This is a genomic window from Brevibacterium sp. NPDC056726, from assembly GCF_042790515.1.
Lineage (GTDB): Bacteria > Actinomycetota > Actinomycetes > Actinomycetales > Brevibacteriaceae > Brevibacterium > Brevibacterium sanguinis.
This window is the reverse complement of record NZ_JBHTYZ010000002.1, coordinates 1-55,963: the sequence shown is the minus strand read 5'-3', so window position 1 is coordinate 55,963 and position 55,963 is coordinate 1. Positions and strand designations below refer to the sequence as shown.

Genomic DNA, 55,963 nt, shown 5'->3' with positions numbered 1-55,963 from the left:
CCGCGGTCGGCGGTCTCGGCACGGACCGTCGGGCGGGGGCGGAGGCGAGCTCGAGTTCGATCCACCGGCAGATGACGGCGACGACCTCGGACTGTTCGGCGGCAGTGAGCGCACGACCGGCGGCGATGCCGTGGCTGGACTGCAGGCACGTGCGACAGCACGTCGCCGTGGCGTGCTGGGCGAGGAAGACGGGGTGGCCCTTCCACGGGGTCTGCTTGCCGTCGCGTGGCGGATTGCGCGGGGCCAGTCGGGTGGCGATGAAGTCCTCTGCGTGCCGCTTCATCGTGTCCATGTCGCGTGCGGCGATGTAGTCGAGGTCGGAGTCGCGGAGGTGGAAGCGCGAGCGGAAAGGGGTGCGGGTGATGCGCCCGATCCGCTCGTCCAACTGCTGGTGATCCGTCATGTGGGGAGCGTATCCGGCGCCACTGACACGGGTCGGCGGACACCGGCGGTGACCGCAGACGGTGGTCACCGCCGCATCACACTGTGAACGGTGACGGCCCGGGAGTGGGACGCGGATGTATTCTCAAAGACGTGGCACACGACGACACGCGCAGCAGGCTCGCCCAGCGGATGTTCCCCGACGGGGAGGATCCCGACCCGCGGTTCACGCTCGCGAACGAGCGGACGTTCCTCTCCTGGATCCGCACGTCGCTGGCGTTCATCGGCGGCGGCATCGCGGTCGAGGCGTTCACCGGGGCGATCTTCTCCCCCGGGCTGCGCGCGACGCTGTCGATCGTGCTCATGGCCATCGGATTCGTCCTCGCCGCCGGAGCCGCCTTCCGCTGGTTCCGCATCGAGTCGGCGATGCGGCGCAAGGAGTCGCTGCCCCTGCCGCTCATCATCCCCATCGTCAGCCTCGCCTCGGCGCTCGGTGCCGGTCTCCTCGTCCTCGTCTTCTCCGGGGTGCTGTGACCCCGTCGAAGTCGACGCGGTACATGCCGCACGAGGATCCGGGCCTGCAGCCGGAGCGGACGACCCAGTCGTGGCTGCGGACGAGCCTGACGATGACCGTCGTCAGTCTCCTCTTCATCCGCTGGATCACGATCTTCCCCGTCGTCTCCGTCTCCGTCTTCGTCCTCTGCCTCGGCCTCGCCATCGCGGCGATCGCCATGCAGGCCGACCGATACCGCATCGGCGCCGGGTCGATCCGCGCCGAACGCGGTCAGCCCACACCGTGGGCGGTCATCTCCATCACCGTCTCCGTCTGTCTCATCGCCGCCCTCGGCATCGCCTCGGTGATCCAGCTGACCTTCGGCTGAGGGACCCGGGCCCCTCCGTTCGGGAGCGTCGATCCGGTCCTCTCCGCTCCACCGGACTCCGCCAGCTCCCACTGCCGCCGCGACATCGACGTTCCTCGTCGTGAGACCGCCGTCCCGAGTCATCAGGGGCCTCCCTAGACTGGGGGCATGAAGGATGCCCAGGAAGTCTCCACTGCCCCACTCGTCGGCCTCGGCCTCATCGGCGGGTTTCTCACCGCCCGCGAGACCGGGATCCGCCCCCTCGGCGGGGTCGTCCTCGCCGCCGCCGGCGCATACGCGGCACGCACGTGGTACGTCAAGCGCGGTTGGCCCACGGCGACCGCCCTCAGCCTCGCCTACCTCGGCGGGTTCGGTCTCTCGCACCCGCTGGCGAAGAAGATCGGGGCCTGGCCCGCCGTCTTCACCGTGACCGCCGCGAGTGCCGCGGCCGCCCACTTCGCCGTCGACGCAGTCCCGGCGAAGGACTGACCCGACCACTCACAGAAACGAGGATCACCGGTAGCCCATGCTGGCCGTATTCGAAGGATTCGCCGTCATCGCGGGGGTCATCCTCGTCGGGTTCCTCCTCGGGCGCTCCGGAGTCCTCGGGCCCAGCGGACAGCAGGTCATCGCGAAGCTCGTCTTCTACGCGGGCACCCCGACGCTGCTCTACGTCACGGTCTCCCAGACCGACCTCGGGCTGATCTTCAATACGGCGCTGCTCGCCACCGGCGGGTCGGCGATCATCGTCGGGTTCCTCCTCTTCGCCCTCACCCGCTGGGTGCGCAAACGCAGCACCGGCGAGGCGATGTTCTCCGCGTGGGCGGTCAGCTACGTCAACATCGGCAACCTCGGGATCCCGATCGCCGCCTACGTCCTCCACGACGTCGGCTACGTCGCCCCCGTCCTGCTCTTCCAGCTCATCGTCCTCGCCCCGATCGGCATGACCGTCCTCGACGGCGCGGGCAAGAAGAAGCACGACACTCACTGGTACACCACGATCCTCCAGGTCGCGAAGAACCCGATCCTGCTCGGGGCGGCGGCAGGAGTGGCCGCCTCGGCGACGGGATTCGAGCTCCCGCGGTTCATCTTCGAGCCGATCGACATGATCGGGGCGACGGCGGTGCCCGGCGCCCTGCTCGCGTTCGGCATCTCTCTTAAGGACGGGTGGGCGCTGCCGATCAAGGGCACCCGTTCGCAGCTGAGCTACATCACCGTCGGCAAACTCGTCGCCCAGCCGGTCATCGCCTGGGCGATCGGCGGCCCGCTGCTGGGCTATACGGGCATCGACCTGTTCGCCATCGTCGTCACCTCCGCCCTGCCGACGGCGCAGAACGTCTACATCTACGCGATGCAGTATCGCCAATCCGAGGCGCTCATGCGCGATGCCGTCTTCATCACCACGGTCCTTGCCGTGCCGGCCCTCGTCATCGTCGCCGCTCTCCTCGGGTGAGGGGCGGCGTCCTCAAGTGAGGACTGCCCGTGACAATGCCAGGGGCCGACCGCCTCGGCGATATCGGGGTCCGTGGCGTGTCCTCCCGGGCTCGGCGCACCCTGTCACTGACAATGGGAGCGTGGCTGGAGACGAGAAGAACGAGACCGAAGACCTCCTGAGCAGGCGCATGAGCTCAGGGTCGACGAGCGCTGCCGACAAGTCCTCGGCGCCTCTCGAGGCCGCGAACGACCCGTCGACCGACACCGAGGCGTTCGATCCGATCAAGGATCCCATCCTCAAGGAGGAGCCCCGCCCGTCGACCGGCCCGGTGCGCGTGGCACCCGCCCACTCGAATGCGCCGCAGGAGACCGCCCGCACTCGCGAGGTCCCTGCCAACGGTGCGGCCGCGACGACGCCGGGGAGCGCTTCCCGCCCCTCGGTGATGAGCGAGGAGGACTGGGCGGCGGTGACGAAGGCCGCGACGTCGACCGACACGCACGAGCCGGAGTACCCCGAACGCCGCCGGAACCCCCTCGACATCATCGGCACGATCTGGATCGCCCTGTCCGTGCCGTTCATGCTCCTCGCGCTCTCCGTGCGCGCGATCGCCTCGGGGATGTTCCTCAAGTTCGAGTACTTCCGCCCCGGCTTCCCTGCCGATCAGTTCGGCTTCGGCTCCGCCGACCGCGAGCACTACGGCACGTACGTCATCGACTACCTCCACAACCTCGACTCGCGCCGCTACCTCGCCGATGTCGTCATGCCCAACGGCGAACCCGTCTTCATCTCCTCCGAGCTCGACCACATGGCCGACGTCAAGGGCCTCATCTCCCTCCTCTACCTCATCGCGATCATCGGCTTCATCGGCACGGTCCTCTTCTCCCTCTACCTCTCGCGCAGGAACGGGATGGGCATGCGCATCGGGTTCCGCCTCGGCGCGATCTTCAGCTTCATCGCGATGGCCGGCCTCGCCGTCGTCGCGCTGCTGGGCTGGGAGAGCTTCTTCCGCGGATTCCACCGCGTCTTCTTCGCCGACGGGACGTGGGAGTTCTACGCCGACGACTCCCTCATCCGCCTCTTCCCGCCCCAGTTCTGGGTCGACGCGGGCATCGGTGCGGGCGGGATCTTCCTCCTCCTCACCATCATCCTCTTCCTCTTCAGCTTCGCCGGTCACAAGAAACGCAAAGCCGCGAAGAAGGCCCAGCGCGAGTCCGCCGACCGCATCTGAATCCCGCCGCAGGTAGCGGCACTCTGCGCTCACGCGCTCCACGGTTCCGGCCGGGTGGTCTTTCCCCTTCCACCCGGCCGCATGCTTTCTCCGCCCTCCCATATCGCCGAGGTGGCTGAACTTCGCCGTTCCGCGCCCGCAGACGATCATCCCCCGTTGAACGTCTGCACCGTTCCGCATCGTGCCGTGGGCGTCAGGTGTGAGTCCCCGGCGAACCTCTCCCCGCGCTTGCACGGGCGGCCGGGTCTGAGTAACGTCGATGACAAGGCACCATGCCTGAAACCCGGCACCGATCGAAGGAGCCTCGACCATGGCGAATGACACCGATCAGCTGACGTTCCAGAACCCCGTCACCCGCTATCCCAGCATCACCCCGCCCCGGCAGGATCAGCCCGAACCGGGTCTCGATCGCGACCTCGAACCCCAGACCGATCGCGGTGAGGACTCGTATCGCGGAACGGGCAGGCTCGAGGGCCGCAGAGCTCTCATCACGGGAGGCGACTCGGGCCTCGGGGCGGCGATCGCGATCGCCTTCGCCCGCGAGGGCGCTGACGTCGCGCTCAACTACCTCCCCGTCGAGCAGCCCGACGCCGACGAGGTCAAGCGCGTCATCGAGGCGACCGGACGCGCGGTCCACCTCTTCCCCGGCGACCTCACCGACCCGCAGTTCTGCGCGGACCTCGTCACAGACGCCGCCGACGCCCTCGGCGGGCTCGATGCCGTGGTCAACAACGCCGGCCGGCAGATCTCCGTCGAGGCGATCTCCGATCTCACCGACGAGCAGTGGGCGAAGACGTTCCAGACGAACATCGCTGCGATCTTCCACATCAGCAAGGCCGCCGCCGAGGTGCTGGCCCCGGGATCGACGATCGTCAACTCCACCTCGGTGCAGGCGTACAGTCCCTCGGCCCACCTCCTCGACTACGCCTCGACGAAGGCCGCGATCAACAACTTCTCGAAGGGCCTCGCCCAGCAGCTCGCACCCCGCGGCATCCGCGTCAACGCCGTCGCTCCGGGACCGTTCTGGACCCCATTGCAGGTCTCCGACGGACAGCCGAAGGACGCCCTGCCCGAGTTCGGCAAGGACACCGCTCTCGGTCGCGCCGGCCAGCCCACCGAGGTGGCGCCCGCCTACGTGTTCCTCACGTCCCCGGAGTCGAGCTACGTCGTCGGTGAGACCCTCAACGTCAACGGCGGTCAGCCGACGCCCTGACCGTCGAGGCACCTCCAAGCCCCCAGCGGTGAGCACCGCGCTGACCGCACCTCTGATGAAAGGACATGCTCATGAGCTCCGAGACCACCCCGCCCGATGAGACCTCAAGCCCCGACACAAGCCCCGACAAGAGCTCCGAGCCTGCAGCCGCGGTGACGAAAGCACCGCAGGTGTCGACCGACGAGGACGGCGACACCGTGCGCGGCAGCGCAGCGGGCACCGACGGAACGACGGACGAGCACCGCGCCGACGCGCCCGGCAGCGCGGCCGACGACGACGGCCTCGTCGACGTCGGTGAGGTCCTCACCGGCGAATCCTCCGACGACGGACCTCCCGAGATGCCCGCCTGAGAACGACACCGGCTCCCGTGCACCGCACGGGGGCCGACTGTTCGTGCCGCGGCCGCTCAGTCGTCGACGGCGTCGCGACCGCGGCGGACGATGAGCGGATCCGGTTCGTAGACGATCGAGGTGTCCTTGCCCGCGTAGTCGAACTGGTTGAGGAAGTAGCGCATCGCGTTGAGGCGGGCGCGCTTCTTGTCATTGCTCTTGATCGTGATCCACGGGGCGTGATCAGTGTCCGTGCGGCGGAACGTCTCCTCCTTCGCGAACGTGTAGTCGTCCCAGCGTCCCAGCGACTCGAGGTCCATCGGCGAGAGCTTCCACCGTCGGACCGGATCGATCTGGCGGATCGCGAAGCGGGTGCGCTGTTCGCGCTGGGTGACGGAGAACCAGAACTTCGTGACGTGGACACCGGAGTCGATGAGCATCTTCTCGAACACGGGAGCCTGCTCCATGAACCGCTCGTACTCATCGTCGGTGCAGAAGTCCATGACGCGTTCGACATTGGCCCGGTTGTACCAGGACCGGTCGAACATGACGATCTCGCCGTTCGTCGGCAGGTGGCTGATGTAGCGCTGGAAGTACCACTGCCCGGCCTCCCGGTCAGAGGGCTTGTTGAGCGCGACGACCCGGGCCGCGCGCGGGTTGAGGTGTTCGGTGAAGCGCTTGATCGTCCCGCCCTTGCCGGCGGCGTCGCGGCCCTCGAAGACGATGACGTGCTTCGCGCCCGTGTCCTGCCCCCAGTACTGGAACTTCAGCAGTTCGACCTGGAGCCGGTACTTCTCGAGTTCGTACTCCTCCCGATTCATCAGCTCCGGGTACGGGTAGCCCTCGCGCCACGTCTCGACCGCCCGTCCCATCGGGTCGATGAGCTGCGGATCGGTCGTGTGGCTGTCGGCGACCGTGTAGCCTTCGACCCTGAGCTTGTCGATGTACTCACGCAGGTTCTCGTTCGGGAGGATGGACACGAAGACTCCTTCACTGCTCAGCTGCCGGTGTGGGGGATGTCGTCGCGACCCGGTCACGACCCCGGCGCCTCGGACGGTACTGGTGCGAGGTGAACATCAGGTTATGCGATCGATGTCGTGTTTCGGAACCAGGGCCGCGCCGATCAGCGGTGCGGCGGCGACGATGACGAAGGCCCACGGATACCCGAAGGCGGTGATGAGCGCCCCCAGCCCGGGTCCGACGAGCGCCGAGACCGCGAACTGCCCCGTGTTCTGCGCCCCGAGCGCCTTCCCCGACCAGCGCGGCCCCGCGGCCTCGGCCACCGAGGCGAAGGCGAGTCCGTTGTCGGCCACCGACACCGTCGAGGCGAGGACGAAGACGAGCGCGGCGACGACGGGCAGCGGGGTGAGCGAGATGAGGGCGACGGCGAGGGTGAGGACGCAGGCGGCGACGGCGACGAGGCGGATGAGGGCGACCCGGGAGCCGAGGGCGTCGGAGGCGGCGCCGATGATGAGGCGACCGAGCGCGCCGACGATCTGCGCGGCCGCGACGATCCCGCCGGCGACCGCGGCGGGCACTCCCTGGTTGGCGATGAGCCAGATGAGCCCGTAGGTCGAGAACGCGAACTGCGGGACGACGAGGAGGGCGGAGACCGTGTGGATGCGCCAGAGGAATCCGTCGGAGCGATAGGGGTTCGTCGCCGAGGCGGCGCCGGGCTGTCCGTGCTCCGGTGCGCTGGGAGGGCGGACCGCCTCGGCGCGGGGAGGGTTCCGGACGAGAGCGACGGTGACGATCGTCATCACCGCGGTGACGGCGGTAGCAAACCAGAGGTAGGCCGTGATGCCGCCGGCTGCGGCGAGCGGCGGGACGGCGAGGGCGGCGACGCTCGTGCCCAAGGGCTGCGACATCTGGCGGATGCCCATGGCGAGGCCGCGCCGATGCCGGGGAAACCAGCCGATGACGACGCGTCCGCTCGCCGAGTTCACCGAGGCCGCGGCGGCCCCGGCGAGGGCAAGGGTGACGATGAGCCAGGCCGGCGACGAGGAGAGCGGGACGGCTGCCGCGGAGGCGAGCGCGGTGAGCCCGAGGCCGAGCGTCATCGCGAGCCGCTCGCCGAACCTGTCGGCGAACGCACCCCAGGCGATGAGCGTGAGGATGAGTCCGAAGCTCGGGGCGACGCCGACGGTCCCGGCGCGCGTGAGCGAGTAGCCGAGCTCGGTGTGGAGGTACGGGATGAGGAATGCCGGACCGGTGATCGCCACGGTCGCCGCCATCTGCGCGAGCACTCCGACGACGAGGATGACCCAGGCCTGTCGGCTGGGCGCGGGCATCGTCATGGGGTGAGGCTAGTCCCTGGTCAGCACGGACGCGGTCGTGTCTCAGATCGCGGCCCCAGGCGGGGACGATATAGTGATGCTGGCGATGAGCACGCTGTCCGCGCAGCGCCACTGCGGACACGGCACCGTCACCCCCTGTAGCCCAATCGGCAGAGGCAGTCGACTTAAAATCGATTCAGTCTGGGTTCGAGTCCCAGTGGGGGGACCGTGTCGCCGGAGCTCGCGAAGTCGGGCATGATCGTCCTATGACTTCAGCGCTCATCATCCCCGGCACTCCCCCGCAGGCCGTCACCGGCCTCGACGACCCGATGACGGTCGCCGCCCCCGGACCTGCCGTGCTCTTCGATGACCGCACACCGGCGGGCCGGCTCGACCCGCGTGCCGGACGCCCGTCCGGGGCCGCGGCAGCTTCCGAGGCGACAGCTCCGGAAGCGGCACCGCCCACCGTGACTGTTCCGCAGCGCCCGCTGGCCTACCGTGAGGGCGGCCGGGACTGGCATGTCATCGGCTACGAGGCCGCCGACCACTGGGAGAACCTTTCCCCCGCGCTCCGGGCCCGGCTCCTCGCCGATCGCACCGCGCCCCTCGACGTCGACGAGTTCAAGGCGACGACGAACGGCGCGAGCGCGTCGATGATCACGAACAACTGGGTCCGCTCCGGCCATCCCCGGCAGTACCGGATCGCCGGTGAGCTGCGGGATCTCGCCGAGGTGCTCGCCCGCATCGCCGACGCCTGACCCGGCGCACCGCTCTGCTCGGCAGGCCCGAAGGCCCCTTGACCGCGCGCCCCCTCAGCTCAGCAGCGCCGTCTCAGCGGCCACCTCGGCGGCCTCCCGGTTGTGTTCGATCCGCGCGACGTTGAGCTCGGCCCAGCGTCGCAGCGTCGCGACCGGTTCGAGCAGGGAGCGACCGAGGTCGGTGAGTCGGTACTCGACCCGCGGGGGCACCTCGGCGAAGGCCTCGCGCGCGATGAGCCCGTCAGCGGTCAGGGACCGCAGCGTCGAGGTGAGCACCTTCGGGGTGATGCCGCCGACGGCCAGGCGGATCTCGTTGAAACGGCGCGGCCCCTCCTCGAGGGTCTCGATGATGAGCACCGTCCATTTGTCGCCGAGGCGGTCGAGGACGATGCGCGTGGGACAGTCGGGGTCGAACGCGTCGCCTTCCCAGTCGATCATTGTGCGAGAACTCCAATAGTTTCTTTGAGGTACCTTGTATCCTCAGTATATCGTCACTGCATCAGGAACCGCACACCACGGAAGGACTCATCATGAGAATCGCACTCTTCGGAGCTTCGGGAATGGTCGGCTCGCGCGTGGCGGCCGAAGCCGCCGGCCGCGGACTCGAGGTCACGGCGATCACCCGCACGGGCACCGAGGTCCCCGGCGTCGCCCGCAGCCTCACCGGCGACATGGCCGATGCCGCCCTCGATGCGCAGGTCGCCGCCGACCACGACGTCATCATCTCCGCCACCGGCCCCAGCCGCACCGGCGGCGACCACGGCGAATGGCTGCAGGCGCTGCAGACCCTCGCCGAGGCCAGCGGCGACACCCCGCTCTACGTCGTCGGCGGCGCCGGATCCCTGCTCGTCGACGGCGAGACGATGCTCAAGGACGCCCCCGGGTTCCCCAGCGCCTACAAGGCCGAGGCGGAGACGGGCACCCGCGCCCTCGAGATGCTCCGGGCAGGCGACTACTCGCCGTGGACGATGCTCTCCCCCGCCCCGGAGATCGCCCCGGGCGAACGCACCGGCTACTACGCCGTCGGCACCGACGCACCCGCCGGTGAACGGATCTCCGCCGAGGACTTCGCCGTCGCCCTCGTCGACGACGTCGAGGATCCCCAGCACGTCGACGCGCGCTTCACCGTGGCGAACTCCGAGGTCAACTGACCTCTGACCCTCAGCTGAGCGAATAGTCCCGGGAGGAGATCGCGAAGCCGTGGTCACCGTTGGTGCACACGACTTCGCGGTCCGCATCGGTCGTGCAGGCGATGCCGTAGGCGATGAGGAGGTCACCGTAGGGCAGGACGGCGGTGTCCGCACCCCACTCCCCGGCATCGGAGAACTGTGTGAACGTCGGATCGCCGTAGGCCTCGAAGCGGGGCCCGCCCGTGGAGGTGAGGACGATCGCCGTCGGCTGCTGCTGCTGGCCCTGATACGTCACAGGCGGCAGGTCCTCGGGGAAGCTGTGGTTGTCGCACCCGAGCAGGTCCTCCTGGAAGCTGCAGTGGTGCTTCCGGGACTCCGTCGTGAAGTAGAGTCCCGCGGCGCCGGTCGCCGTCCCCTCGTACTCCCACGGCAGGACGTGGTAGCCCGCGGGCACGTCGAGGCTCGCCGGCCGCACGACGAAGCGCTGCTCGTCCTTGTCGCACGAGAGCGTGATGTCGTAGTCGGCGACCTCGCTGTCCATCGGGAAGAGACATTCCCACCCGTCGACGATCGTCCCGTGCCCGGCGACGTGCTCGGAGTCATCCCCCTCCCCGCGGGCCAGTGCCTCCAGTGCCGTCCTCGCCTCGTCGCAGTCGGTGTCCTGCGTGCCCTGGTAGATCGCCTGGTCGGTCATCGGTGCGGGAGCGACTCCGCAGTGCCCCACCGGGAGGGAATCCTCGTCGACGAGCGTCTCGTCATCGGTGGGGGCGGGCTTCCCGGCCTCCGTCGCCGAGGTGGGGCCCGGCTGCGGCGCCGACGTGTCCTCACCGCCCCGGGTGCATCCGCTGAGGACGAGCACGGCGACGAGGCTGACGATGGCTGTAGTGCGCTTCATCTCCTCACCGTAGCCTGCGGTCGGGGCGACCGGGCCGGTCGGTCGATAACGGCCTCATCACAACCTCGGCGCCGACACCTGTCGACGACGAAGCCCCGGGAGTGCGATCGCACTCCCGGGGCTTCGGTCTCGCCTGCGGACTCTCATCCGTCAGACGCGGTCAGGATCAGGCCTTGACGGGCTCTTCCTTCTTGGGAACCGGCTTCGACTCCGCAGCCTCGACGAAGCTCTTGCGGGGCACGTCGAGGTCGACGAGCTCCGTGGTGTCGCGACCGAGGACGAAGTTGAGGATCCAGTTGCCGAAGACCTTGACCTTGCGGTCGATGCTCGGGATCGCGTAGCCGTGGTAGGCGCGGTGCATGAGCCATGCGAGGAGACCGCGGGCTTCGAAGTCGCCCATCTGTGAGACGCCCTTGTAGAGGCCGAGACCGGCGACCGATCCGATGGTCTTGTGGAAGTACTGCTTGAACTCGGTCTCTCCGCGCAGGGCGGCGAGCACGTTGGCGGCGAGCACGGGCGCCTGACGCACCGCATGCTGGGCGTTGGGCACGCAGTAGCCGCCGACACCGCCCCCGGAGAGGTCGGGCACCGCGGCATTGTCACCGGCGGCCCATGCCCCTTCGACGACGCCGTCTTCGCCCTCGACACGGAGGTCGGCGCGCACGGTCACGCGGCCGCGCTCGTCGATCGGCAGGTCGGAGTCGATGAGGACGGGGTTGGCCTTGACGCCGGCCGACCACACGATGGTGTCCGCGTCGAACTCCTCGCCGTTCGAGAGCTTGACGCGCTTGTCGGTGCAGTCCTGGAGGAACGTCTCGAGGTAGACGTCGATGCCGCGCTCGCGCAGGTGCTCGACGACCCAGCGGGCCTGTGCCTCGCCGACCTCGGGCATGACGCGGCCGAGGGCCTCGACGAGGACGAAGCGGACGTCGGCCTCGGTGAGGGTCTCGTACTGGGCGATCGCCGAGCGCACGACGTCCTCGAGCTCGGCGAGGAGCTCGATGCCGGCGAAGCCGCCGCCGACGAAGACGAAGGTGAGAGCCTTGCGACGCTCGTCGTCGTCCTCCATGAGGGCGGCGTCGGCGAGGCGGGAGAGGAGGTGGTCGCGCAGCGCGACGGCTTCTTCGATCCGCTTGAGGCCGATCGCGTTCTCCTTGAGGCCGGGGATCGGCAGGGTGCGGGCGACGGAGCCGGCGGCCATGATGATGTGGTCGTAGTCGAGTTCGAACGGCTCATCGTTCTCGGGTTCGACGACGACGAACTTGTCGGCGTGGTTGATCGACGTGACCTTGCCGGTGATGACCTCGGCGCCGGGCAGATTGCGGCGCAACGGCACGACGGCGTGGCGGGGCTCGATCGAGCCGGCGGCCACCTCGGGGAGGAACGGCTGGTACGTCATGTACGGGTTGGGGTCGATGACGGTCACGGTGGCTTCACCGCGGCCGAGATTCTTCAGCAGATTCTGGGCCGTGACGAGACCGAGGTATCCGCCGCCGACGACGAGGATGCGTGGACGCAGTTTCGAGTTTCTGATGAGAGCCATGACCCCATCCTAGGCCCTTGTGAAAACTTTCACTAATCATCATCGACGTCCCAGATGAGACGCGTATCACGGCTCGCCGAGTCGCCTGCGCATCCGCTTCCGGCGGGCGAAGACGATCGCTGCCACGGCGAGGAGGATGAGTCCGATGCCGCCGCCGACGCCGAGTGCGGCGTAGCCGAGCGTCGGCGTCGACTGGGTGGCGACGACGTCCTTCGGCGCGACGGCCTTCGGCTGTTCGCCCTCGGCGGGGGCGGCGGTCTCGGTCTCCGCTGCGCTGCCTTCGGCGCGCCGGTGCATCGTCACCCAGGAGGCGAGATCGTCGGCGGCGCTCGGCACGGTCTTCGGCACATCGGAGTCCATCGCCGCCTGCGGGTCGAGCCGACCCCAGCCGACGGTCGGGTCGGGCTTGTCGGCCGTGCTCTGGCCCGTGTGTCCGGTCACGGGCTTCGCGGTCGAGAGCAGCTTCGCGGCCACCTCGTCGGCGCTGAGGTCGGGGTTGTCCGCGCGGATCAGGGCGGCGACCCCGGAGACGACGGGCGCGGCGAACGAGCAGCCCTGGCCTTCGGCGTACCCGCCGGAGTAGAACGGGATGGGGATGTCGGCGGCGGGGCCCATGAGGTCGACGGCGGTGCCCGGTGCCGTCGAGGCGTCGAGCACCCGGCCGTTCTTCCCGAGTCCGCCGACGCCGATGACGCCGGGCACCGTCGACGGCGACCACGCCTGGGTTGCGCCCTGGGAGGCGTTGCCGACGCAGGCGACGACGAGGACGTCCTTCTCGTAGGCGTACTTGAATGCCTCGTCCCAGCTCGACGGCCACGCGGGGTCGTCCCAGCCCAGGGACATGTTGATGATCTTCGCGCCGTTGTCGACGGACCAGCGGATCGCCTCCGCCGCCTGCTCGCGCGTCGACCCAGAGTCCTTGGGACGGTCGGGGCCGAGCCACATCGAGGCGGAGAGGATCTCCGCGTCCGGGGCCACCCCGATCGGCCCGGCGCCCTCGCCCTGACCGGCGATGACGCCGGCCACGGCGGTGCCGTGGTGGATCGTGTCCTTGCCGCCGATCGGCGTCGTGCCGTCCTTGCCGAGGCCGCTGAAGTCCTTCGCGGCCGTCACGACGTCCTTGAGGTCCTCGTGGTCCTTGTTGACACCCGAGTCGATGACGGCGACCTTGACACCCTTGCCCGTCGTCGTCTTCCACAGCTCTTCGATGCCGTAGTCGCCGATGAACCACTGCCCGGGCCCCGGCTTCGGGGCGGCCAGCGCCGGCTGCGCGGTGCCGACGACGAGTCCGAGGACGAGGCCGATGAGCGCAAGCTTCGTCAGCGCACGGGGTCGGCGCCCGGTGCGCGTCGTCGGCGGTGCGCTGCTCCCGGTCATGACGCGAGGTCGAGGGCGATGCCGTCGAGGATGTCCGTCTCGGAGACGGTGATGGTGAGCTTGCCGCCCGCGGCGCGCACGGCGTCGGCGACCCGGGCGACGACGCGGGCGAAGATCAGCCCGCCGGCGGCGATGACGTCGACGCGTCCGGGGTGCATGTACGGCAGCGCGGCACGGGCCTCACGGTCCATCCGGAGGAGCGCGTCGACCTGGCGTTCGACGTCGGCGACGGTGAGCTTCGCCCCGTGGATGCGCTCGCGCTGGTAGCTGTCGAGGTCGAGGATGCCGGCGGTCAGGGTCGTCACGGTCCCGGCGACGCCGATGAAGGTGCGGGCCGCGGCCAGGTCGACCACCTCGGCGGCGCGATCGAGGTGCTCATCGATGTCGGTCACGGCGGCGCGGACCTGGCCGTCGTCGGGCTGATCGGTGCTCATGTGGCGCTCGGTCAGGCGCACCGATCCGATGTCCATGCTCACCGCGGACTCGACGGCCTCGGTGCCGAGGACGAGCTCCGTCGATCCCCCGCCGAGGTCCATGACGAGGAAGGGGCCCTCGGAGGCGCTGCGGCCCGCCGTCGCGCCGAGGAAGGAGAGGTGGGCCTCCTCATCGCCGGTGATGACGTCGGGGACGACGCCGAGGATCGCGAAGATCCCGGCGAAGAACTCGTCCCGGTTCTTCACGTCCCGGCTCGCCGAGGTGGCGACGAAGCGGATCTTCTCCGGTGCGAACTCTGCGGCGGCATCGGCGTACTCCTGTGTCACGGCGAAGGTGCGCTCGAGCGCTTCGGGGGCGAACTCCCCCGTGGCGTCGACTCCCTGGCCGAGGCGGACGATGCGGGTCTCGCGGAGGAGCTCGGTCATCGTGCCGGCCTCATCGATGTCGGCGACGAGCAGGCGCAGCGAATTGGTTCCGCAGTCGAAGGCGGCTACGCGCATGGTTCTCTCCTAGTCCGTCGTCTGCGAGGCGGCGTCGGCCGATGACGCCGCGGCCGGGGATCCCTGCCCCGTCTCCGAGCCCGCACCCGGGATCGACTCCGCGGTCGCCTCGGCGGGGGTGACGGCAGGGGTGGGAACATCGGTCATCAGTCCGATCGCGCGGTCGCCGATCGGGTTGGCTCCGGGCCCGGCGGCCAGGGCGTGGCCGACGAGGGCGTGAAGGCACTTGACCCGGGTCGGCATGCCGCCGGCGGAGAAGTCCGCGATCTCCTCGACCTCGGCGATGCCGGCGGCGCGGCCGATCTCGGACCGGACGGCGAGATAGGAGTCATGGGCCCGGGCATAGGCGGCGGCGAGCTCGTCGTCGGCGCCGAGCTCCGCGGTCCATTCGGCCATGATCCCCGCCGCTTCGAGGCGGGAGGACTCGGCGACGTAGGCCGGGTGGGTGAGGTAGAAGGTCGTCGGGAAGGGGGTGCCGTCCTCGAGGCGCGGGGCGGTCGCGACGACGAGGGGCTCACCGGTGGTGCTGCGGGCGGCGATGCCGACGACCCCGCGGGGAATGCGTCCGAGCTGCTCCTTCAGCGTTGCGAAGTCCGCCTCGGTGCACTCTGTGATCATCAGTCCGTTCCCGTCGTGTTGCTCGAATTGCCGACCTCCTCGATCGACTCCAGCAACTCAAGGTACCAGGCTTGGCTGCGCTGTGGGCGCGTTGTGTCCGAATCGTCATCGTCTTCCGAGTCCTGGTTGGTGACGATGACAGCGTTCTTGCCCTCTTCGACGTAGTACTGGTCCTCCCTGGCCTTGCGGGCGATGTAGGTCGGATCCTTGAGATTCTCGTTCTTCTCCCGCAGCGCCTCGACCTCGGAGCGGGTGGAGTCGATCTCGTTGTTCAGCGCAGCGATCTGCTGCGCCTGCTTGAGCGCGGAGTTGATCGAGGGGAGGAACGTCACGAGCACGATGGCGATGACGGCAAGGAAGACTCCGGCCTGCCAGGACATCCGGCGGCCGCGCGCATCACGGCTCGCGGTCGCCTCGACGACGGGTTTCGGGCGTCGCCGAGGAGCGGCCTTGCCGGGAGCCGTCTTCGGGGCAGTTCTTCTCGGTTTGCTCGGAACCATGACTCTTCCTCTGCGGCCGGGGATTGGGAAGGCAGCCGCAACACAGATAAGTCTGCCTGGTCGCATCGGGGCGAGCCGGGATTTCCACGCCGTGGCGTGTTCGGTGTCGGGGATTCCGCAGGCGTCGCGATGGCGTGGGAGCCTCTGCGGGAATCCTCGAGCGCGGGCAGGCCTCCGAGGTGGGTGCGAGCGGGACGGTGGCGACGATTAGCAACCGGGCTCAAGCCGCGATTCACACACCGCGCAGATTCACCGACGACCCGCAAGCGCACGCACAACCCGTGAGCCCACGTACGACCCGCAAGCTGCCTGCGCGACAACCCGCAGGCCCACGCACAACCCGCAGCTGCACGAACACCGCGGAACTCTCTGCGCACAACCCTGAGCCGCAGATCCACCGCGTGCACGGGTTGTCTGTGCCGCTCCACGGGCGGGATGCGAGAAACCGCCCGCCGACCGCGCCCCGCTCCGGACCAGCAGCAGCGCTCCCCCGTCCCGCCCGCGCATCCTCACCCCGCCCCTGCCACTGCGCGCCCGCCCGCCCTCGTTATCCACAGCCGCCCACACGCCATCCCCAGAGTTATCCACAGGACGGGAAGTTTCTATTGCGCTTTACTGACGTTTGATGCACTTTGTATCCATGTACCGAATACTGACGACCCAGGAACTCAACCGGCTCGGCTTCACCCACGAGGACATCCGATTCGCTCGCACATGCTGTCTGCTCCGACTCTCGCGCGGGGTCTATGTGGCCAGGCGCGTCTGCACGGTCGAGCGTCATCGCCCGCTCTGGGCGGGCATCGCGGAGAGAACGCATGACGAGCTCGTCGAGCATGGCGACAATCGCGACGCGATCAACGAACTCAGCGCCAAGGTCATGGCCAGGCGCGAACTCCAGTTCCAGCGACGGAACGCGAGGACCGCCTCGGCGACTGATACCGGGGATTCGGGCGCGGTGGGATCCGGGGATTCCGGTGCGGACGAGACGACCGACCACCCGAACCGCGAGGCGCAGTCAGGGGTCGACGTCGAGGTCGTCTCCCACATCTCGGCCGCCCTCGTCCACGGTCTGCCGGTCGCCTACCCGGTCACGCACCAGGTCGAAGTCGTGCGTCCCGGCGTCAACCGCCGGTACCCGAGCCTCCACGTCCGCGGCACGACGATTCCCGCTGCGCACTGGCAGCGCGTGGGCGGGATGCGGGTGACGACGCTCGAGCGCACCCTCGTCGACGTCGCCCGCACGTACAGTCTCGAGATCTCGGTGGCGATGATCGACGACGCCCTCCGGCGCTCACTGACGACGCTGGAGAGGATCCGCGCCGTCGTCGCGCAGGCGGTCGAGAAGCGGAACACGAAGCGGGTCGAGCGCGCCCTCGACCTCGCCGACGGACGTCGCGAATCGCCCGGAGAATCGATCGCCGCCGTCCGCTTCTACCAGCACGGCATCGTCGGGATGGTGCCCCAAGTGACGTTCCCGACCGAGCGGCAGAGGCCCGACATCCGCGTCGACTTCTGCCACAAGGGCGCGCGGCTCATCGTCGAGGTCGACGGAATCGGCAAGCTCTACCTCGGATCCGGCGTACCCCGCGAGGAGCTCGAGAAGGAGCGCCGCCGTGAGCAGTGGCTGCGCGAGCGCGGGTGGCGGGTCATTCGCATCAGCTGGAAGGAACTCTTCGAAGAGGCGAAGTTCAACGAGATCAAGCACGTCGTCATGGCGTCCGCGTCCGCCGCCTCGGCGGGGTGAGGTGCCGCCGGGGAGGGCGTGGGTGCCGCCGGCGCGGGGTGAGGTGTCACCTCGGCGGCGTATCGGGCAGCCGCTGAGCGTGAGGGCACTCCCCCTGCCCTCATGCTCAGCGGCATGAACAACCCCAGGACGGGGAGGGTGTCGCGCTCCGCGGGTGGGATGGCGAGCCACGGGGTGTGCATGGACGGGCACGGTGGACGAACCGCCCAGGGTTGTGCGTAGAACTCCGGGTGGTGCACAGAGTTCCGGGAGGTGGACCGAGCCCAGGGCAGTGGGCCGAGCGCAGGGTTATGCGTGATGTCCCTGGCGGGAGGAGAATCCTTCAAGCGCCGAGGCGGGGGCCGGGTGACCGCGAACGATCACTCGGCCCCCGCCTCGGTGTGGGTGCGACCCGCCGACAGGAATCTGCCGGCCCAGCCCCTCAGGCTTCGAAGCGCGGGAAGGCGCGCTTGCCGGCGTAGCGGGCGGCATCGCCGAGCTGCTCTTCGATGCGCAGCAGCTGGTTGTACTTCGCGACGCGCTCGGACCGAGCGGGCGCGCCCGCCTTGATCTGACCGGCGTTGGTCGCCACGGCGAGGTCGGCGATCGTCGTGTCCTCGGTCTCCCCGGACCGGTGCGAGATCATCGTCGTGTAGCCGTGCGTCTGCGCGAGCTCGACGGCGTCGAGGGTCTCGGTGAGCGTGCCGATCTGGTTGACCTTGACGAGCAGCGAGTTCGCGGTGTCGTTGTCGATGCCGCGCTCGAGGCGCTCCGGGTTGGTGACGAAGAGGTCGTCGCCGACGAGCTGGACCTTCGACCCGATCGCGGCGGTGAGCTTCGCCCAGCCCTCCCAGTCGTTCTCGTCGAGCGGGTCCTCGATCGAGACGAGCGGGTACTTGCTCAGCAGGTCCTCGTAGTAGGCGGCCATGTCCTCGGCCGACTTCTTCTCGCCTTCGAACTCGTAGGCGCCGTCCTTGAAGAACTCCGAGGACGCGACGTCGAGGGCGAGCGCGATGTCACGGCCCGGACGGTGACCGGCGATCTCGATGGCCTCGAGGATGAGGTCGAGGGCCGCGGCGTTCGACTCGAGGTTCGGTGCGAAGCCGCCCTCGTCGCCGAGCCCGGTGGAGAGGCCGCGCTCCTTGAGCACGCCCTTGAGCGCGTGGTAGACCTCGACGCTCCACTGCAGCGCTTCGTGGAAGCTCGCCGCACCGATCGGGGCGATCATGAATTCCTGGATGTCGACGTTCGAGTCGGCATGCGATCCGCCGTTGAGGATGTTCATCATCGGCACCGGCATGACGTGGGCGTTCGGGCCGCCGAGGTACCGGTAGAGCGGGAGATCGGCCGACACCGCTGCCGCACGGGCCACGGCCAGCGAGGTTCCGAGGATCGCATTCGCGCCGAGGCGGGACTTGTTCTCCGTCCCGTCGAGGTCGATGAGCGCCTGGTCGACGAGGCGCTGATCATCGCTTTCGAGGCCGACGATGGCCTCGTGGATCTCATCGATGACGGCTTCGACGGCGTTCGTCACGCCCTTGCCGAGGTAACGCTCGGGATCGCCGTCACGCAGCTCGACGGCCTCGAACTCACCGGTGGAGGCGCCGGAGGGCACTCCCGCGCGACCGACGGACTCGTCGGCCAAGAGCACTTCCACCTCGACGGTGGGGTTGCCCCGGGAATCCAAGATTTCACGGGCGTTTGCGGCAACGATCTCAGCCACTGATTACTCCTTAGCAGTCGGTGTCACATGGGAAACATGTGCCTGCCCGCAAGCTTAGTGCACAACCGGGCACCGCCCGGCCCCGATCGATGCGTGAAACCGGGCCTACGCCGCCTGCCCGTCGCTGACCTGCAGGAGCCGTTCACGCAGCCGCGCCGGAGTCTGCGGATCCATGCCGTTCTCGAGCAGGTACTTCTCCACCGCATCGTTGCCGTACGTCCGATCGAGGGAGGTCAGTATCCCCGCCAGCAGGTCGCGCGGGGCCGAGGTCGCCGCCTCGGCGAGGTTGCCGGAGATGCCGGCATCGGAATAGTTGCGCCTGATGCTCTCGAGGAAGGATCCGCCGAGGTGGTCCTCCGTGGCCGTGTAGTCGTCGAGGATGTCGTCCCGGTCGACCCCGAGGAGGGCGAGGACGAAGGCCGCGACGAGACCGGTGCGGTCCTTGCCGGCCGAGCAGTGGAAGACGACGCCGGTCTCGCAGCGATCGGCGACGGTGTCGACGGCGAGGGCGAGCCGGGGACCGAAGTGGGCGATGAGGTAGTCGTAGATGCGGCGCAGGGACCGGTCGCTGAGGTCGATCCCCGTGGTCTCGGCGAATTCGATCATCTCCTCCTGCGACAGCGGGGCGGCCGGGAAGAACTTGTCCTCGAAGACCGGCAGGGCGATGTAGTCGACGTCGAGGCCCTCGAGCGCATCGGGGTGCTTGGCCCGCTCGCCGATGTCGCGCAGGTCGAGCACCGTCGTGATCCCGAGGCGGGCGAGCTCCTCCCGGGACCGGTCGGTGAGCTGGGCGAGGCCGTCGGCGCGGAACACCCGACCGGTCGCCACCGACGATGCGCCGGCCGCCCCGGCGATGGCCCCGGCTGTCGCTGCTCCCCCGGTCACCGGTGCCCCGCCGAGGTCGCGGAAGTTGAAGGTGCCCTCGATGTCGATCCTGTCCAAGCTCACTCTGCGTCCCTCTCTGCTGGTGGTGCCGCGTCTGCGGCTGCCGCCGTCTGTGCGCGCTCTGCGGCTTTCTGTGCGCGCTCTGCGGCTTTCTGTGCGCGCTCTGCGGCTTTGATCCGACGGTACTCCCTCTCGACGTCGGCCAGTGCCGGCACGGGTCCGCTGCGCCCCTGACCGTCGAAGGTCAGCGGGTGCCGGCGGATGAGTTTGGCCTCGAGCCGCTCGATGACGTCTGTGAGCGTCGTCCCGTAGTCGCTTCCGCCGCTCTCGTCGAGGAGCGCGGCATGGAAGAGGATCTGGTAGAGGACGTCACCGAGTTCGTCGACGACGTGGTCGCGGTTGCCCGGCGACGGGTCGGCGGTGAGATCCTCGAGGGCCTCGATGAGCTCCTCGGTCTCCTCCCGGGCGTACCGCATGAGGCTCCGATGGTCCTGCTCGGACGACCACGGGCACCGTGCGCGCAGCACCGCCATCGCCTCGACGGCACCGTCCAAGCGCTCGGCCATGACCCCCGCGTTCTCGTCCACGGCCGCCTCACACCCCCGCGTCGACGACGTCGGAGGGGACGACCTCGGCGGGTGCGGCGGGCACGATCGCGTCGAGGAACTGGTGGGCCCAGCGGAGGATGTCCGAGTCCGTCATCTCCTTGGCCCCGAACCCGTCACCGGCCATCGGCTTGGGCACGAGGACCGAGCGGATGGCGGGTTTGAGCAGGGACTTCGGGTAGAGGCGCTTGAGCCGCACGAGCTGGGAGTCCTCGAGTTCGACGGGTCCGAAGCGGACGAAATTGCCCTGGACGACGATGTCGCTGACACCGGAGGCCCGGGCGCGGATGCGCAGTCGGGCGACATCGGCGAGAACCCCGACGGCCTCAGGATAGGGACCGTAGCGGTCGACGAGTTCGTCGAGGACCTCCTGGAGTTCGTCCTCGTTCGCCGCCGCCGCGAGCTTCCGGTACGCCTCGAGGCGCAGCCGTTCGTGGTCGACGTAGTCGGCGGGCAGGTGCGCGTCGACGGGCAGTTCGATGCGCATGTCCGCTTCCGGTTCGGTGTCCTCGCCGCGGAAGTTCGCGACGGCCTCCCCGACGAGGCGGACGTAGAGGTCGAAGCCGACCCCTTCGATATGGCCCGACTGCTGACCGCCGAGGAGGTTGCCGGCTCCGCGGATCTCCAGGTCCTTCATCGCCACCTGCATGCCCGCACCGAGCTCGGTGTGCGCGGCCAGTGTCGTGAGACGGTCGAGTGCGGTCTCGGTGAGCTGGGTGTCGGGCGGGTAGAGGAAGTACGCGTACGCGCGTTCGCGACCGCGGCCGACCCGTCCGCGCAGCTGGTGGAGCTGGGAGAGGCCGAACCGGTCGGCGTGGTCGATGATGAGCGTGTTCGCGTTCGCGATGTCGATGCCGGTCTCGACGATCGTCGTGCACACGAGGACGTCGTACTTCTTCTCCCAGAAGTCGACGATGACCTGTTCGAGCCGGTTCTCGTTCATCTTGCCGTGGGCGATCGCGATGCGCGCCTCGGGGACGAGTTCGGCGAGATGCGCGGCGACGGCCTCGATGTCCTTGACCCGGTTGTGGATGAAGAAGACCTGGCCCTCGCGCATGAGCTCTCGCCGGATCGCGGCCTTGACCTGCTGGTCCTCGTACTTCCCGACGTAGGTGAGGACGGGGTGGCGCTCCTCCGGCGGGGTCGCGAGCGTCGACATCTCCCGGATGCCGGTGACCGCCATCTCCAGGGTGCGCGGGATCGGGGTCGCCGACATCGCGAGGACGTCGACGTTGGTCCGCATCGCCTTGAGCGTCTCCTTGTGCTCGACGCCGAAGCGCTGCTCCTCGTCGATGATGACGAGTCCGAGGTTCTTGAACCGCACCTCGCCGCTGAGCAGGCGGTGGGTGCCGATGACGAGGTCGAGCTTGCCGTCGGCGAGGTCGGCGACGACCTTCTCCGATTCCGCCTTCGTCTGGAACCGCGAGAGCGCCCCGACGGTGACGGGGAATCCCGCATAGCGTTCGGCGAAGGTCTCGAAATGCTGTTGGACGAGCAGGGTCGTCGGGACGAGGACGGCGACCTGCTTGCCGTCCTGAATCGCTTTGAAGGCCGCACGCACGGCGATCTCCGTCTTGCCGTAGCCGACGTCGCCGCAGATCAGACGGTCCATCGGCATGGACTTCTCCATGTCGGCCTTGACCTCGTCGATCGTCGTGAGCTGATCGCCGGTCTCGACGTAGTGGAAGGCGTCCTCGAGTTCGCGCTGCCACGGGGTGTCGGGTCCGTACGCGTGGCCGACGGTGGCCTGGCGTGCGGAGTAGAGGCGCACGAGCTCCCCGGCGATCTCCTTGACGGCCTTGCGGGCCTTCGCCTTCGTCGTCTGCCAGTCGGCGCCGCCCATCTTGTTGAGGCTCGGGTTCTCCCCGCCGACGTAGCGGCTGACCTGGTCGAGGGCGTCGCTGGGGACGAAGAGGCGGTCACCGGGCTGCCCGCGTTTGGCGGGCGCGTATTCGATGATGAGGTATTCGCGGGTGTGCTTCGCCGCGCCCTTGCCCGTCGTCCGCTGGGTCATCTCGACGAACCGGCCGACCCCGTGCTGTTCGTGGACGACGAAGTCGCCGGGGGCGAGGTTGAGCGGGTCGACCTGGTTGCGCTTGCGACGGGTCGGCAGTCGGCGCATGTCCCGCGTCGAGGTGGCGGCGGCGCGACCGAGGACGTCGGCTTCGGTGAGCACGGCGAGTTTGAGGTCGTCGAAGACGAAGCCGCCGAACGGCGCGGCCGTCGTCACCGTCACCAGCGCCGGGGGCACATCGGTGGGGTCGTCGACGAAGGTCGCGGGGATGCCGGCCTCGGAGAACACCTCGACCATGCGCTTGCCCGGTCCCTGGCCCTCGGTGAGGACGAGGATCCGCCACTGGTCGTGGATGAGGCCCCTGACATCGGCGAGGATCGCCTCGACGTCCCCGGCGTAGCCCTTCGGGGGTCGGGCCGGGAGGGAGAAGATGTTGTCACCGGGAGCGGCGATCTCGGCGTCGGCGGCGAAGCCCCCGATCTCCCACCACGCGAGCCCGATGAGTTCGGCGCCCTCGCGCATCTCGTCGACTGTGCGGAACGTCGCCGCGGAGAGGTCGATGGGCGTCTCACCGCCGCCGGCGGCCCCCGACCACGCGGCTTCGAGGAACTCGTTCGTCGTCACGACGAGGTCGGCCGCGCGCGCCCGCACGCGCTCGGGTTCGGCGATGATGATCTTCGTGCCCGCCGGCAGGAGCGCGATGAGCGGCTCCATGCCGTCGGCGAGGACCGCAGTGAGCGACTCCATGCCCTCGACGGCGATGCCGGCGGCGATCTTCTCGAGCATGTCGGCAGCCGCCGGCAGGGTCGGGGCGAGCTCGGCGGCGCGTGCCCGCACGGAGTCGGTGAGGAGGAGTTCGCGGACCGGGGGTGCCGAGAGGCGCAGGGGCTCGGCGTCGGCCTCGGCGGCGATCGACCGCTGATCGGTGACGGCGAACTCGCGGATCTCATCGACCTCGTCGCCGAAGAACTCGATGCGCAGGGCGTGATCGGCCGTCGGCGGGAAGATGTCGACGATGCCGCCGCGCACCGCGTACTCGCCGCGACGGGAGACCATGTCGACGCGCGTGTACGCGAGTTCGGTGAGGCGGGCGGAGAGCTCCTCGATGTCGGTCTCGTCGCCGACGGCGACCTCGATCGGCGGGATCTCGCCGAGGCCCTTGGCCAAGGGCTGGAGGAACGCGCGCACGGGGGCGATGACGAAGGTGAGACCGCGGCCGGGCTTGGGGTGGGCGAGGCGGCGGAGGATCTCGAGGCGCTGGCCCACGGTGTCCGACCGGGGTGAGAGCTTCTCATGCGGCAGCGTCTCCCAGCTCGGGAAGACGGCGATCGACTCCGCGGGGACCCAGTCGGCCAGCGACCGCGCGAGGTCCTCGGCTTCGCGGGTCGTGGCGGTGACGATGAGCTGCGGGGAGGTGACCTCGCCCGCGGTCACCGTCCGGCGCAGGATCGAGGGCCACAGTCCGCGGATCGCGTCGATGGTGCCGTGCGTCGTCGCCGGGTCGCCCATGGCTTCGACGAGTTCCGTGACGGCGGGGTTCTGCAGCGTGAGATCGAGTCCGGTGAGCACCCCACAATTCTAGGCCACCCCACGGACACGGGACCCTGCTGTTCGCCGCCGGCGCACTGGGTCGGATCCCGGGCTCACACCCCACGCCCAGTTCAGGGTCACTGCTCACAGCGAACCGCCTCGGCGGGGTCAGGCAATGACCGCACTCCCGGACCCTGGACGGTCAGTGACGGAACGGTCACGATTGCCTCCGCACACGGGTGTCTCTGGGTGTTCTCCAAACTTCGTCTTGGATAATCGGGACATGAGCTCCGACGAATCCCCCCGCTTCACCGCCGAGGAGTCCCGCCTCCTCTTCGGCACCGACTCACCGTCTCCCGCCCAGCCCCAGGTGGGAGCCCAGCCGTCGCTGCGAGACCGCGTCAGATCGGCGGTCGGCCGCGGCGGCGGACTCTCACGGTTCGCGCCGGTCTTCGTCCTCCTCGCCCTCATGTGGATCATCGAGATCGTCGATGCGATCCTGCCCGCCGACCTCGACCTCCTCGGTCTCCAGGCCTGGAATCCGATCTCGCTCTACGGCGTCATCACCTCCCCGCTCCTCCACGCCGGGTTCGGGCATCTGCTCGCCAACACGTTCCCATTCCTCGTCCTCGGCCTCTTCATCGCCGCCGAGGGCGCACGCCGCTTCTGGCTCGTCACGGCGGTCACCGCGGTCGTCGCCGGGGTCGGGGCGTGGCTGACGACGATGCCGGGGACGTACATCGTCGGCGCCTCGGGGATCGTCTTCGGCTACTTCGGCTACCTCGCGGTGCGGACGTGGTTCACCGACGACGTCCTCCGCAAGATCATCTACTTCACGATCGGGTTCTTCATCTTCATCACCTACGGGGCCTCCCTCGTCTTCGGGATGCTCCCGCAGGCCAACGGCGTCTCGTGGCAGGGTCATCTCTTCGGCTTCATCGGCGGCGTCCTCGCCGCGTGGCTCATCCACCGCAGGCAGGGCTCGCGCACGACGGCGTGAGTGGTCCGGCTGCCGTGAACGGTCCTGTCGGCGTGAGCGCGGTGTCCGCGCAGATCTGAACCGACCTCGCCGAGGCGGTCCGCCCGTTGCGCGGCCCCGGTTCAGCTGCGGGCGTGGAACTTCTCCTGAACGGGCAGCAGGCCGTCGATGATGAGCATCTCGACGGCGTCGGCGACGTCGGAGACGAAGATCGGCAGCGTGGTGCGCTCATCCTTCGAGAAGGGCCGGAGCACGTAGTCGGCGGTGTCCTGGCGTCCGGGCGGGCGGCCGACGCCCGCGCGAATGCGCACGTAGTCCTTCGTGCCCAGCGACGAGGTCATCGACCGCAGGCCGTTGTGGCCGCCCTCTCCCCCGCCGATCTTCGCCTTGATCGTGTCGAAGGGCAGGTCGACGTCGTCATGGACGGCGATGATGCGGTCGGGGTCGATGCCGTAGAAGTCGGCGAGTCGGCGGACCGGGCCGCCGGAGTTGTTCATGTACCCCGTCGAGGTGGCCAGCACGACCCGTGGGCCGGGGACGCCGGGCACGCGGCCGTGCGGCAGCCGCCCGGTTCCCGCGTTCGCCGCCATCTTCGTCCGCTTGAGGGTGATCCCGCACCGCTGGGCGAGGTCGCCGACGACCATCTGACCGATGTTGTGCCGGGTCGCCGCGTACTCCGGGCCCGGATTGCCGAGTCCGAAGACCAGCCATGGTTCGCTGCTCATCGCAGTCCTCTCCTCATTCGTCCCCCGCCGCCTCGGCGAACCGTGCAGCGGCCAGCTGCGCACACGTCCGAACCGACGCGACGCGCTAGTCCGGCCGCGTCCGCTCACTCCAACACGTCCCACACTATGCAGTTCGGCGGGCCGCCATGGTGGCGGCCCGCCGAATCAGCGACTCACTAGACGGTGGCCGGTCTCAGACCAGCGCGGTCAGACCAACGCGGTCACTCCTCGTCGGAGGACTCGTCCTCGGAAGCGGCCTCGTCGGTCGACTCCTCGTCCGTGGTCTCCTCGTCGGTGGTCTCGTCGGCGTCGGACTCGGTGTCCATCTCGACCTCTTCGGAGATGTTGACGATGAGCAGCTCGGGGTCGGCGACGAGTTCGACGCCGGAGGGCAGCTCGACCTGGTCGGCGAGGATGTGCTCGCCGGCCGGGCGGCCTTCGACGTTGACCTCGAAGAGCTCGGGCAGCTTGGTCGCGTCGGCGAGGACGGCGAGCGTCGACTCGACCTGCGAGACCATGGTGCCGGGCGCGGCGTCGCCGATGACGTGGACGGGGACGTCGACCTCGATCTTCTCACCGCGCTTGACGATGATGAGGTCGACGTGCTCGATGTCGCGGCGGACGGGCTCGATCTGGACGTCGCGGGCGATCGCGAGGACGTTCTTCGATCCGTCGGTGCTCTCGATCTCGAGCAGCGCGTTGGCGTGCTTGAGGGCCATCATCGTGGCGTGGCCGTCGAGCGAGACGTGGACGGGGTCGCCGCCGTGGCCGTAGACGACCGCGGGGATGCGACCGGCGCGGCGGATGCGCCGTGCTGCGCCCTTGCCGAATTCGTCACGGGGTTCGGCGATGAGTTTGAAGTCAGCCATTTTCTCTCCTTCGTGGTGATTGCTCATGCACCACGGCGAAACAGCCAGCCGCACTCGGGTGCCGGGCACCGCAGGAGTGGGTCAGGACCGCGTCGATCACGGAAGCAGAGCCGCTTCCCTCGCCGAGGCAACCCGACTATTCTACGGCACCCTCCGAGGCTGCTCCAAGTCGCGAGGTCACCGCACTCACGCACGCCTCGATGCCCTCGGGAGTGAGCAGGATGTCGTAGTGGTTCGTGCCCGGCACCTCGACGATCCGCATCCGCGGCCACTCCTCGGCGAATCCCGCGACGACCGCGGGCGGGTAGAGTCCCGGTTCGGCGGCGACGAGGTCGCGTTCGGCGCAGAGGAACGTCACGTCGGCCTGGCGTTCGTCATCGCCCATCACTGCCGCGAGTGCTGCGGGGTAGGCCGTCCCTGTGTACATGTCCGCGGAGTCGGCCTGCATCGCCTCGACCGACGTCGAGGGCTGGAACGTGTCGTCGTCCTTCGCCGCGAGGTCGTAGACGAAGCTCTCGGTCGCGACCGTGTCGAGACCGTCGACGAAGGCGGGGTGGGCGGCGAAGAACGCGAGGTACTCCTCGACGGTGTCGAAGCTCATCGACAGCCGCTCGGCGGCCGGGCCGAGGACCGCGGCGATGAGATCGTCGGTGTCGAGCGCGGCGTTGAGCCCATCGTCGCCGTCACGGTCGGAGCCCTCGGCGGACGCCGGGTCCTCCCCCGCACCCGGCAGGGCGAGCGGGAGGGGAAGTCCCCCGTCGATGAGGACAGGGCCGCGGAAGCGGACGGTCGCCTCGGCGGCCTCCCGGCCATCGCTGTCGAGGGCGGCCGGCAGACCGGCCAGGGTCATCGCGACGAAGCCGCCCATCGAATGGCCGACGAGGGTGACGACACTCGAATCGGAGAACGTGTTGATCGCTGCGAGCACGTCCTCGGCATGCGCGAGCATCCCGAAGGGAGCCCCGAGGAGCCGGGAGTCGGCCCGTCCGCGCAGGTCGGGACCGATGATGCGGACACCGGGCAGGAGCGGGACGAGACCGGCGAAGAAGAGGTGGTTCGAGGTGATCCCGTGGATGACGCAGACGGTGGGCACGGGCCCGGGTTCGGCGGAGACCGGCTCCCAGACGCCGACGGAGAGCTGTCCTCCGGCGACGTCCACCCGGTAGCGGTTGTAGTCGTGGGTCGACATCGTCACGGCTCCCTTCCTCGGCTCACTCCTCAGTGTAGAACGCCCGAGCGCCCCGCTGGCCGCTCAGCCGCCCCGACTGCAGCCTGCCGAACCCAGCATGCCGACCGCAGCATGCCGACGGCAGCACGACGACCGCAGAAACCGGTCGGTGAATACCGAACGCACCCCCGCCGGCGGCAAGGGTGCGTTCGCAGGTGCGGGAGCTCAGACCTCGAAGAGGCTCGTCACCGACCCGTCCTCGAAGACCTCGTGGACGGCGCGGGCGATGAGCGGGGCGATCGAGAGCACCGTGAGCTTGTCGAAGAGCTTGTCCTCGGTCAGCGGCAGCGTGTTCGTGACGATGACCTCCTCGGCAACGGAGTTCTCGAGGCGCTCGACGGCGGGTCCGGAGAAGACGGCGTGGGTCGAGACGACGATGACGTTCTTCGCGCCGGCCGCCATGCAGGCGTCGGCGGCCTGGACGATCGTGCCGCCGGTGTCGATCATGTCGTCGACGAGCACGCACGTGCGGCCCTCGACCTCACCGACGACGCGGTTGGCCTTCGTCTCGTTCGGCCGGGTGATGTCGCGGGTCTTGTGGATGAAGGCCAGCGGCACGCCGCCGAGCGCGTTCGACCAGTTCTCCGCGACCTTGATGCGGCCGGCATCGGGCGAGACGACGGCGAGGTCGCCGGGGTACTTGTCCTTGACGTACCCGGCGAGGATCGGCATCGCGATGAGGTGGTCGACGGGACCGTCGAAGTAGCCCTGGATCTGCGCGGTGTGGAGGTCGACGGTGATGATGCGGTCGGCGCCGGCCGTCTTGTAGAGGTCGGCGACGAGGCGCGCGGAGATCGGCTCACGGCCGCGGTGCTTCTTGTCCTGGCGCGCGTAGGGGAAGAACGGTGCGATGACCGTGATCCGCTTCGCCGAGGCGCGCTTGAGGGCGTCGACCATGATGAGCTGCTCCATCAGCCATTCGTTGATGGGAGCGCTGTGCGACTGGAGGACGAAGACGTCGCAGCCGCGCACCGACTCGGAGAACCGGACGTAGATCTCGCCGTTGGCGAAGTTGTAGATGTCGGTGGGGAGCAGTTCCGTCCCCAGGTTCTCCGCGACCTGCTCAGCGAGTTCGGGGTTCGCCCGCCCGCTGACCAGAACGAGCTTCTTGTCGCCCGCCGTCGTTATCTCATTCACTGATCCGCTCCCCCTCGGATGCGGCCTCGGCGGCCCGCGCTGCGGGCGTGCCGGGGCGATTGGCTTCAACCCAGCCCTCCAGGTTGCGCTGCGGTGCCACATTGATGGCGAGCGCCCCTGCAGGGACATCCTTGCGCACGACGGTGCCGGCACCCGAGTAGGCGCCGTCGCCCACCGTCACAGGAGCGACGTACATGTTGTCCGAGCCCATCCGTGCATGCTTGCCGACCGTCGTGCGGTGCTTGGCGACGCCGTCGTAGTTGACGAACACCGAGGCGGCGCCGATGTTCGTGCCCTCCCCGATCTCCGCATCGCCGACGTAGGAGAGGTGGGGCACCTTCGCCCCGGGTCCGATCTCCGCGTTCTTCGTCTCGACGAACGTGCCGATCTTCCCGTCAGCGCCGAGGTTGGTCCCCGGACGCAGGTAGGCGAACGGTCCGACGCTGGCTCCGGGGCCGACGATCGCGAGCTCCGAATGCGTGCGCATGACCTGGGCTCCGGCCCCCACCTCGGTGTCCTTGAGCGTCGAATCGGGGCCGACGACGGCGCCGTCCCCGATGTCGGTGGCGCCGAGGAGCTGGACTCCGGGCAGGAGCGTGACGTCCTGGCCGAGGGAGACGTCGACGTCGATCCACGTCGTGTCCGGGTCGATGATCGACACGCCCGCGCGCATCCACTTCTCGCAGGTGCGGCGGTTGAGTTCCTTGCCCAGCTGCGCGAGCTGGACGCGGTCGTTCGCGCCCTCGACCTGCCAGAGGTCGTCGGTGGCGGTCGCCGCGACGGGCAGGCCGGCGTCATGGGAGACGGCGACGACGTCGGTGAGGTACTTCTCGCCCTGGGCGTTGTCGGTCGTCAGGGACGACAGGCCCGTCCGCAGGGCGGCGGCGTCGAAGGCGTAGATGCCGGAGTTGATCTCGTGGATCGCGCGCTCGGCCTCGGTGGCGTCCTTCTGCTCGACGATGCGCAGGAGGTTGCCGGCGCCGTCGCGGACGATGCGTCCGTAGCCGGTGGGGTCGCCCACCTCGGCGGAGAGGACGGTGACGGCATTGCGCTCGCCTTCGTGGACCTCGACGAGGCCGGTGATCGTCTCCGTCGTCAGCAGCGGCACGTCGCCGTAGGTGACGACGACGGTGCCGTCGAGGTCGGCGGGCAGCTGGGTGAGCGCGCATTCGGTGGCGCGTCCGGTGCCGGGCACCTCGTCCTGGTCGGCGACGAGGACGGTGCGCGTCGAAGTGATCGAGAGATCCTCGAGGTGGGCGACGAGCTGGTCGCGCTCGTGCCGGACGACGACGACGAGGTGGTCGGGAGAGGTCCCCGCCGCCGCGGCGATCGCGTGGTGGAGGAGGGAGCGACCGCCGATGGGGTGCATGACCTTCGGCAGTGCCGACTTCATCCGGGTGCCCTGGCCGGCGGCCAGGACGATGACGGCTACGGGTCGGGTCTGCGGCATGTGAAAAGAATCCTTCGCAAGTCGGATGGGGCCAGCTCCGCCCATAGGATTCGAACCTATACTGCACGGCTCCAAAGGCCGGCGTGCTGCCATTACACCAGGGCGGAACAGCGTGCGCCAGTCAATCAGGGCCCGCGCTCACGAGACACCATCATGCCATTACGATGAACGGTATGGAAATTCTGCGCGAGGTACTGCTCACCCTTCATCTTATCGGCATGGCGATCATCGTGGGAGGCTATTTCACGGTCATCCGCGCCCCTCGCGTGCTGCCCGGAATGCTCCATGCCTCGTACCTCCAGCTCGTCACCGGACTCCTCCTCGTCGGGCTCGCGGAGATGGGTGACGGCCAGGTCGACCACATGAAGATCGGCATCAAGCTCGTCGTCGCGATCCTCGTCACGGTCTTCGCCTTCATCGGCAACCGGCAGCAGAAGCGGTACGCCGCGGGACTCGACGACGGCGGACTCGCTGCAGGCGGCACGGCCGGCACGGGTGCCGGTGGTGCTGCCGTGGCGACGAAGAACCCCTCGGCGACGATGGCGCATCTCACGTTCGCGTTCGCGATCATCAACGTCCTCGTCGCGGTCTTCGTCGGCTGACCCGCGTCCTCAGCACGCCCGCGGGCGTGGGGAAACCCGGCGCCGAGCTGTTCATCGCTGTGCTGACGGGCGCCCGGATGTCTGCCGACGGTGAGGGCGTCCCCTCGCGTCAGCGGCGACCGGTATCGTGGACTCCGACATGACTGAGAACTCCTCCATCACGGCTGCCTCCCCCGCCGACGAGCTGCTGTCGGGACTCAACCCCCGCCAGCGCGAAGCCGTCGTCCACACGGGCTCTCCCCTGCTCATCGTCGCCGGCGCCGGGTCCGGCAAGACGACGGTGCTCACGAGGCGCATCGCCTACGCGCTGGCCACCGGACGTGCGCACCCGGGCGAGATCCTCGCGATCACGTTCACGAACAAGGCAGCGAAGGAGATGGCCGAGCGCGTCTCGGCGATCGTCGGACCCGCCTCGCGCTCGATGTGGGTCTCGACGTTCCACTCCTCGTGCGTGCGGATCCTCCGGCGCGAGGCGAAGACGCTGGGCATGAAGTCGAACTTCACGATCTACGACGCCCAGGACGCGCAGCGCCTCGTCGCGCAGATCCTCAAGGAGCTCGGTCTCGATTCGAAGAAGTACGCCCCGCGGGCGATCCTCCACCGGATCTCGAACCTCAAGAACGAGCTCCAGACGGCCGAGGACTTCGTCCCCCGTCCCAACAATCCGGCCGACGAGGTGCTCGCCGACGTCTTCCGCCGCTACACCGCGCGCCTCAAGCTCGCCAACGCCTTCGACTTCGACGACCTCATCGCCGAGACCGTCCACCTCTTCGGCGCCTTCCCCGAGGTCGCCGACTACTACCGGCGCCGGTTCCGGCACATCCTCGTCGACGAGTACCAGGACACGAACCCCGCCCAGTACGCGCTCATCCGCGCCCTGGCCGGTGACGGCGCCGGGGGCTCCGGCGGTGCCGAGCTCACCGTCGTCGGCGACGCCGACCAGTCGATCTACGCGTTCCGCGGGGCGACGGTGCGCAACATCGTCGAGTTCGAGAAGGACTTCCCCGCCGCCGAGGTGGTCCTCCTCGAGCAGAACTACCGGTCGACGCAGAACATCCTCGACGCCGCGAACGCCGTCATCGCCAACAACCAGGACCGCAAGGAGAAGCGTCTGTGGACCTCCGAGGGCGGAGGCAAGCCGATCGTCGGCTGGGTCGCGGAGAACGAACAGGCCGAAGCACGGTTCGTCGTCGACCACATCGATGAGCTCATCGACGACGAGAAGTACACGTACGGCGACTTCGCCGTCTTCTACCGCACGAACGCCCAGTCCCGCGCGATCGAGGACGCCCTGGTCCGCTCGGGCATCCCGTACAAGGTCGTCGGCGGCACGCGCTTCTACGAGCGCCGGGAGATCAAGGACGCCCTCGCCTACCTCCGCGTCATCGCCAACCCCGACGACGACGTCAACCTCCGGCGCATCCTCAACGTGCCCAAGCGCTCGATCGGCGACCGCACCGAGGGCATCATCGCCGACTTCGCCGACCGGGAGGGCATCAGCTTCTACGCGGCCCTCGGTCGCCTCGAGGAGATCCCCCACCTGCCCTCGCGGGCGCAGACCGCGGTGCAGAAGTTCTACGACCTGCTGAGGGATCTCTCCGCGACCGCCGAGGCGGCTCCCGTGTCCCGTGTCATCGAGGCGATCCTCGAGCAGAGCGGGTACCTCGAGTCCCTTCAGAAGAGCACGGACCCGCAGGACGAGTCGCGGGTCGACAACCTCGCCGAGCTCGTCGCCGTGGCCGAGGACTTCGCCGCCACCCGCACGATCGCCGCCGCCGATGATGAGGAGACCGCGGAATCCGACGCCGTTCCCTCCGACGCCGTGGAGGCGAAGGGCGACGACACGAGCGCTGCACCAGAGCCGGAGGATGCCCTCGCCGAGGCGACCGCCGAATCCGGTGCCGACGCTGAGTCCTCCGACGTCGAGTCCCCCGCCGAGGCGGCCGGCAGCTCGTCGATCGATGCGTTCCTCGAGCAGGTCGCCCTCGCCTCGGACACCGATCAGATCCCCGACGCCGAACTCGGTCAGGTCACGCTGATGACCCTGCACACGGCGAAGGGCCTCGAGTTCCCCGTCGTCTTCCTCACCGGACTCGAGGACGGCGGCTTCCCGCACGCGCGGTCCTTCGAGAATCCGAGCGAGCTCTCCGAAGAGCGTCGCCTCGCCTACGTCGGCCTCACCCGGGCCCGCCAGCGGCTCATCGTCACGCGTGCCGAGACCCGCAGCATGTGGGGCCAGCCGCAGTACAACCCGCCGAGCCGGTTCCTCACGGAGATCCCGGAGAACCTCATCGAGTGGGAGAGCACCGGCAGCTTCTCCTCGGCGCTCGGCAGCGGCGGGGGCTTCGGCTCAGGATCGCGCGGCTTCGGCTCCGGCGGCTACGGTTCGGGCAGCGGCTACGGCGGCGGGTCGACCCGCGGTTCCGGATCATCGCGCAGCAGCCGGTCGTCCTCGTCGACGGCGGGCGGCTTCCCCAACCGCATCCGCCCCAACCGCGAAGTCATCTCCGTGTCCGTGGGTGAGAAGGTCTCCCACGAGTCATTCGGCCTCGGCACCGTCACCGAGGTCAACGGCGTCGGCGACAAGGCCGTCGCCGTCGTCGACTTCGGCTCGCTCGGCACGAAGCGCCTCCTGCTCCGGTACGCGCCGGTCGAAAAGCTCGGCTGAGTCGACTCCTCAGGTGTCCGGGCGCGAAACCGGTGCCCGGACACGAAGAAGCGCCGAGGTGAAATCGCTTCCACCTCGGCGCTCATCCATGCCGGACGCGGCTATGGATTGAAGATCATTCGTTGCCAATCGCACCGTCGGCGCCGTCGCGGCCCTGGTTGATCTGGTCCTCGAACTTGCCTCCGGAAAGGTTGTTGGCTGCGTCAGCGCCCTTGTCCAGGCCCTGGTCGCTGAGTTCTTCACCCTTATCGCTATTCAAGGCGTCCTTGGCTTTGTTGGTGAGGTCATCAAATCCCATGCTGTCTCCTTTCATCGGAAGAGGCCCTCTCGGACCTCCTGACGCAGTCCACGATGCCACTTCCCGCGCCCGAGACAAGGTGGGGAGCCGGATTTCACAGCCACCTCACAAAGTGACGAAGGTCGCAACTACAGTAGCCTGCCTCCGTCAGGCGTCGCTCCTGGTGGACTCCGGTGCGAGGTCGGGGCACTCACACGGCGGAGACTGCAACGGTGTGTCCGGGCCGCGGCTCAGCGGGTCTGGGGGACGACGAAGGCGAGTCCGACGAGGAGGACGGCGAAGATCAGGCACGTGAGAATGTCGACGGTCTTCGACCTGTTGCCCCAGAACTCGCCCCAGGGTGCCGGCATCGCGCGCAGCATCGCGAGTCCTGCCGGGACGGCGGCGAGCACGATGGCCGCCAGGCGGAAGTCGATGAACGCCGAGGCCGCGGCGATGACGATGGCGACGAGACAGGCCAGCAGCACCCAGTCCTTCGACACCGGGTGGGCGTACCGGCGCTTCCAGTAGATCCAGCGCTTGGCGACCGCCCCTCTCCCCCGCCGGGCATGGCGGGGAGAGGTGCGGGTGCGCTCAGTGGAAGAAATGGCGGCTCCCCGTGAGATAGAGGGAGACGCCCGCGGCCTCGGCGGCGGCGATGACCTCGTCGTCGCGGATCGATCCGCCCGGCTGGACGACGGCAGTGACCCCGGCGGCGAGGAGGATCTCGAGGCCGTCGGCGAACGGGAAGAACGCGTCGGAGGCGGCGACGGCCCCGGCGGCGCGTTCGGCCCCGGCACGGTCGACGGCGAGCTTCGCGGAGTCGACGCGGTTGACCTGTCCCATGCCGACGCCGACCGAGGCCCCGTCCTTCGCGAGCAGGATCGCGTTGGACTTCACCGCCCGGCAGGCCTTCCACGCGAATTCGAGGTCGGCGAGGACCTCGGGCGTCGCCGCCGGTCCGGCCGCCAGCGTCCACGCCTCCGCGGAGTCGCCGGCGGCCTGGAAGACGTCGCGGTCCTGGACGAGGAAGCCGCCGGTGATCTGCGTGAGCTCGCGGGCCGGGAAGTCGACGTCGCCGAGTTCGATGAGGCGGAGGTTCTTCTTCGCGGCGAGGATCTCGAGAGCCTCGGGCGAGAACGACGGTGCGGCGAGGCATTCGGTGAAGATCGGCTTGATCGATTCGGCGAGCGCGGCGTCGACCTCGCGGTTGACGGCGATGACTCCGCCGTAGGCCGAGAGCGGGTCGGAGGCGTGCGCGGCCCGGTGCGCCTCGGCGGGGGTGTCGGCGACGGCGATGCCGCACGGGTTCGCGTGCTTGATGATCGCCACGGCGGGACGGTCGAAGTCGAAGGCGGCGCGGATCGCGGCATCCGTGTCCGTGTAGTTGTTGTAGGACATCGCCTTGCCGCCGAGCAGTCTCGCGCCGGCGATTCCCCGGGTGCCGTCGGTGTAGACGGCGGCTCCCTGGTGGGGGTTCTCACCGTAGCGGAGGTCGTCGAGCTTGACGCCGGTCAGTCCCGCGAAGTCCGGCTGCGTTCCCTCGGCGGCGAGTTCCCCGGCGAACCAGGCGGCGACCTGGGAGTCGTAGGCCGCGGTGTGGGCGAAGGCGCGAGCGGCGAAGGCCCGTCGGGCCCCCTCGTCGAAGCCCTCGGCGGCTGCCGCATCGACGACCGCAGCGTAGTCGGCCGGGTCGGTGACGACGGTGACGGTGGGGTGGTTCTTCGCGGCCGCCCTGACCATCGAGGGACCGCCGATGTCGATCTGCTCGATGCAGTCGTCGAAGCCGGCGCCGCTGGCCACGGTGTCGGCGAACGGGTAGAGGTTGACGACGACGAGGTCGAACGGCGCGATCTCGAGTTCGTCGAGCTGCTCGAGGTGATCGGGCTTGCGCGAATCGGCGAGGATCCCGGCGTGCACGCGCGGGTGGAGGGTCTTGACCCGACCTTCGAGGGTCTCGGGGAAGCCGGTGAGCTCCTCGACCTTCGTGACGTCGACCCCGGCATCGGCGATCCGCGCCGCCGTCGATCCTGTGGAGACGATCTCGACCCCGGCCGCGGCGAGCCCACGGGCGAGCTCCTCCAGACCGGTCTTGTCGTAGACGCTGATGAGCGCTCTCCTGATCGCGCGGGTTCCTGTCACTGATCCTCCTTGGGGTGCGGTGTGGATGGAGTCGGGTCGGACGGTCGGGCTCGGTAGCCCTGCACGCGGCGACCGTCGATGTCGAGGTCGTTGTCCGTGAGGAACGCCAGCAGTCGGACGACCTCCTCGCGTTCGCGGGTCTTGATGCGCTCGTGCACGGTCTCCTCGGTGTCGCCGTCGTGCACGGGGACGGCGAACTGCGTGATGATCGGCCCGGTGTCGACTCCGGCGTCGACGAGGTGGATGGTCCCCCCGGTGACCTTGACCCCGTGCGCGAGCGCGTCCCGGACGCCGTGGGCCCCGGGGAACGCGGGCAGCAGTGCGGGGTGGGTGTTGATGATGCGATCGGGGAAGGCGGAGATGAATTCCTCGCCGAGGATGCGCATGAATCCCGCGGACACGACCCAGTCCGGGGCGAAGTCCGCGACGGTGTCGCGCAGCGTCCGGTTCCACTCCTCCCGGGTCGCGCTGTCCCGGGGGCGGACGACGAAGGTCGGGATGCCCGCCGCTTCGGCCCGGGCGAGGACACCGGCGGTTGCCGCATCGGAGCCGATGCCGACGATCTCGACACCCGCCTCGGCGCGGGCGGGCCCGGCGAAGGCGTCGATGACGGCCTGGGTGAGGGTGCCTGAACCGGAGGCCAGGAGAACGATGCGCACGGATCCATTCTATCCACGCGTCGGCCCGTGCCCGTCCCGGGTGCGCTGCTCCGCGCCGAGGCGTTTGCCAGTCGACTGTGACAAAATGTGGGGGTGACGTCACCGAACAGCACCGAAGAGAAGAACGCCCCCACTCCTGAAGAGGAGAGGCAGGCAGCGCCCGCGCGACACGGACTCATCCTCGTCCTCCTCGTCCTCGCCGCCGTGCTGACGTTCACGTACCCGCTGCCGTTCAAGCTCGCCGCGGCCGGTTTCGCGATCGCCGCCATCGTGTGGTCGATCCGCTACATCATCGCCGTGGTCAGGGCGAAGCAGCGTCGCAGCATCTCACTCGGCGTGCTCGGCGGACTGCTGAGCATCTACCTCATCTTCTCCACGATGTCCTCCGTCGTCCTCTGGCCCGTCCAGACGGCGTACGAGGAGTGCGTCCGGGATGCGATCACCCAGCAGGCCGAGCTGACGTGCGCGAGCGACTACGAGACCGGACTCGGCGACTGGTTCCAGCAGATCACCGGACAGGAACTCGATCTTCCCGGCTCGAACTGAGCCGGCGCTGAGCCGCCGGGCAGTGGTGACCCGACCAGCGGCGCGCGCGTCCCGCCGAGCCGCTGGTCGGCGTTGAGCTGACCCGGCCGCGGCGGCATCCGACCTTGTGAGTTTCAGAGCTCCTCGTGGTCGGCGGCCTCGACGGCGTCGTCGAACTGCATGTGCGAGAGCTTCGTGAGCACGAGTCCGAGGCTGAGCCCCACCCCGATCCACCCGCAGACGGCGAGCGCCGAGGTCAGCGGGGAGGGTCCGAAGGCCGCCAGGCCGAGCGGTCCGATCGCTCCCCGGGAGAACAGGGCGATCGTCTCGGCGGTGACGAAGAGGATCCCGCCCGCGATCGCCAGTCCCGTCCACGATGCCGCGTGAACGGCCCGGGCGTGGGTGCGGCCGATGACGACGCTGCCGACGCCGAGGAGGACGAGCAGGGCCGGTGCGGCCCTCGTCCACACCGGGTAGTCGCCGACGAGCAGCTCGAGGACGGGCACCGGCGGAACCGGGCCGGAGACCGTGCTGAACACCGAGCTCACCCCGCCGGCGCCGATGCTCACCCCGGTCCCCGCGATCCACGACAGGGCGCCGAAGAGGGCGCCGGGGGCGAAGAGCAGCTGGAGGACGGTGAGTCCGATGCCCGCCGACAGGGGCGAGCTGTAGGATCCCATCGCCTCGGCGAGGTCGGACCAGCGCAGGACGAGGGCGGCGCCGATGACGACGACGGCGAGGGAGGCCGCACCCCACAGGACGCGCCGGGCCAGAGCGACGGCCGTCTGCCACAGTGCGGGATCGAGGTCGGCGAACCATGGGATGTCGACGACGCCGCGGGCCCGGACGTAGCCTGCGGCGAACGCGGTGACGAGGAGCACGAGTAGTCGGAGGAAGCCGAGGGGGGTCATCGTCGCCTCGCCGACGATGAGGGACAGGGCCACGAGCGGACCGGCGTAGGCGAGCGCGAACCCGGCGAGCGCCATCGCGCACATCGCCCACCAGGGGGTCTCCTCTCCGTCGTCGGAGCGGATCGGATCGGCGTCCGAGAGGGTCGAGACGAGCCGGGACGCTCCGGCGGCGAGGAGCAGCCACACGCCGAGGGTGACGAGCCCGGGGGCAAGCGAGAAGTCGAACCCGATCGTCGAGACGCTCAGACCGTGGACGACCGCCCACAGGGCGAACGCCCACTCGGGAATGATCGAGTAGTCGAGCTGAGCGCCCAGCCCGACGATCCAGAAGACCGTCGCGACGACGAACGCCGAGGGGATGACGATGAGGTCGAGGCGGAAGGCCTCGACCAGTCCGAGGAGGACGGGATGGCGCGTGGTGCTCTGATGTGGAGAAGTGTGCATCGTTTCCATTTTCGCTGACCGACAGTCGACTTCCCGGTATTGACCGCGCGAAACTCATCTCAGGGACGTACAATTGCGCCAGAACGCGCGTGTCGGAAGTTAAGGAAGCAGCGAGCGATGAGCAATGGGAATGACGAACAGAACGTTCCGCCACCACCCAATCAGCCCCCGGGTCGCAACGGCGCCGGAGACGGCAAGGACCCATCGACGCCTGCCGACAGCGATGCGGTGAACGCAGGCTCGGGTTCCGATGCGACCTCGGCGGGCGGCCCCGCAGAGTCCGCGAAGGGCACGCCTGCCGGGCCAGCGAAGGGCACCGAATCCACTGGGGACAGCGCCCGGCCGGTCGGTCGTGACGCCGGCAAGACCGACGCTGGCGCGTCCGCCGGAGCGGACAAGTCGGACGCTGCGGTGAAGCCCGGCGGTGCAGAGAAGTCGGACGGCACAGACAAATCGGACGGCGCAGCGAAGTCCGCTGACGCACAGGCCCCGAGTGATGACACCGTGGCGATGCCCGCCCCCTTCTCCGCGGATCGTTCCGAGTCCGCGAACCGGCCGGAGTCAGCCACTGGCGGCGAATCGTCCTTCGGCGACAGCGCCCCGCCGCTGCAGACGCCCGGCGGCCAGTCCGGCCCCCGGGATCAGAGTGCCTCCGGACCGGGCGAGCGCCCCGGCACCGGCGGTCGTGCCGATGCGCAGCCGTCCGCCCCGCAGTTCGGCGCCCAGAACAGCAGCGCCGCGGGTCACGGTTCCCCCGGGAACGGTCCGCAGGGCAACGGCCCACAGAGCAATGCACCGCAGGGCGACGGCCGACCGAACGGTGGTCCCCGACCGGATGACCGTCAGGGCAGCGGCGCGGCTCCGTTCGGTGCCGCGGCAGCCGGCGGCGTGGTCGGCGCGAGCTCCGCGTATCCGAACGGTCCTGCGCAGAATGGCCCTGCACAGAATGGGCCGGGCCAGAACGGTCCAGGCCAGAGCGGTCCTGCGCAGAACGGCCCCGGCCCCTATCAGCCCGGACCAGGCCAGAACGGACCCGGCCAGGCGGGCGGCAACGCGTACGGCAGCAGCTCGTACGGCAACGGTCCCTACGGTCAGACGAATCCGTACCAGTCCCCGACGGGCTCCGGACCTCAGACCGCCTCCGGACCTCAGACCGCCTCCGGACCCCAGACCGGGTCGGGCCCCCGGACCGGGTCGGGACCCGGATCGTCGCAGGCGCTGCCCCAGCCGGCTCCGGCCCCCGGGTTCTCAGGCGGCACGACAGCCACCTCGCGGGCCGCGGCGCGTCCGACGAAGAAGAAGGGCAAGCTGCCCCTCTTCATCGCCCTCGGCTCGGTTCTCCTCGTCCTCGTCCTCGTGCTCGTCGGGTTCCTCGTCATCAACTCGGTGAACAAGAACAACTACGGTCCCGACACCGTCGCCGAGGACTACGTGGCGGCCCTCAACAAGGGCGACTTCGCCGCGGCGGAGAAGATCGCCCCGTCCCCGCGCCCCGAGGGCACGAACATGGACCTGCTGTCGAAGAACTTCACCGACGCCTCCTCGGCGAAGATCGAGAACGCCAAGGTCGAGACCTCACAGGTCGACGGCGACAGCGGCAAGGTCACCGTCACCTACGAGCTCGACGGCAGCACGTACAACGTCGACCTGCCCGCGAAGAAGGACGGCAAGCAGAACCTCTTCTTCGACAAGTGGACGCTCACGGGTCCGGCGCTCCACGTCATCTCGCTCGACGTGCCCGCGGCCGACGGCCTGAAGATCAACGGCACCGACTACACGGCGCAGGCAGGCACGACCGCCTTCGCCGTCTACCCGGGCAACTACGACTTCTCGATCCCGGCGAGCAAGTGGGTCTCCGAGGCCTCCGACACGGCTGCGGCGAACTTCCCGCAGGCGTACGCCCCGGGCGATCAGCCGAGCACCGACCAGGTGTCGCCGCTCACCCTCAATCTCGCCCTGTCCCCGACGCCTGATTTCGAGAAGGAAGTCCAGAAACAGGTCGAGGCGGAGCTCAACAAGTGCTTCGACAACAAGGACATCAAGCCCAAGTGCAAGTTCATCAAGTTCGATCCGACGCAGATCCCCGTCGGCGGCACCGATGACAAGCTCGAAGACCTCGCGAAGGACAACACCGCGAAGTGGACCATGAAGAAGATGCCGCAGGTCAAGGCCTCCTTCGGCATGGGTGACACGAACACCGGGTCGTTCTTCACCGAGACCAACGGCACGTTCGACTTCAGCGTCGACGGCAAGGCCGCCGGTTCCTCGTACTTCTCCAACGACAACCCGCTGTCGGTCTCCGGCAGCGTGAACATCGAGGGCGACACACTCACAGTCGAGTTCTTCGACTTCTGAGCCGCCGCTGACGGCCGCAGACGCTGAGGGCCGGGACTCCGCTGCGGAGTCCCGGCCCTCAGCGTCTGCGCATCCGGGTGCCGGCTACCGGAGGACGATCAGCTGCGGGGCCTCACCCGAGGTCGGCCGGCTGCGGGGCGGGAATGCCCGCCGCAGCCTCGAACCACATGCCGGCGGCCATGACGAGCCGGTCGGCGAACCGACAACCTGCGATCTGCACGCCGACGGTCCGGCCGTCACCGGTGTACCCGCCGAGGACGACGGCCGCCGGCTGCTCGGACATGTTGAAGGGCATCGTGAAGCCGATGTGCCCCATCTTCTCGCTCGCGTCCGGATACGGCATCGGCCACTCGGCGGGAAAGGACGCCCCGGGGGCGACCGGCGAGAGCACGAGGTCGAACCCGTCGGTGGCAGCGACGGTGCGGCGCCGGATCTCCTGCACGCTGTGATAGCAGTCCATGAGCGTCGTGCCCGTGACGTGGGCCCCGCCCTGCGCCCATTGGCGGATGTAGGGCAGGATGAGATCCTGCTCGGCGAGCGGCAGAGCGCGCAGGTCGTTCCATGACCGCACCCGCCAGAACAGGTCCATGTCCCCCAGCAGGTCGTCGTCGATGAATGGGTCGACGTCGACGACCTCGGCACCGGCGGCGGCGAACGTCCGCCCCGCCTCGGCGATCACCGCGGCGACCTCCGGGACCACCGGCTCACCGCAGCCGGCGTCGAGCTGGAGACCGATCCGCAGTCCCTGCGGCGAGAAGGCCGCGTCCGGGGTCAGCCCGGCAGGTCCGAGGTCCTCCTCGGCATCGGCGGCGAACCTCGGCAGCCGCGAGTAGTCGCGGTCATCGGGCGCGGAGATGACGGGCATCACCGCTGCGACATCGGCCATCGACCGGGCGAGCGGACCCGCACAGCGTCCGAGGTAGGGGACGTCGAGTGGAACCCGACCGAAGCTCGGTTTGAGACCGGCCAGCCCCAGCCACGTGCACGGCAGGCGGATCGACCCGCCGATGTCCGAACCGATGTGGATCGGGCCGTACCCGGCCGCGGCCGCGGCTCCGGCGCCCGCGCTCGACCCTCCCGTCGTCAGGCTCGGATCGAGCGGGGAGCGGGTGATCCCGTGGAGGGAGGAGACTCCGGAGGAGAGCATCCCCCAGTCCGGCATCGTCGTCGACCCGACGATGACGGCACCGGCCTCCTCGAGTCGTGCGGTGATCGGCGCATCGTGGTCGGCGACGGGAACCTCGACCCAGGCATGTCCCGAGGGCATCGGCACTCCCCGGCGCGCGATGTTCTCCTTGATCGTCACCGGCACTCCGTCGAGGCGACTGAGCGGGCGGTTCTCCCGCCACCGCTTCGCACTCGCTTCGGCGGCCGCTGTCGACCGCGCATCATCGCGGTGGACGAGGGCGTTGATGACCGGTTCCCACGCGTCCATCCGCTCCGCCACGTCGGCCAACACGTCGCGCGGATCGAAGTCCCCGGCGGCGAAGCCCGCGGTCATCTCCGCGGCTGAGCGGTCGGCCAAGGTCATCGTCGTCCTTCTCTCTTCTCGGGGTCAGCGGGCGCCGGCGAGCGCCTCGGCGAGGTTGGGCGTCGCCGCGATGAGGCTTCTCGTGTACTCCTCACGCGGGTGCGCGTAGACGCACTCGGTCGTGCCGGCCTCGACGATGCGGCCGTCCTTCATGACGATGACGTCCGAGCACAGGTGCCGGATGACGCCGAGGTCGTGGGAGACGAAGACGAGGGTGAGGGCGTAGTCGTCGACGAGGTCGCTGAGCAGATTGAGCACCTGCGCGCGCACGGAGACGTCGAGGGCGGAGACCGGTTCGTCGGCGACGAGGATCTGCGGGCGGGAGACGAGGGCGCGGGCGATCGAGATCCGCTGCCGCTGACCGCCGGAGAACTGGTGCGGGTACCGGCGCATCGTGGCCGGGTCGAGGTCGACGGCGCGCAGCATCTCCTCGACCCTGGCCTCCCGCTCCTCCCGGCCGATGCCCTTGGCGATGAGGGGTTCGGCGACGATGTCGGCGATGCGCATGCGCGGGTCGAGGGAGGCGAACGGGTCCTGGAAGACGATCTGCAGGTGCTCCCGCAGGGTCTTCAGCTCTGCCGCGGACGCCGATTCGACAGTGATGTCGCCGACGCGCACGTGCCCGGTCGTCGGGGTGTCGAGGCCCGCGAGGATGCTCAGCAAGGTCGACTTCCCCGACCCGGATTCGCCGACGATGCCAAGCCGCTGTCCGCGGGCGACGCTCAGGTCGATGTTCTCCAGGGCCTGGACGGGCCTGCGGCGGCGGAAGAGGAGACCGCCCGAGCGGTAGAGCTTCGAGACGCCGGCAACGTCGATGAGCGGGTCCGGGTCTCCCTCCTCGGGTGCCCGCGGTGCCCGGTCGACGATATCGTGCGCCGAGGCGGTCGCCGGCCCCTCCGTCACCTCAGCGGCGGGCGGCGGGGCGAATCTCGAGAACCTGTCCGCCCGCTCGGTTCCGCCGGGCCCCGCGTACTCCCCCGCGGTGCGCAGGGTGAAGAGCCGTCCGTTCTCATCGGTGGCCTCGAGATCCGAGGAGGCGAGGAGGCCGCGGGTGTACGCGTGCTGGGGATCGGTGAAGACCTCCGCGACGCTGCCGGTCTCGACGATCCGGCCCCGGTGCATGACGATGACCCGCTCGCAGATGCCGGCGACGACGGCGAGGTCGTGGGTGATGAAGAGGAGTCCCGCCCCCACGGCTCCGACGCGTTCGGAGATGAGGTCGAGCATGTGCTTCTGCACCGTGACGTCGAGCGCCGTCGTCGGCTCGTCGCAGATGAGCAGGCGCGGCGAGTTCGCGAGCGCGATCGCGAGCATGACCCGCTGCCGCTGGCCGCCGGAGAGCTGGTGCGGGTAGGCGAACCGCGCCCCGTCGGGGTCGGGCATGCGCACGCTGACGAGGAGCTCCCGGACCCGCGCGGGGATCTCAGTCCGCGGCACGCCGCCGTGGAGGCGGAGCACCTCGGCGATCTGGTCTCCGACGCGCATGAGCGGGTTGAGCGCGCTCATCGGCTCCTGGAACACCATCGAGACGAGGTCCGAGCGCATCCGGGCCAATCGGCGTTCGCTCGCCTCGAGGACGTTGCCGTCGAAGCCCGCCAGGGTCACGGAGCCGGTGGCGGAGAGCTCCTCGGGCAGCAGCCCCATGATCGACAGCGCGGTCAGGGACTTCCCCGATCCGGACTCCCCGATGAGTCCGACCCGCTCCCCCGGCGCCATCGTCAGGGACACGCCGTCGACGACGGGGGTGTCGGCATCGGCCGGGGTGATCGTCAGCCCGGCGACGTCGAGGAGGGTCTCGGCCATCTCAGCGCACCTCCATCTTCGGGTCGAAGCGGTCCCGCAGCCCGTCGCCGAGGAGGTTGAATCCGAGGACGGCGAGCGCGATGAACAGGCCCGGCCACAGCGCGAGCTCGGGGTGAGTGGTGAGGAACTGCTGGGACTCCTGGAGCATCCGTCCCCATGACGGCACCGGCGCTTGGGTGCCGAGACCGAGGAAGGACAGCCCCGCCTCGGCGAGGACGGCGATGGCGAACGTCACGGACGCCTGGACGATGACCATGCCGGCGATGTTGGGCAGGACGTGGACGACGGCGATCGCACCGGGGCTGCGATTGGCGGCGCGGGCCGCCCGCACGTAGTCGGAGCCGAGCACCTGCAGCGTGCCGGAGCGGGCGACGCGGGCGAACCCGGGGATCGAGGCGATGCCGACGGCGGCCATCGCCGGTCCGGTGCCGGGTTGGTAGACGGCGGCGAAGATGATCGCCAGGAGCAGGGCGGGGAAGGCGAGGAGGATGTCGTTGGCGCGCATGATCGCCGCGCCGATCCACCCGCCCCACGGGTACTGGGCGAAGACGGCGGCGAGGATGCCGATCGGGGTGCCGATGAGCAGGGCGATGCCGACGGCGACGACGCCGACCATGAGCGTGATCCGCGCACCGTACATGATCCACGTCAGGGTGTCGCGGCCGAACCGGTCGGTGCCGAAGGGGTGCGCCGGGCTCGCGGATTCGAGGCGCGCGGCGGGGTCGACGGCGCCCGGGTCGTACGGGGTCCAGACGAAGGAGACGAGCGCGAGGGCGACGATGAGGACGACGAGGACGCCCCCGATGAGCAGCGGCGCACCGAGGCGGCGCCGTCTCCGCCGGCCGGGGGCGGAGGGCGCTGCCGCGGCGGGGTCGGTGGCGACGGTGTCGCGCGGGTTGGGCTCGCTCATGCGGCATTCCTCAGTCGCGGGTCGACGACGGGATAGAGGAGGTCGACGATGAAGTTGATGATGAGGACGAGGACGATGAGGACCATGACGATGCCCTGGACGGTGAGCAGGTCCCGGTTGGCCACGGCCCGCACGAGCTCCGAGCCGATGCCGGGGAGGACGAAGATCTGCTCGATGACGACGGCGCCGACGAGGAGGGTCGCGAGCTGGACGCCGGCGACGGTGATGACGGGGATCGCGGCATTGCGCAGACCGTGGGCGAAGAGCGCCCGAGTGCGGGTCAGGCCCTTCGCCCGGGCGGTGCGGATGAAGTCCTCCCGCATGACGTCGAGGACCGCCGAGCGGACGTAGCGGGTGAGGATCGCGGCCTGGACGAGAGCGAGCGCCACGACGGGGAGGACGAGGCCTGCGAGGAAGTCGCCGAAGCCCTCGATCGGCGCCGTCCACCCCTGGGAGGGGAACCATCCCAGGGTGAGGGAGAAGACCATGACGAGGAGGATGGCGGCGAGGAAGTTGGGGATCGCGATCCCGATCTGGCTGAGACCGGAGATCGTCGCGCCCACCCAGTTGCGCTGCTCGAGGGCCGCGAAGGTGCCCAGCGGCACGGCGATGGCGACGGCGAGGACGATCGCGGTGACGACGATGATCGCGGTGACCTGGACGCTGTCGACGATGACCGGGGTGATCTGCGTGCCCGTGACGTACGAGGTGCCGAAGTCGCCCTGGACCATGCCGCCGACCCAGTCGAGGTAGCGGACGATCGGGGGCTCATCGAGACCGTACTGGGCTTCGAGGGCGGCGACGGCCTCCGGCGTCGCGTTCGTCCCCAGCGCCACCTGAGCCGCATTGCCCGGCAGGACGCTCATCAGCGCGAAGACGATCACCGAGGCGACGAGGAGGGAGAGGAGGAACTGGACGAACCGACCGAGGATGTAGGCGAGCATGGGCGACGGGTCTCACGCCCAGCTGAGATCGGCGATGCGGAAGGCGTCGGAGACGCGGTTGGCCGGGATCCCGCTGACGTCGGCCTTCGCGACGACGAGGTTGGGGAAGAGGAAGAGGAAGTCGGCGGCGGCATCCTCGGTGATCGTGCGCGCGATGTCCTTCATGCCGGAGATGTACTCCTCCTCGGTGCCGGTGTCGGCCTTCTCCGCGAGCTCCTTGATTCTCGTGTCGTCGTAGCCGGTGTAGTAGTCGGAGGAGAACACCGTGAGCAGGTCGCGGGGTTCGGCGTGGTTGATCACCGACATGTCGTAGTCGTGCTTCGTGAAGGTCTTGTCGAGCCACACGGCGGGGAACTCCTGCGTCTCGATCCTCGCTCTCAGCCCGACGGCCTCGAGCTGGGAGGACACGATCTCGGAGATCGCCTTCGCATACGGCAGGTTCGGCACGGTGAAGGCGAACTCCTCGCCGCTGATGCCCGCCTCGTCGACGAGCGTCTTCGCCTTCTCCGGGTCGTAGGGCCACACCTGAGTGAGGTCCTCGTAGTAGGGGTCCGTGGGCGGCACCATCGACCCGATGAGCTCCCCGTAGCCGGCCCACGCGGTGTCGAGCACGGCCTGGCGGTCGACGGCGTACATCACGGCCTCGCGGGCGGCCTTGTCGGCGAAGATGCCCTCGGCGTTGTTCATCGAGAGGACGACTTCGCCGTTCGTCGTCCCGGACACGATCTGGTACTCGTCGCTCTGGAACTCGCTCGCGAGCTCCGGGGCCTGCAGGTTCGAGACGACGTCGATCTCCCCGGACTTCAGGGCGTTCGCCGCCGACACGGCGTCCTTGAAGTACTTGAACTCGACGTTGGCCACCGCAGGCTGCTCACCCCAGTAGTCGTCACGGGCGACGAAGTCGATGGACTGACCGCGGGTGAACGCGTCGACGGCATACGGGCCCGTCCCGATCGCCTGGTTCGCCAGGTCGTCGGTGCCGGCGGTGTCGAAGACGGCGCCGACGAGGGTGGTGAGGTTGAACAGCCACATGTTCGACGGCTTCGCCAGGGTGATCTCCACGGTCGAGTCATCGGGGGTCGCGATCTCCTCGACGATGTCCATCTTCGACTTCAGCGGATTCTGCCACTCGTTCTGCACGCGTTCGTACGAGTACTTCACGTCCTCGCTCGTCAGCTCCGCGCCGTTGGAGAACGTCACACCGTCGCGCAGGGTGAACGTGTAGGTCCGCCGGTCATCGGAGACGTCCCACTCCTGCGCGAGGGCGGGCTGGATCTTGCCCTGCTCGTCGACGCGGACGAGGGATTCGTAGACGTTCTCCATGAGCGCCTCGGGGATCGCCACCCCGGAGGTCGAGGTGAAGTCGAGGTTGACCGGTTCGGCGGTGAACGCGATCGCCATCGAGTCGTTCTGCCCCTCCCCCGGGTCCGAGGCTCCCGCGGAGCACGCTGACAGGAACAGGGTCGCAGCGGCTGCGGCCGCGACCAGGAGTGTGGCGCGCGGAGTCTTCATCGTTCACCTCGTAGTTCGGGATGCCCATCGGCTCTGTCAGTGTATCCGAGCCCGGACCCCGTGAACGTGGCGGGGGTCACATCGTGAGCGGCTGATCTGGAACGGGACTGCCGCCTACAGTCAGGACCCCGTCACCGAGGCGGTCTCAGAGCCCCGATTCGGCGCCGAGGATCGCGGCGAGCGCGTCGAAGGCGATGCGCCGGTGCGAACGCGCGTTCTTCTCCTCCGGCGTCATCTCGGCGGCACTGATCTCCGACCCGCTGGGGACGAAGATCGGATCGTAGCCGAATCCGCCGTCCCCGGCCGGAGCGGTCGCCAGGTGCCCGGGCATGACGCCCTCGGTGACGAATTCGCGTCCGTCGGGGGTGACGGCGGCGGCAGCGCAGCGGAACTGGGCGCCGCGGTGCTCGACGGCGATGTCGGAAAGCTGGGCGAGGAGGAGCTCGAGGTTCGCGGCGTCGTCTCCGTGCCGGCCGGCCCAGCGGGCGGAGAAGATGCCCGGGGCCCCGCCGAGGACGTCGACGGCGATGCCGGAGTCATCGGCGATCGCCGTCTTCCCGGTGGCCCGCGCCGCGGCCCGGGCCTTGATGAGCGCGTTCTCCTCGAACGTCACCCCGGTCTCGGCGACATCGGGCAGTCCCGCCTCGGCGGCGGTGAGCACCGTGGTGTCCTCACCGAGGACGGGCAGGAGGATGGAGAGGAGCTCGCGCTTCTTCTTCTCGTTGTGGGTGGCGAGGACGAACGTCGTCATCGGCCGAGCACTTCGACCTGGAGTTCGGTGAGGTCCGCACAGCCCTTCGCGGCGAGGTCGAGGAGGGCACCGAGTTCGTCCCGGTCGAACGGGGCGCCTTCGGCGGTGCCCTGGACCTCGACGAACTTGCCCGACCCGGTCATGACGACGTTCATGTCGGTCTCGGCCGTCGAGTCCTCGACGTAGGGCAGGTCGAGGACGGGCGTGCCCTCGACGATGCCGACGCTGATCGCGGCGACGGAGTCGATGAGCGGGCGGTTCGCGGCCGGGATGATGCCGCTCGAGCGTCCGCGCTCGATGGCATCGGCCATCGCGACGTAGGCGCCGGTGATCGACGCGGTGCGGGTGCCGCCGTCGGCTTGGAGGACGTCGCAGTCGAGGACGAGGGTGTTCTCCCCGAGCTTCGTCATGTCGATGACGGCGCGCAGGCTGCGGCCGATGAGGCGGGAGATCTCATGGGTGCGGCCCCCGAGCTTGCCCTTGACGGATTCGCGGGTGCTGCGGGAGTCCGTGGCGCGCGGGAGCATCGCGTACTCCGCGGTCACCCAGCCGCGGCCCTGGCCCTTGAGCCAGCGGGGCACGCCCTCGGTGAGGGAGGCCGCGCACAGGACGCGGGTGTTGCCGAACTCGATGAGCGCCGAGCCCTCGGCCGTGGTGATCCAGTTGCGGGTGATCTTCACATCGCGGAGTTCGTCCGCCTGTCGTCCGTCGGCACGCGTCATGGTTCGTCCGTCCTCAGTCTCGGTGGGTGGTGGGTCGGTGTTCGATGGCTCTGTGGGTGGTGGCTCTGTGGGTGATGGCTGGTCGGTGGTCGGTCGTCAGCGGAGTCGGCGAGGCGGCCTCACACGGTCCACCAGGCTCCGGGCTTCGCGAGTTCGATGGGTCCACGGTACTCGCCTGCGGCTTCGCCGCGGACGATCGTGCAGTTCGTCCACACCGGGATGTGGGTGAGCACGAGCGACTTGACGTCGGCGGTCGCTGCGACCCGACCAGCACGGCGACCGGTGAGGTGGACGCCGCGCACGGTGTCCCGGCCCTCCTGGAAGGCGGCTTCGCAGAGGAAGAGGTCAGCGCCTGCGGCAGCGGCGACGAGGTTGTCGCACTCGTCGGTGTCGGCGGAGTAGACGAGCACCCGGCCGGCGGCATCGGTGATCCGCAGCGCGTAGGTCTCGACGGGATGGGCGACGAGGAAGGCCTCGACGGTGAGCGACCCGATGGTCATCACGGCCCGGTCGTCGAGGTCGACGAACTCGAAGGGCCGGCCGAAGTCGGTGTCCTCGCAGCCCTCTGCGACCGGGGACTTGCCCGGCGGCGTCTGGTAGGCCCGGGTCAGCCGCTCTTTCGCCCCGGCCGGGGCGAGGACGGTTGTGCGGGTCCTGATGGTGCCGGTGTCGGTGATATCGCCGCTGAAGAAACGCGGGTCGTAGCAGTGCCGGACGTAGAGCCCCATCATGTCCATGCAGTGGTCGGGGTGGAGGTGGCTGAGCACGACCGCGGACACGGAGTCGAGGTCGACGGCCTGCTGGAGCGGGGTCAGCGCCCCGGATCCGAGGTCGAGCACGATCCTCGTCGGGGACTCCTCGTCGGTTTCGACGAGGTAGCAGCTGGCGGCGGATCCGGGTCCGGGGAACGAACCGGCGGTGCCGAGGGCGGTGAGTCTCATGCGTCGTCGTCCCCCTGCATCTCCGCGAGCAGGGTCGTCGTCAGACGGTCCTGGATCCAGGTCAGGAAGTCGTAGAGGGTGAGGGTGAGCTCTTCGGATTCGTCGAGGTCGCCGCGGCGGGCGTACGTCTCCTCCTGGGCCTCCTCGGTGTCGATGCCCAGGCGCACGGCGAGGACGAGCCGCAGGTCGTTGAGCCCCTTCATCCATGCGAGGACCTCGTCGCGGGTCAGGGTGATCGCGGCTCCGCGGCGCAGGCCCATGAGGATGATCCGCACGTTGTGCGCCTTCGCCTGGGCGAGGTCGAACTCGGTGAGGCGGCGGAACTCCGCGGACCGCTCCTCATCGAGGGGGTCGACGTCGGGGAAGAGGCGGAGCAGGGCCGGGTCGTCGGGTCGGGGCCGCTCGATGAGGCCGAGGCGGGCCTCCCAGTTCTCCGAATCGGGTCGGCTGTCCTCATCGCCGTCCTCGGTCTCCTCGGTCAGCAGTGCGGCGAGGTCGGTGAAGACGGTGAGCATGAGGGAACGTTCGTTGTCCTCGAGTCTGAGGACGACGTCGTCCCCTCGAGCATCTATCGCGGCCATGCGTCAGTCGGATCCTGTATCTGGTTGGCACGCGGCCCACAGACCGAATTCGTGCATCGCTTGGGTGTCGCGCTCCATCTCCTCGCGCCCGCCGGTGGCGACGACGGAGCGCCCGTTCTCGTGGACTTCGAGCATGAGCGTGTGCGCCTTCTCCGCGGAATAGCCGAAGTAGCTCTGGAAGACGTAGCTGACGTAGCTCATGAGATTGACCGGGTCGTTGAAGACGACGGTCTTCCATGGTCGGGCCCTGTCCTGGTCGGTGCGCTCCCGGACATCGGGCTCGAGGACAGGGGTCGTTGGATTGCTCACGTTTCCACAATACGGCAGATCGCCGAGGCTGTCGTGACGTAAGATCGCGCCTATGAGTGATCTCACACGCACCGGTTCCACTGCGTTCTTCACCGATCAGTACGAATTGACGATGGTGCAGGCCGCCTTGAGATCCGGAGCTGCTCACCGCCGCAGCCTCTTCGAGGTCTTCGGCCGCAGCCTTCCCGCCGGACGCCGCTACGGCGTCGTCGCCGGCACCGGTCGCATCCTCGAGATGCTCGGGGACTTCCGCTTCGACGATGAGCAGCTGAGCTTCCTCAGCCGTGAGCAGATCGTCGACAGGGAGACCATCGACTGGCTCGCGAACTACCGGTTCACCGGCACGATCCGCGGGTACGCCGAAGGGGAGATCTACTTCCCGGGCTCACCGCTGCTGACGATCGAGGCGAGCTTCGCCGAGGGCGTCATCTTGGAGACCCTCATCCTCTCCGCGCTCAACTACGACTGCGCGGTCGCCTCGGCGGCCTCCCGCATGGCGCAGGCCGCCGGTGATCGTCCGTGCGCGGAGATGGGCGGGAGGCGGACGAACGAGCATGCCGCCGTCGCTGCCGCCCGCGCGGCCGTCATCGGCGGGTTCTCCTCGACGTCGAACCTCGCCGCGGGCCTCGAATACGGGCTGCCGACGATCGGCACGTCGGCCCATTCGTTCACGCTCCTCCACGACTCCGAACGCGAGGCGTTCGCCGCGCAGCTCTCGTCATTGGGCACCGACACGACGCTGCTCCTCGACACCTACGACGTCGAGGAGGCGCTGCGGACGGCGATCGATCTCGCCGGCGACCGCCTCGGCGGGGTCCGCATCGATTCGGGTGACCTCATCGAGCAGGCCAGCGAGGTGCGGGCAGGCCTCGATCGCCTCGGGGCGACGGACACGACGATCACGGTGACGAGCGACCTCGACGAGTATGCGATCGCCGCGCTCGCGGCCTCCCCCGTCGACGCGTACGGCGTCGGCACCCGGGTCGTCACCGGGTCAGGGGCGCCGGCGGCGGGACTCGTCTACAAGCTCGTGGCCCGCGCCGACGAGGCGGGGACGTGGACGGCGGTGGCGAAGAACTCCAGCGGCAAGCCCTCCCGCGGCGGTCACAAGGAGGCCAGGCGCCTCATCGATGGGGCGATCGCCGTCGAGGAGGCCGTCGGCATTCCCGACCTGCCCGCCGATCTCGACGACGGCAGGCACCTGTCGGTCGACCTCGTCGTCGCCGGTGAGGTCGATGAGTCGTTCACCGGTCCCGGCGGGGTGAAGAAGGCGTGCGCCCGCCACGACGAGTCGCTGGCCGAGCTGCCGCGGTCGGCCCGCCGCCTCCAGGACGGCGAGCCGGCGATTCCCACGGTCTTCTACGCGAACTGAGGCCGCGTCACTTCCGGCCGATGAACCAGCCCTGAAGCTTCTTGATCCGCGCCTGGATCTGCTCACGGGTGGCCTGGGCGACTGCCGGGCCGCCGCACGCCTTGCGGAGTTCGACGTGGACGTTCTTGTGCGGGGTGCCCGTCCGCCGCGACCACGCGCCGACGAGGCTCTGGAGCTGATCGCGCTCCTCCTTCATCGCCCGGTGCTCGAGTTCGCTGGTGTGGACCTCCGCCGCGGGCGGGGCCGCCGCGGTCTTCCGCTGCGCCTGCCTGGCCTGCTGGGTGCGCAGCAGCTCGTGGACCTGTTCGGGTTCGAGGAGGCCGGGGATGCCGATGAAGTCGAGTTCGTCCTCGGAGCCGATCGCGCCACCGGTGCCGAACTCACCGCCGTCGAAGAGCACCCGGTCGAAGAGCGCCTCGGCGCCGAGGGCTTCGAACGACCCGAGCTGATCGGATGCGCCCTCGTTGCGATTGGCCTGTTCGAGGGCCTGATCGTCGAAGACGACGACGTCGTTCTCGTCCTCATTCCGCGGCCGGTCGAGGGCGTGGTCGCGTTCGACCTCCATCGTGTTGGCCAGGGCGAGGAGGATAGGGACCGAGGGGAGGAACACCGAGGCGGTCTCCCCGCGTTTGCGGGCGCGCACGAAGCGGCCGATGGCCTGCGCGAAGAAGAGCGGGGTCGACGACGAGGTCGCGTAGACGCCGACGCACAGGCGCGGGACGTCGACGCCTTCGGAGACCATGCGCACGGCGACCATCCACCGGTCCGTCGAGTTCTGGAACTCCTCGATGCGCGCCGAGGCGCCGGCTTCGTCGGAGAGGACGACGGTGGGCCTCTCCCCCGTGAGTTCGCGCAGCACCTTCGCATAGGCGCGGGCGGCGTCCTGGTCGGTGGCGATGACGAGGCCGCCGGCGTCGGGGACCGTGCGGCGGACCTCGGTGAGCCGGATGTCGGCGGCCTTGAGCACGGCCGGGATCCAGTCGCCGGCGGGATCGAGCGCGGTCCGCCAGGCCTGGGAGTTGATGTCCTTCGTCGTCTCCTCGCCGAGGACGTGCGACATCTCGTCTCCGGCCTTCGTCCGCCAGGACATCGCACCGGCGTAGGCGAGGAAGAGGACGGGGCGGACGACGGAGTCCTTGAGTGCGCGGCCGTAGCCGTACGAGTAGTCGGCGACGGAGGTGCGGATGCCCTCGGCGTCGGGGGCATAGGTGACGAACGGGATCGGCGAGGTGTCCGACCGGAACGGGGTGCCGGTCAGCGACAGGCGCCGCACCGCCGGACCGAAGGCCTCTCGCACGGCGTCGCCCCAGGACAGGGCGTCACCGGCGTGGTGGACCTCGTCGAGGATGACGAGGGTGCGCCCGGCAGCGGTGCGGTTGTGGTGGAGCGTCGGCTTCGCGGCGACCTGGGCATAGGTGAGGGCGACCCCGTGGTATCCGGGGGCGTGCTTGCCCTGCGAGTTCTTGAAGTGCGGGTCGAGTTTGATGCCGACGCGCGCGGCCGAATCGGCCCACTGGACCTTGAGGTGTTCGGTGGGCGCGACGACGGTGACGCGGTTGACGACGCGCTGGGCGAGGAGCTCAGCGGCCAGGCGCAGCGCGAACGTCGTCTTGCCGGCGCCCGGGGTCGCCACGGCGAGGAAGTCCTTGGGCTGATCCCGGAAGTAGAGGTCGAGGGCCTCGGCCTGCCATGCGCGCAGTTTGCCGGCCGTTCCCCACGCTGCGCGCTCGGGGAAGGCCGGTGAGAGCTGTTCGGCGGCGGAGGTCCCGGGGAGACGTTCCGCGGCCATCTACTCCTTGGGTCCTTCAGGCATCGATTCGAAGATCTCTTTGCACTTCGGGCAGACGGGGAAGCGCTCGGGGTCCCGGCTCGGCACCCACACCTTTCCGCACAGGGCGATGAGCGGAGTGCCCGTGACCATGGACTCCATGATCTTGTCCTTGGGCGCGTAGTGGCTGTACCGTTCGTGGTCACCGGGTTCGACAAGCTGCTCGCTCTGCTCGCGCTCGATCGTCGCCGAACCGCCTGTAGCTGGATAGGTCATGGCTCCATTGTAGTTCCCTAGAATGAGAACCATGGATCGGTCCCACGAGTATTCGCTCACAGAGCGCTACCAGGAGCTCAGTGACGACATCGCCGCCGCCGTCGCCGTGGTCTCGGCCAGGCGCGGGCAGGCGGCGCACGCGATCACCGTCGACTCGTTCCTCGATGTCTCCTATGATCCGCCGACGATGGCGGTGAGCATCTACTCGGGGTCGCGGATGATGGAGACCTTGGAGATGAGCGACCATTTCGCGATCTCCGTCCTCGCCTCCGATCAGCGGGATCTCTCCGAGCGCCTCGGCGCCTCGGGTCAGCCGCTCTACGGTGCGCTCGGCGGGATCGGGAACTTCCCCGCGCCCCGGTCGGGACAGCCCGTGCTCGACGGCGCGATCGCCTGGTTCGAGCTCCGGCTCACCGACATCCTCGAGGTCGCCACCCACAGTCTCGTCGTCGGGGAGGTCATCGCCCTCGGAGCCGGCGCCGACAGCGGCAAGTCGCAGCCGCTGTTGCGGTGGCGCAAGGCGTACGGCACCATCGGCCCCCGCTGACCCTCCCCTCCCCGCACCGCGATAGGTGCGCGACGCGTCGCTCCCAGCACGCGGAGTCCCCTTTCGTCACGCTGAACCCCCTACGTGACGCTGCGCCCCATTTCGGGATCCCTGAGCCTTAGACTCGGGGCATGGACTTGGCAGCGATCTGGCCGCCCTTCGGGCTGCGCATCACGATGGGAACGATGGAGCTCACGCCGACACGGGAGTCCGATTATCCCGAGCTCGCGGAGATCGCCCGTGGTGGAGTCCGACGTGACGATGCGCCGGCGTTCCTCGTCGACTGGGATTCGGGAACCGATGAGGAGATCGCGAAGAACATCGCTCACTTCCAGTGGGCCACTCGGGCGAACTTCTCACAGCAGGAGTGGACGATCGAGTTCACCGTCCGAGTCGACGGACGGGTCATCGGCCTGCAGGGCATCACCGGCAAGGACTTCCTCGCCACGAAGTCGGTGACGACAGGATCGTGGTTGGCACGGGTCGAGCAGGGTCAGGGGTATGGGACGCAGATGCGTCGTGCCGTCGTCACCGCCTTCGCCGAGAACTTCGACGTCGAGGTCTTCCATACCGCGCATATCGACGGCAACGATGCGAGTCGCCGGGTCTCGGAGAAGCTCGGCTATTCTCCGAACGGGCAGAAGCGCATCGTCGTCCAGGACGGCAACGCGCACACGGAGCATCAGTTGGTGCTGCCGGCTGCCGACATCATCCGCGGGCCCGAGCCGGTCGAGGTCACCGGCACCGAGGCAGTCCGCCGTTTCCTCGGACTCGACACCCCGACCTGAACGCAGCAGGCACCACCGCCGGCCCGAAGCCCGATCCGATGGGTGAATGCAAAAAGTGGGGACCTCACCAGTCCCCCACCACCACACCAACCGGCCCGACACTCGGTCCGGTGCGTGAATGCAAAAAAGGGAGGGAACCCTGGTCCAACCAATTGTTGAACCAGGATCCCCTCCCCCAAAGAATATTGCGGCAGTCACTTACTCTCCCACAACCACCAAGTTGCAGTACCATCAGCATGACATGGGCTTAGCTACCGGGATCGGAACGGTTAACCGGGC

53 protein-coding genes, 2 tRNA genes and 1 pseudogene (1 of these 56 cut by a window edge) are annotated in these 55,963 nt (G+C 69.1%); 19 read left to right on the top strand and 37 right to left on the bottom strand.

The annotated features are described in order from the left end of the window. A protein-coding gene (locus ACFQ91_RS03785) for a DUF4186 domain-containing protein (protein ID WP_198498274.1) crosses the window boundary here: on the bottom strand, positions 1–403 show its 5' portion. 47 nt of this gene lie to the left of the window's left edge; only the first 403 of its 450 coding nucleotides appear in the window; the start codon lies at positions 401–403; its stop codon lies beyond the left edge, outside the window. A 131-nt stretch (positions 404–534) separates the two neighbouring features. Here ACFQ91_RS03785 and ACFQ91_RS03780 point away from each other — a divergent pair, with 131 nt between their 5' ends. The 7 genes from ACFQ91_RS03780 (at position 535) to ACFQ91_RS03750 (ending at position 5,467) form a co-directional block, all read left to right on the top strand. Continuing rightward, positions 535–915, top strand: coding sequence for a YidH family protein (locus ACFQ91_RS03780; RefSeq protein WP_137824252.1), 381 nt, complete (start codon positions 535–537; stop codon positions 913–915). Beyond that, complete coding sequence (locus ACFQ91_RS03775; protein WP_232623536.1) at positions 912–1,262, top strand: DUF202 domain-containing protein; 351 nt, start codon at positions 912–914, stop codon at positions 1,260–1,262. Before ACFQ91_RS03780 ends, ACFQ91_RS03775 begins: the two co-directional genes overlap by 4 nt. Before the next feature lie 147 nt (positions 1,263–1,409). Further along, positions 1,410–1,730, top strand: a complete 321-nt coding sequence (locus ACFQ91_RS03770) for a hypothetical protein (protein ID WP_198498272.1) — start codon at positions 1,410–1,412, stop codon at positions 1,728–1,730. A 37-nt stretch (positions 1,731–1,767) separates the two neighbouring features. After that, the gene (locus ACFQ91_RS03765) at positions 1,768–2,694 is read left to right on the top strand and encodes an AEC family transporter (protein ID WP_198498271.1); all 927 of its coding nucleotides are present in this window, start codon (positions 1,768–1,770) and stop codon (positions 2,692–2,694) included. A 121-nt stretch (positions 2,695–2,815) separates the two neighbouring features. Continuing rightward, a complete protein-coding gene (locus ACFQ91_RS03760; RefSeq protein ID WP_232623535.1) occupies positions 2,816–3,904 on the top strand; it encodes a TIGR01906 family membrane protein in 1,089 nt (362 codons plus the stop codon). A 310-nt stretch (positions 3,905–4,214) separates the two neighbouring features. Beyond that, complete coding sequence (locus tag ACFQ91_RS03755; RefSeq protein ID WP_198498270.1) at positions 4,215–5,117, top strand: SDR family oxidoreductase; 903 nt, start codon at positions 4,215–4,217, stop codon at positions 5,115–5,117. Between the two features lie 71 nt (positions 5,118–5,188). After that, complete coding sequence (locus tag ACFQ91_RS03750) at positions 5,189–5,467, top strand: hypothetical protein (protein ID WP_198498269.1); 279 nt, start codon at positions 5,189–5,191, stop codon at positions 5,465–5,467. 56 nt (positions 5,468–5,523) lie between these two features. On the opposite strand, the gene ppk2 is transcribed toward ACFQ91_RS03750, so the two are convergent. Together ppk2 and ACFQ91_RS03740 are read right to left on the bottom strand one after the other, a co-directional pair. Continuing rightward, entirely contained in the window at positions 5,524–6,426 is a 903-nt protein-coding gene (ppk2, locus tag ACFQ91_RS03745) for a polyphosphate kinase 2 (protein WP_137824258.1), read from the bottom strand. A 96-nt stretch (positions 6,427–6,522) separates the two neighbouring features. Next, a complete protein-coding gene (locus ACFQ91_RS03740) occupies positions 6,523–7,743 on the bottom strand; it encodes an MFS transporter (RefSeq protein ID WP_198498268.1) in 1,221 nt (406 codons plus the stop codon). Between the two features lie 131 nt (positions 7,744–7,874). Here ACFQ91_RS03740 and ACFQ91_RS03735 point away from each other — a divergent pair. Next, positions 7,875–7,948: transfer RNA gene (locus ACFQ91_RS03735), tRNA-Leu, on the top strand. 40 nt (positions 7,949–7,988) lie between these two features. Beyond that, entirely contained in the window at positions 7,989–8,480 is a 492-nt protein-coding gene (locus ACFQ91_RS03730; protein ID WP_198498267.1) for a hypothetical protein, read from the top strand. A gap of 54 nt (positions 8,481–8,534) precedes the next feature. On the opposite strand, the gene ACFQ91_RS03725 is transcribed toward ACFQ91_RS03730, so the two are convergent. Further along, the gene (locus ACFQ91_RS03725; RefSeq protein ID WP_198498266.1) at positions 8,535–8,918 is read right to left on the bottom strand and encodes a helix-turn-helix domain-containing protein; all 384 of its coding nucleotides are present in this window, start codon (positions 8,916–8,918) and stop codon (positions 8,535–8,537) included. A gap of 92 nt (positions 8,919–9,010) precedes the next feature. Between ACFQ91_RS03725 and ACFQ91_RS03720 the strand changes: the two genes are divergently transcribed. Beyond that, the gene (locus tag ACFQ91_RS03720; RefSeq protein WP_198498265.1) at positions 9,011–9,631 is read left to right on the top strand and encodes an NAD(P)-dependent oxidoreductase; all 621 of its coding nucleotides are present in this window, start codon (positions 9,011–9,013) and stop codon (positions 9,629–9,631) included. A 10-nt stretch (positions 9,632–9,641) separates the two neighbouring features. Here the strand turns inward: ACFQ91_RS03720 and ACFQ91_RS03715 are convergent, their stop codons facing one another. The 6 genes and pseudogenes from ACFQ91_RS03715 to ACFQ91_RS03690 all read right to left on the bottom strand — a co-directional run bounded on the left by ACFQ91_RS03715 (position 9,642) and on the right by ACFQ91_RS03690 (position 15,478). Next, complete coding sequence (locus tag ACFQ91_RS03715; protein WP_198498264.1) at positions 9,642–10,505, bottom strand: hypothetical protein; 864 nt, start codon at positions 10,503–10,505, stop codon at positions 9,642–9,644. 166 nt (positions 10,506–10,671) lie between these two features. Next, a complete protein-coding gene (locus ACFQ91_RS03710; RefSeq protein ID WP_198498263.1) occupies positions 10,672–12,048 on the bottom strand; it encodes an NAD(P)/FAD-dependent oxidoreductase in 1,377 nt (458 codons plus the stop codon). Between the two features lie 66 nt (positions 12,049–12,114). Then, on the bottom strand, positions 12,115–13,425 hold the full coding sequence (locus ACFQ91_RS03705) for a S8 family serine peptidase (protein ID WP_198498262.1): 1,311 nt from the start codon (positions 13,423–13,425) through the stop codon (positions 12,115–12,117). After that, on the bottom strand, positions 13,422–14,360 hold the full coding sequence (locus tag ACFQ91_RS03700) for a Ppx/GppA phosphatase family protein (protein ID WP_198498261.1): 939 nt from the start codon (positions 14,358–14,360) through the stop codon (positions 13,422–13,424). The genes ACFQ91_RS03705 and ACFQ91_RS03700 overlap by 4 nt, the downstream gene beginning before the upstream one ends. Positions 14,361–14,498: 138 nt before the next feature. Continuing rightward, positions 14,499–14,978: pseudogene (locus ACFQ91_RS03695) on the bottom strand (DUF501 domain-containing protein); the annotation flags it as partial. Further along, a complete protein-coding gene (locus tag ACFQ91_RS03690; RefSeq protein ID WP_198498260.1) occupies positions 14,978–15,478 on the bottom strand; it encodes a septum formation initiator family protein in 501 nt (166 codons plus the stop codon). The gene ACFQ91_RS03690 and the pseudogene ACFQ91_RS03695, both read right to left, overlap by 1 nt. Positions 15,479–16,118: 640 nt before the next feature. Here ACFQ91_RS03690 and ACFQ91_RS03685 point away from each other — a divergent pair. Continuing rightward, on the top strand, positions 16,119–17,222 hold the full coding sequence (locus ACFQ91_RS03685; RefSeq protein ID WP_198498259.1) for a DUF559 domain-containing protein: 1,104 nt from the start codon (positions 16,119–16,121) through the stop codon (positions 17,220–17,222). 421 nt (positions 17,223–17,643) lie between these two features. On the opposite strand, the gene eno is transcribed toward ACFQ91_RS03685, so the two are convergent. The 4 genes from eno to mfd all read right to left on the bottom strand — a co-directional run bounded on the left by eno (position 17,644) and on the right by mfd (position 23,937). Continuing rightward, on the bottom strand, positions 17,644–18,924 hold the full coding sequence (gene eno / locus ACFQ91_RS03680; protein WP_137824267.1) for a phosphopyruvate hydratase: 1,281 nt from the start codon (positions 18,922–18,924) through the stop codon (positions 17,644–17,646). Between the two features lie 105 nt (positions 18,925–19,029). Beyond that, positions 19,030–19,872, bottom strand: coding sequence for a tyrosine-protein phosphatase (locus tag ACFQ91_RS03675; RefSeq protein ID WP_198498258.1), 843 nt, complete (start codon positions 19,870–19,872; stop codon positions 19,030–19,032). Continuing rightward, complete coding sequence (locus ACFQ91_RS03670; protein WP_232623534.1) at positions 19,869–20,396, bottom strand: MazG nucleotide pyrophosphohydrolase domain-containing protein; 528 nt, start codon at positions 20,394–20,396, stop codon at positions 19,869–19,871. The genes ACFQ91_RS03675 and ACFQ91_RS03670 overlap by 4 nt, the downstream gene beginning before the upstream one ends. 7 nt (positions 20,397–20,403) lie before the next feature. Continuing rightward, positions 20,404–23,937: a transcription-repair coupling factor gene (gene mfd / locus ACFQ91_RS03665; RefSeq protein ID WP_232623897.1), complete on the bottom strand. Its 3,534-nt coding sequence runs from the start codon at positions 23,935–23,937 to the stop codon at positions 20,404–20,406. Between the two features lie 304 nt (positions 23,938–24,241). On the opposite strand from mfd, the gene ACFQ91_RS03660 reads away from it, so the two are divergent. Further along, on the top strand, positions 24,242–24,958 hold the full coding sequence (locus tag ACFQ91_RS03660) for a rhomboid family intramembrane serine protease (RefSeq protein ID WP_198498256.1): 717 nt from the start codon (positions 24,242–24,244) through the stop codon (positions 24,956–24,958). A 101-nt stretch (positions 24,959–25,059) separates the two neighbouring features. Here ACFQ91_RS03660 and pth read toward each other — a convergent pair whose 3' ends face one another. The 6 genes from pth to ACFQ91_RS03630 form a co-directional block, all read right to left on the bottom strand. Next, positions 25,060–25,662, bottom strand: a complete 603-nt coding sequence (pth, locus tag ACFQ91_RS03655) for an aminoacyl-tRNA hydrolase (protein ID WP_198498255.1) — start codon at positions 25,660–25,662, stop codon at positions 25,060–25,062. Positions 25,663–25,883: 221 nt separating this feature from the next. Next, positions 25,884–26,531 (bottom strand): 50S ribosomal protein L25/general stress protein Ctc, encoded by a 648-nt coding sequence (locus ACFQ91_RS03650; protein WP_198498254.1) that lies wholly within the window; start codon positions 26,529–26,531, stop codon positions 25,884–25,886. Positions 26,532–26,667: 136 nt separating this feature from the next. Continuing rightward, on the bottom strand, positions 26,668–27,720 hold the full coding sequence (locus ACFQ91_RS03645; protein WP_198500921.1) for an alpha/beta fold hydrolase: 1,053 nt from the start codon (positions 27,718–27,720) through the stop codon (positions 26,668–26,670). 204 nt (positions 27,721–27,924) lie between these two features. Further along, on the bottom strand, positions 27,925–28,896 hold the full coding sequence (locus ACFQ91_RS03640) for a ribose-phosphate diphosphokinase (RefSeq protein ID WP_198498253.1): 972 nt from the start codon (positions 28,894–28,896) through the stop codon (positions 27,925–27,927). Further along, complete coding sequence (glmU, locus tag ACFQ91_RS03635; RefSeq protein WP_376871736.1) at positions 28,889–30,346, bottom strand: bifunctional UDP-N-acetylglucosamine diphosphorylase/glucosamine-1-phosphate N-acetyltransferase GlmU; 1,458 nt, start codon at positions 30,344–30,346, stop codon at positions 28,889–28,891. The genes ACFQ91_RS03640 and glmU overlap by 8 nt, the downstream gene beginning before the upstream one ends. 35 nt (positions 30,347–30,381) lie before the next feature. Continuing rightward, positions 30,382–30,453, bottom strand: a tRNA-Gln gene (locus tag ACFQ91_RS03630). Between the two features lie 66 nt (positions 30,454–30,519). Between ACFQ91_RS03630 and ACFQ91_RS03625 the strand changes: the two genes are divergently transcribed. Together ACFQ91_RS03625 and ACFQ91_RS03620 are read left to right on the top strand one after the other, a co-directional pair. Continuing rightward, positions 30,520–30,948 (top strand): hypothetical protein, encoded by a 429-nt coding sequence (locus tag ACFQ91_RS03625; protein WP_198498252.1) that lies wholly within the window; start codon positions 30,520–30,522, stop codon positions 30,946–30,948. 139 nt (positions 30,949–31,087) lie between these two features. After that, positions 31,088–33,616, top strand: coding sequence for a UvrD-helicase domain-containing protein (locus ACFQ91_RS03620; protein ID WP_198498251.1), 2,529 nt, complete (start codon positions 31,088–31,090; stop codon positions 33,614–33,616). A 115-nt stretch (positions 33,617–33,731) separates the two neighbouring features. Here ACFQ91_RS03620 and ACFQ91_RS03615 read toward each other — a convergent pair whose 3' ends face one another. From ACFQ91_RS03615 to purN, 4 genes are all read right to left on the bottom strand, one after another. Further along, positions 33,732–33,914 (bottom strand): antitoxin, encoded by a 183-nt coding sequence (locus tag ACFQ91_RS03615; RefSeq protein ID WP_137826786.1) that lies wholly within the window; start codon positions 33,912–33,914, stop codon positions 33,732–33,734. A 230-nt stretch (positions 33,915–34,144) separates the two neighbouring features. Then, on the bottom strand, positions 34,145–34,396 hold the full coding sequence (locus tag ACFQ91_RS03610; protein WP_232623533.1) for a hypothetical protein: 252 nt from the start codon (positions 34,394–34,396) through the stop codon (positions 34,145–34,147). Positions 34,397–34,487: 91 nt separating this feature from the next. Continuing rightward, positions 34,488–36,035: a bifunctional phosphoribosylaminoimidazolecarboxamide formyltransferase/IMP cyclohydrolase gene (gene purH, locus ACFQ91_RS03605; RefSeq protein WP_198498250.1), complete on the bottom strand. Its 1,548-nt coding sequence runs from the start codon at positions 36,033–36,035 to the stop codon at positions 34,488–34,490. Continuing rightward, entirely contained in the window at positions 36,032–36,694 is a 663-nt protein-coding gene (gene purN, locus ACFQ91_RS03600; protein WP_198498249.1) for a phosphoribosylglycinamide formyltransferase, read from the bottom strand. The genes purH and purN overlap by 4 nt, the downstream gene beginning before the upstream one ends. Positions 36,695–36,787: 93 nt before the next feature. On the opposite strand from purN, the gene ACFQ91_RS03595 reads away from it, so the two are divergent. After that, entirely contained in the window at positions 36,788–37,240 is a 453-nt protein-coding gene (locus tag ACFQ91_RS03595; RefSeq protein WP_137826783.1) for a hypothetical protein, read from the top strand. 113 nt (positions 37,241–37,353) lie between these two features. On the opposite strand, the gene ACFQ91_RS03590 is transcribed toward ACFQ91_RS03595, so the two are convergent. Continuing rightward, positions 37,354–38,574, bottom strand: a complete 1,221-nt coding sequence (locus ACFQ91_RS03590) for a DUF6350 family protein (RefSeq protein ID WP_198498248.1) — start codon at positions 38,572–38,574, stop codon at positions 37,354–37,356. Between the two features lie 117 nt (positions 38,575–38,691). On the opposite strand from ACFQ91_RS03590, the gene ACFQ91_RS03585 reads away from it, so the two are divergent. After that, positions 38,692–40,929 carry a hypothetical protein gene (locus ACFQ91_RS03585; RefSeq protein ID WP_232623532.1) on the top strand — a complete coding sequence of 746 codons (2,238 nt, stop codon included), beginning with the start codon at positions 38,692–38,694 and terminating at the stop codon, positions 40,927–40,929. A 112-nt stretch (positions 40,930–41,041) separates the two neighbouring features. Here the strand turns inward: ACFQ91_RS03585 and ACFQ91_RS03580 are convergent, their stop codons facing one another. The 10 genes from ACFQ91_RS03580 to clpS form a co-directional block, all read right to left on the bottom strand. Further along, on the bottom strand, positions 41,042–42,460 hold the full coding sequence (locus tag ACFQ91_RS03580) for an amidase (RefSeq protein ID WP_198498247.1): 1,419 nt from the start codon (positions 42,458–42,460) through the stop codon (positions 41,042–41,044). 24 nt (positions 42,461–42,484) lie between these two features. After that, complete coding sequence (locus tag ACFQ91_RS03575) at positions 42,485–44,263, bottom strand: ABC transporter ATP-binding protein (RefSeq protein WP_198498246.1); 1,779 nt, start codon at positions 44,261–44,263, stop codon at positions 42,485–42,487. Between the two features lies 1 nt (position 44,264). Beyond that, a complete protein-coding gene (locus ACFQ91_RS03570) occupies positions 44,265–45,173 on the bottom strand; it encodes an ABC transporter permease (RefSeq protein WP_198498245.1) in 909 nt (302 codons plus the stop codon). After that, on the bottom strand, positions 45,170–46,117 hold the full coding sequence (locus tag ACFQ91_RS03565) for an ABC transporter permease (RefSeq protein ID WP_198498244.1): 948 nt from the start codon (positions 46,115–46,117) through the stop codon (positions 45,170–45,172). The genes ACFQ91_RS03570 and ACFQ91_RS03565 overlap by 4 nt, the downstream gene beginning before the upstream one ends. A gap of 12 nt (positions 46,118–46,129) precedes the next feature. Then, positions 46,130–47,629 carry an ABC transporter substrate-binding protein gene (locus ACFQ91_RS03560; protein ID WP_198498243.1) on the bottom strand — a complete coding sequence of 500 codons (1,500 nt, stop codon included), beginning with the start codon at positions 47,627–47,629 and terminating at the stop codon, positions 46,130–46,132. A gap of 145 nt (positions 47,630–47,774) precedes the next feature. Continuing rightward, positions 47,775–48,380, bottom strand: a complete 606-nt coding sequence (gene rdgB / locus ACFQ91_RS03555; protein WP_198498242.1) for an RdgB/HAM1 family non-canonical purine NTP pyrophosphatase — start codon at positions 48,378–48,380, stop codon at positions 47,775–47,777. Continuing rightward, positions 48,377–49,102 carry a ribonuclease PH gene (gene rph / locus ACFQ91_RS03550; protein ID WP_198498241.1) on the bottom strand — a complete coding sequence of 242 codons (726 nt, stop codon included), beginning with the start codon at positions 49,100–49,102 and terminating at the stop codon, positions 48,377–48,379. The genes rdgB and rph overlap by 4 nt, the downstream gene beginning before the upstream one ends. A 119-nt stretch (positions 49,103–49,221) precedes the next feature. Further along, positions 49,222–50,043 (bottom strand): MBL fold metallo-hydrolase, encoded by an 822-nt coding sequence (locus tag ACFQ91_RS03545; protein WP_198498240.1) that lies wholly within the window; start codon positions 50,041–50,043, stop codon positions 49,222–49,224. Next, positions 50,040–50,624, bottom strand: coding sequence for a DUF2017 family protein (locus ACFQ91_RS03540; RefSeq protein WP_198498239.1), 585 nt, complete (start codon positions 50,622–50,624; stop codon positions 50,040–50,042). Before ACFQ91_RS03540 ends, ACFQ91_RS03545 begins: the two co-directional genes overlap by 4 nt. 3 nt (positions 50,625–50,627) lie before the next feature. Next, the gene (gene clpS / locus ACFQ91_RS03535; protein WP_140955566.1) at positions 50,628–50,933 is read right to left on the bottom strand and encodes an ATP-dependent Clp protease adapter ClpS; all 306 of its coding nucleotides are present in this window, start codon (positions 50,931–50,933) and stop codon (positions 50,628–50,630) included. 52 nt (positions 50,934–50,985) lie between these two features. Between clpS and ACFQ91_RS03530 the strand changes: the two genes are divergently transcribed. Further along, positions 50,986–52,305: a nicotinate phosphoribosyltransferase gene (locus ACFQ91_RS03530; RefSeq protein ID WP_198498238.1), complete on the top strand. Its 1,320-nt coding sequence runs from the start codon at positions 50,986–50,988 to the stop codon at positions 52,303–52,305. Between the two features lie 7 nt (positions 52,306–52,312). Here the strand turns inward: ACFQ91_RS03530 and ACFQ91_RS03525 are convergent, their stop codons facing one another. Both ACFQ91_RS03525 and ACFQ91_RS03520 read right to left on the bottom strand, forming a co-directional pair. Continuing rightward, a complete protein-coding gene (locus ACFQ91_RS03525) occupies positions 52,313–54,094 on the bottom strand; it encodes a DEAD/DEAH box helicase (protein ID WP_198498237.1) in 1,782 nt (593 codons plus the stop codon). Further along, entirely contained in the window at positions 54,095–54,349 is a 255-nt protein-coding gene (locus ACFQ91_RS03520) for a DUF3039 domain-containing protein (RefSeq protein WP_137826860.1), read from the bottom strand. A 31-nt stretch (positions 54,350–54,380) separates the two neighbouring features. Between ACFQ91_RS03520 and ACFQ91_RS03515 the strand changes: the two genes are divergently transcribed. Both ACFQ91_RS03515 and ACFQ91_RS03510 read left to right on the top strand, forming a co-directional pair. After that, positions 54,381–54,896 (top strand): flavin reductase family protein, encoded by a 516-nt coding sequence (locus tag ACFQ91_RS03515; protein WP_198498236.1) that lies wholly within the window; start codon positions 54,381–54,383, stop codon positions 54,894–54,896. A 131-nt stretch (positions 54,897–55,027) separates the two neighbouring features. Continuing rightward, on the top strand, positions 55,028–55,684 hold the full coding sequence (locus ACFQ91_RS03510; protein ID WP_198498235.1) for a GNAT family N-acetyltransferase: 657 nt from the start codon (positions 55,028–55,030) through the stop codon (positions 55,682–55,684). Positions 55,685–55,963 lie beyond the last annotated feature (279 nt).

Excerpts from the sequence above, each read along its gene's own strand:
- ACFQ91_RS03770 (WP_198498272.1), top strand. The coding sequence starts at position 1,410 with ATGAAGGATGCCCAGGAAGTCTCCACTGCCCCACTCGTCGGCCTCGGC.
- ACFQ91_RS03765 (WP_198498271.1), top strand. The coding sequence starts at position 1,768 with ATGCTGGCCGTATTCGAAGGATTCGCCGTCATCGCGGGGGTCATCCTC.
- ACFQ91_RS03755 (WP_198498270.1), top strand. The coding sequence starts at position 4,215 with ATGGCGAATGACACCGATCAGCTGACGTTCCAGAACCCCGTCACCCGC.
- ACFQ91_RS03750 (WP_198498269.1), top strand. The coding sequence starts at position 5,189 with ATGAGCTCCGAGACCACCCCGCCCGATGAGACCTCAAGCCCCGACACA.
- ACFQ91_RS03740 (WP_198498268.1), bottom strand. The coding sequence starts at position 7,743 with ATGACGATGCCCGCGCCCAGCCGACAGGCCTGGGTCATCCTCGTCGTC.
- ACFQ91_RS03730 (WP_198498267.1), top strand. The coding sequence starts at position 7,989 with ATGACTTCAGCGCTCATCATCCCCGGCACTCCCCCGCAGGCCGTCACC.
- ACFQ91_RS03725 (WP_198498266.1), bottom strand. The coding sequence starts at position 8,918 with ATGATCGACTGGGAAGGCGACGCGTTCGACCCCGACTGTCCCACGCGC.
- ACFQ91_RS03720 (WP_198498265.1), top strand. The coding sequence starts at position 9,011 with ATGAGAATCGCACTCTTCGGAGCTTCGGGAATGGTCGGCTCGCGCGTG.
- ACFQ91_RS03715 (WP_198498264.1), bottom strand. The coding sequence starts at position 10,505 with ATGAAGCGCACTACAGCCATCGTCAGCCTCGTCGCCGTGCTCGTCCTC.
- ACFQ91_RS03710 (WP_198498263.1), bottom strand. The coding sequence starts at position 12,048 with ATGGCTCTCATCAGAAACTCGAAACTGCGTCCACGCATCCTCGTCGTC.
- ACFQ91_RS03705 (WP_198498262.1), bottom strand. The coding sequence starts at position 13,425 with ATGACCGGGAGCAGCGCACCGCCGACGACGCGCACCGGGCGCCGACCC.
- ACFQ91_RS03700 (WP_198498261.1), bottom strand. The coding sequence starts at position 14,360 with ATGCGCGTAGCCGCCTTCGACTGCGGAACCAATTCGCTGCGCCTGCTC.
- ACFQ91_RS03690 (WP_198498260.1), bottom strand. The coding sequence starts at position 15,478 with ATGGTTCCGAGCAAACCGAGAAGAACTGCCCCGAAGACGGCTCCCGGC.
- ACFQ91_RS03685 (WP_198498259.1), top strand. The coding sequence starts at position 16,119 with ATGTACCGAATACTGACGACCCAGGAACTCAACCGGCTCGGCTTCACC.
- mfd (WP_232623897.1), bottom strand. The coding sequence starts at position 23,937 with ATGGGCGACCCGGCGACGACGCACGGCACCATCGACGCGATCCGCGGA.
- ACFQ91_RS03660 (WP_198498256.1), top strand. The coding sequence starts at position 24,242 with ATGAGCTCCGACGAATCCCCCCGCTTCACCGCCGAGGAGTCCCGCCTC.
- pth (WP_198498255.1), bottom strand. The coding sequence starts at position 25,662 with ATGAGCAGCGAACCATGGCTGGTCTTCGGACTCGGCAATCCGGGCCCG.
- ACFQ91_RS03650 (WP_198498254.1), bottom strand. The coding sequence starts at position 26,531 with ATGGCTGACTTCAAACTCATCGCCGAACCCCGTGACGAATTCGGCAAG.
- ACFQ91_RS03645 (WP_198500921.1), bottom strand. The coding sequence starts at position 27,720 with ATGTCGACCCACGACTACAACCGCTACCGGGTGGACGTCGCCGGAGGA.
- glmU (WP_376871736.1), bottom strand. The coding sequence starts at position 30,346 with ATGCCGCAGACCCGACCCGTAGCCGTCATCGTCCTGGCCGCCGGCCAG.
- ACFQ91_RS03625 (WP_198498252.1), top strand. The coding sequence starts at position 30,520 with ATGGAAATTCTGCGCGAGGTACTGCTCACCCTTCATCTTATCGGCATG.
- ACFQ91_RS03620 (WP_198498251.1), top strand. The coding sequence starts at position 31,088 with ATGACTGAGAACTCCTCCATCACGGCTGCCTCCCCCGCCGACGAGCTG.
- ACFQ91_RS03615 (WP_137826786.1), bottom strand. The coding sequence starts at position 33,914 with ATGGGATTTGATGACCTCACCAACAAAGCCAAGGACGCCTTGAATAGC.
- ACFQ91_RS03590 (WP_198498248.1), bottom strand. The coding sequence starts at position 38,574 with ATGCACACTTCTCCACATCAGAGCACCACGCGCCATCCCGTCCTCCTC.
- ACFQ91_RS03585 (WP_232623532.1), top strand. The coding sequence starts at position 38,692 with ATGAGCAATGGGAATGACGAACAGAACGTTCCGCCACCACCCAATCAG.
- ACFQ91_RS03580 (WP_198498247.1), bottom strand. The coding sequence starts at position 42,460 with ATGACCTTGGCCGACCGCTCAGCCGCGGAGATGACCGCGGGCTTCGCC.
- ACFQ91_RS03575 (WP_198498246.1), bottom strand. The coding sequence starts at position 44,263 with ATGGCCGAGACCCTCCTCGACGTCGCCGGGCTGACGATCACCCCGGCC.
- ACFQ91_RS03570 (WP_198498245.1), bottom strand. The coding sequence starts at position 45,173 with ATGAGCGAGCCCAACCCGCGCGACACCGTCGCCACCGACCCCGCCGCG.
- ACFQ91_RS03565 (WP_198498244.1), bottom strand. The coding sequence starts at position 46,117 with ATGCTCGCCTACATCCTCGGTCGGTTCGTCCAGTTCCTCCTCTCCCTC.
- ACFQ91_RS03560 (WP_198498243.1), bottom strand. The coding sequence starts at position 47,629 with ATGAAGACTCCGCGCGCCACACTCCTGGTCGCGGCCGCAGCCGCTGCG.
- rdgB (WP_198498242.1), bottom strand. The coding sequence starts at position 48,380 with ATGACGACGTTCGTCCTCGCCACCCACAACGAGAAGAAGAAGCGCGAG.
- rph (WP_198498241.1), bottom strand. The coding sequence starts at position 49,102 with ATGACGCGTGCCGACGGACGACAGGCGGACGAACTCCGCGATGTGAAG.
- ACFQ91_RS03545 (WP_198498240.1), bottom strand. The coding sequence starts at position 50,043 with ATGAGACTCACCGCCCTCGGCACCGCCGGTTCGTTCCCCGGACCCGGA.
- ACFQ91_RS03540 (WP_198498239.1), bottom strand. The coding sequence starts at position 50,624 with ATGGCCGCGATAGATGCTCGAGGGGACGACGTCGTCCTCAGACTCGAG.
- ACFQ91_RS03530 (WP_198498238.1), top strand. The coding sequence starts at position 50,986 with ATGAGTGATCTCACACGCACCGGTTCCACTGCGTTCTTCACCGATCAG.
- ACFQ91_RS03525 (WP_198498237.1), bottom strand. The coding sequence starts at position 54,094 with ATGGCCGCGGAACGTCTCCCCGGGACCTCCGCCGCCGAACAGCTCTCA.
- ACFQ91_RS03520 (WP_137826860.1), bottom strand. The coding sequence starts at position 54,349 with ATGACCTATCCAGCTACAGGCGGTTCGGCGACGATCGAGCGCGAGCAG.
- ACFQ91_RS03515 (WP_198498236.1), top strand. The coding sequence starts at position 54,381 with ATGGATCGGTCCCACGAGTATTCGCTCACAGAGCGCTACCAGGAGCTC.
- ACFQ91_RS03510 (WP_198498235.1), top strand. The coding sequence starts at position 55,028 with ATGGACTTGGCAGCGATCTGGCCGCCCTTCGGGCTGCGCATCACGATG.